This window comes from Actinosynnema sp. NPDC004786 (assembly GCF_053601135.1).
This window is the reverse complement of sequence record NZ_JBSGBG010000039.1, coordinates 1-56,544: the sequence shown is the minus strand read 5'-3', so window position 1 is coordinate 56,544 and position 56,544 is coordinate 1. Positions and strand designations below refer to the sequence as shown.

The following is a 56,544-nucleotide window of genomic DNA, read 5'->3' as shown; positions in this document are numbered from 1 at the left end:
GCCTGCGGGGTGTACGCGCGGTCGGCGAACGCCTCCCGGACCGCGCGCAGGCCCGCGCGCCCGGCGTGGTGGAGCAGGCGCGAGCCGGGCAGCCCGAGCACGGGCAGGTCGCCGAACGCGCGGACGCCGGCCACCACGGCCTCGGCCTGGCGGTCGTGGTGCACGGTCGCGTTGTAGAGGGCCCCGTGCGGCTTGACGTACTCGACCCTGGTCCCGGCCGCGCGGGCGCACGCGTCGAGCGCCCCGATCTGGTACAGCACCTCGTCGGCCAGCTCGACCGGGTCGGCGTCGATGAAGCGGCGGCCGAAGCCCGCCAGGTCGCGGTAGGAGACCTGCGCGCCCACCGCCACGCCCGCGGCCGCCGCCTGCCCGCACACCCGGCGCATGGTCGACGGGTCGCCCGCGTGGAAGCCGCAGGCCACGTTCGCGCTGGTCACGATCCCGAGCAGGGCCTCGTCGTCGCCGAGGCGCCAGATGCCGAAGCCCTCGCCGAGATCGCTGTTGAGGTCGATCGCGCGTGCGGTCACGCGGGCATCACCCCGATCGAGACGAGGAGGAGGGTCAGGCCGGGCAGGAAGTTGTTGATCACGTGCGCCACCACGCTCGCGGTGAGCCTGCGGGTGATGAGCCGGGCGATGCCGATGGGCACCGCGATGACGATCAGGAGCGAGGTCCGCAGCGGCTCCAGGTGGCTGGCCGCGAAGATGAGCGTGGTCAGCACGAACGCCGCCCAGCGGCTCCAGCGCTGCCGCTCGATCGCGCCCCACAGCAGCCCGCGGTAGATGATCTCCTCGCACACCGGGCCGAGGAAGCACACGTAGAGGAACATCGCGACGGCGGCGGCCAGGGGCAGCGCCGCGCCGTCCACCAGCTCGCCGATCGCGGAGGTGGCGTTCTGGTCGCCGACCACCTTCGACCAGACGACCGCGGCCACGTAGGTGAGCACCAGCCCGAGCGCGCCCAGCTTGAGGCCGACCTTCACGTCGGCCCAGTCCCAGGCCAGCCGGAGGTCGCGGAACGGGCCGTTGCCGCGCAGGTAGGTGATGGTCACCGCGACCAGGGCGGCGAGCACGGTCGGGACCATCGAGCCGATGAGGATGTAGGCGGGCGAGGAGCCGGTGCCGGTCGTGCGGGCCACCGCGGTGATGAACACCGCGCTGAGAATGAAAACCGCTTCGACCAGCAGGAACGCGCCGAAGCCCCACCGCTGGCCGGCGTGCACCGCTTCCGGCTCGCGCCCGACCGCGCGGACGCTCGCGATCAGGCCGGGCGGCGGTTCATCCGGTCGTGTCACAACCATCAACCCTAATCAACCGGCGTAGAGGTACACGGCGGGCAGCAGGTTGTTCGTCGCGTGGGCGACCACGCTGGACGCCACCCGGCCGGTCACCATGCGGGCCGAGCCGATGGCGAGCCCCTGGGCGAACAGGCTGAGCACGCGCCAGCTCTCCTCGTGCAGGAACGCGAAGACGAGGGCGGTGAGGGCGAGGATCGCGATCCGCGGCACCCGGTAGTGGGCCAGCGCCTGCCACAGGGCTCCCCTCGTGAGGAGTTCCTCGGTCAGCGGTGCGCCGAGGAACACGAACAGCGCCGCCGCGGCCAGCCAGATCGTGCGGCCGCCGGAGAGCGCCCCGATCCGGTCCAGGGAGCTGGACCGGTCCGGGTTGAGGCGCAGCAGCAGCGCGCCGAGGAGCCACGCCGCGAGCAGCGCCGCCCCGCCGGCCGCCAGGCCGACCTTGACGTCCCGCGCCGTGGGCACCAGGCCGAAGTCCCGGTTGGGGCCGCGGCCGCGCGCCCACGAGACGACGACCGGGCCGAGCCCGAGCAGCACGTTGGGCAGGAAGACCAGCAGCACGAGCGGGCCGAGGACGGGCGGCGCGGTGACGTCGACCTCGGCGAAGCGATCGGCGGTCGCGGCGGTGAAGACGAGCGTGACGAGGTGGTAGCCGCCCAGGCCGGTGAAGAACGCCAGGAAACCCCAGTGCGCCCGCCCCGTGTCCCGGTCCTGCTGTTCCGCCACTCGTCCGAACGTAGTCGGCCGCCGGGGCGCGGTGCTGCCCGAGGTCGGTCAAGATCACCCTGACGGCGGCAGCACCGTGACCGGGTGGCGGAAGAATTCCCGCGACACCGCCCCATCACCGGTTTTCCCACCGTCGCGGCAGGCGTGCGGCCGAACGCGCGCCGCGCCCGGCCGGCGGAGGGCCGGAAACCCCGCACCGCCGAACGGCGGCGTCCCCGCCGACCGGTCAGACGTGGATCCGGCCGCGCAGCATCACCAGCGACGGGTGGCGCAGGGCGTCGAGGTCCTCGCGGGGGTCGCGGTCGTAGACCACGACGTCGGCCGCCGCGCCCTCGGTCAGGGACGGGAAGCCCAGCCACTCGCGGGCGGCCCAGGAGGCCGCGCCGAGGGCCTGCTCGGTGGTCATGCCGACCCCGTGCAGCGCCTTGACCTCGTCCACGATCCGGCCGTGCTCGATGCCGCCGCCCGCGTCCGTGCCCGCGAACACCGGCACGCCCGCCTCGACCGCCTTGGCGATGGTCCCGGTGTTGCGCGCGTACAGGTCCCGCATGTGGCCCTGGTAGGTCGGGTACCGGTCCGCGCCGGCCGCGATGGCCGGGAAGTTCTCGATGTTGATCAGCGTCGGCACGAGCGCCGTCCCGGCGCGCGCCATCCGGTCGATCGTGTCGTCGGTCAGGCCGGTGCCGTGCTCGATGCAGTCGATGCCCGCGTCGAGCAGGCCGGGCAGGGCGTCCTCGCCGAAGACGTGCGCGGTGACCCTGGCCTTGTTCTCGTGCGCGACCTTGATCGCCTCGGTCAGCACGTCGGTCGTCCACAGCGGCGCGAGGTCGCCGGTCGTCCGGTCGATCCAGTCGCCGACCAGCTTCACCCAGCCGTCGCCCGCCGCGACCTGCTCGGCCACGGCGGCGGGCAGGTCGGCCGGGTCCTCGATCTCGACGCCCAGGTACTTGATGTACCGCTTGGGCCGGGCCAGGTGCCTGCCCGCGCGGATGATGCGCGGCAGGTCCAGGCGCTCCTGCAGCGGACGGGTGTCCAGCGGCGAGCCGCAGTCGCGGATGAGCAGCGTGCCCACCCGCCGGCCGGCCAGCGCCTGGTCGACGGCCTCGGGCAGGTCGACCGCGCCCTTGGCGCCGAGGCCGACGTGGCAGTGCGCGTCGACCAGGCCCGGCACCAGGTAGCCGCCGGTGCTCACGGTGGTCGCGCCCGGCACCGGCCGGGTGCGGATGCGGCCGTTGACCACCCAGAGGTCCCGCGGTGCGCCGCCCTCGGGGAGGACCACGCCCCGCAGGTGCAGGCCGGTCACTTGTCGAACTTCAGCTTCGACGGGTCGAAGCCGGGCGGGAGCTGGTCGAGGCCGCCCAGGCCCGGCGGGAGGCCCTGGCCGCCCTGCGGCGGCATGCCGGGCATCCCCGGCGGCAGCATGCCGGGCATGCCGGGGAACCCGCCGCGCACCTTCGGCGGCGTGGGGCCGCGGCCCTTGCCCTTCTTGCCCTTCTTCCCCTTGCCCTTGCGGTTGTTCTTGCCGCCGCCGCCCGGCAGGCCGAACCGGCCCGCCATCTGGCTCATCATCTTGCGGGCTTCGAAGAACCGGTTGACCAGGTCGTTCACGTCGCTGACCCGCACGCCGGAGCCGTTGGCGATGCGCAGCCGGCGGGACGCGTTGATGATCTTGGGGTCGTCACGCTCGGCCGGGGTCATGCCGCGGATGATCGCCTGCACCCGGTCCAGGTGCTTCTCGTCCAGGTTGGCGAGCTGGTCCTTCATCTGGCCCGCGCCGGGGAGCATGCCGAGCAGGTTCGCGATCGGCCCCATCTTGCGCAGGGCCAGCATCTGCTCCAGGAAGTCCTCCAGCGTGAGCTGGCCGGAGCCCATCTTGACCGCGGCGGCCTCGGCCTGCTCGGCGTCGAACGCCTGCTCGGCCTGCTCGATCAGGGTGAGCATGTCGCCCATGCCCAGGATCCGGCTCGCCATCCGGTCCGGGTGGAAGACGTCGAAGTCCTCCAGCTTCTCGCCGTTCGAGGCGAACAGGATGGGCTGGCCGGTGACCTCGCGGACGCTGAGCGCCGCGCCACCGCGGGCGTCGCCGTCGAGCTTGGTGAGCACCACGCCGGTGAAGCCGACGCCGTCGCGGAACGCCGTGGCGGTGTTGACCGCGTCCTGGCCGATCATCGCGTCGACCACGAACAGCACCTCGTCGGGCTGCACGGCGGCGCGGATGTCGACGGCCTGGCGCATCATCTCCTCGTCCACGCCGAGGCGGCCCGCGGTGTCGACCACCACGATGTCGTGCTGGGCCCGCTTGGCCTCCTCGATGCCCTTGCGGGCCACGTCGACCGGGTCGCCGACGCCGTTGCCGGGCTCGGGCGCGAACACGGGCACGCCCGCGCGCTCGCCGACCACCTGGAGCTGGGTCACCGCGTTGGGGCGCTGGAGGTCGCAGGCGACCAGGATCGGGGTGTGGCCCTGGCCCCGCAGCCACTTGGCCAGCTTGCCCGCCAGGGTCGTCTTGCCCGCGCCCTGGAGGCCGGCGAGCATGATCACGGTCGGCGGGTTCTTCGCCAGGTTCAGCCTGCGGGTCTCCCCGCCGAGGATGCCGATCAGCTCCTCGTTGACGATCTTGACGACCTGCTGCGCCGGGTTCAGGGCCTGGCTGACCTCGGCGCCCTTGGCGCGCTCCTTGACCTTCGCGATGAACGTGCGCACCACGGGCAGCGCGACGTCGGCCTCCAGCAGCGCGACCCGGATCTCGCGCGCGGTCGCGTCGATGTCGGCCTCGGACAGCCGCCCCTTGCCCCGCAGGTTCTGCAGGACCGAGGTGAGCCGGTCGGAAAGGGTGTTGAACACGGTGCCGCCAGACCTCGCACGTCGTCGGTGAGTGCCTCGTTGAGTAGCTCGTCCTTAGGGTAGCCGTTCACGCCGGCGTCACGGACAGCCGCAGGTGGTCACGCCGGGTCAGCACGGTCAGGCCCTGCCAGCCGCGCGGCGGCGTGCCGGCCGCGAAGCGGGTGCGCAACCGGGCCGCCCGCCGCACGTGCCGGGAGAACGACCGCGAGCGGATCAGCCTGCCCCGCCGCACCTGGCCGGACAACGCCTCCTCGGGCGTCGCGTCCAGCCACACGAAGTGCCGCGGCCGGTTCGTGAGCGCGCCGACGGCGACCAGGCCCGCCCGCGTGGTCGGGCGCGTGGACGGCTCGTGCACCAGCAGCAGGCCGTCGGCGGTGATCGCGAACCACAGGATCCGGGCGCGGTGCACCAGGTGGACCAGCGGTCGGTAGAGGCGGTACGGGACGGACTCCGGGAACACCGCCCGCAGCCTGGTCCGCACCTGGTCCGAGTCCAGCACGACGGTGGGCGCGCCACCCGTGTCGGCGGAGGCGAGCAGCGTCGACTTCCCCGCTCCCGGCAGTCCGGCCAGCACGACCAGCGAGCGCGGCCTCACGGCGACAGCGGTCATCGCATCCATACTAAAGAGACGTTTCGGGCGTCCAAGCGTTCCGCCGTGATCGGGAGCGGCCCCACCCCTCGACGGGCCGCCCCCGGTCACGTGGTGGCGATGCCCGCCGAGCCCCCCGGTCCGGCGGTCCCCCCGTGCCACGGGGCAAGCCTCTCCCGGCACAGGGGTCCACCGGCAGCGTGAGCCCCCTCGGTCGGTTGTGCGTAGACCTACGCAACTTCAGCGGGCGGCCAGCAGGACGGCCCGCTCGATGCGTCGCCGGAGGTCGGTGGTGAGGCCGGCGGCGCCCTGGCCGCCCGGCACCGTGATGGCGAACGAGTCCACCACCGTGGAGCCCAACGTGGACACCCGCGCCCACACGATGTCCGCGCCGCACCGCTCCAACGCGTCGGCCACGTGGTGCAGCAGGCCGATCCGGTCCGCCGCGCGCAGCTCCAGCACCACCGCGCCGGTGGACTCGTCGTCGAACCACAGCACCTTCGGCGGCGGCGGGTCCTGCGGCGGGCCGCCGTAGTCGCGTTCCTTGGCGGCGAGCTTGTCGGCCAGCGCCAGCGACCCGTCCAGGGCCCTGGTGAGCTGTTCGCGCAGCAGGGTGACGTCCGGCAGCGAGCCGAACCGCGGCGACACCGTGAACACGTCCACCGCGGCCGCGCCGAGCACGGGGTCGTGGTGCGAGCGCAGGGTCGCGGCGTGCACCTCCAGCGAGTTGAGCGCCAGCACGCCGGCGGCCCGCGACAGCAGCCCCGGCCGGTCCGGCGCGACCACCGTCACGGTGGCGGCGTGGTCGATCCGGTCCACCAGCACGTCCGGCCGGCCGGTGGTCAGCGCCGCCCGCGCCAGGTCCTGCCTGCGCTGGTCCAGCGGCTCGGGGGCGGGCAGCGGGTCGCCCGCCATGGCCGTGCGGCAGCGCGCGACCAGGTCCCTGATCAGCGACGCCTTCCAGTCCGACCACACGCCGGGCCCGGTGGCCACGGCGTCGGCCTCGGCCAGCGCGTAGAGCAGTTCCAGCAGCACCGGGTCGCCGCCGAGGGTGTCCACCACCCGGCGCACGGTGGCCTCGTCCTCGACGTCGCGGCGGGTGGCCGTGTGCGGCAGCAGCAGGTGGTGGCGCACCAGCGCGGTGAGCGTGACCACGTCCTGCGGCCACAGGCCGAGCCGTTCGGCGATCTGCGTGGTGAGCGCCGCGCCCACCTCGGAGTGGTCGGCCTGCCTGCCCTTGCCGATGTCGTGCACCAGCGCGCCCAGCAGCAGCAGGTCCGGCCGGGACACCCGGGTGACCAGGCGGGCCGCGTGCGCGGTGGCCTGCACCAGGTGGCGGTCCACGGTCCAGGTGTGGGCGGCGTCGCGGGGCGGCAGGTCCCGCACCGCGCCCCACTCGGGGAACAACCTGCCCCACAACCCGGTGCGGTCCAGCGCCTCGACCACGTCGATCAGGCCCGTGCCGGTGCCCAGCAGCGCGATCAGCTCCTCGCGCGCCTCCTTGGGCCACGGCTGCCGCAGCTCGGGCGCCGAGTCGGCGAGCTTGGCCAACGTGCCGGCGGCGATCGGGTGCTTGCTGCGCGCGGCGGCCGTGGCGACCCGCAGCAGCAAAGCCGGGTCACGGCTGGGCAGCGCGTCCCGCGCCAGCGCCACCTCGGAGCCGTGCAGCACGACGCCCTCGTCCAGCGGGCGCCGCGCGGGGGTGCGCCGCAGCGGGGAGCGGGCGAACACGCCCAGCCCGCGCTTGGGCACGGCGGCACGCGCGGTGCGCATGCCCACGTCCACCGCGTACACGATCGTGCGCGCGGCCGACGAGATCGAGCGGGCCAGCGTGAACCGGTCCGGCAGGCCCAGCGCGGCGGCGACCTCGTCGCCGTCCTGCGCGCGCAGCACGTCCCGCGGCTTGCGCGCCACCCGGCGCAGCTCGGTGCGCACGTCCAGCAGCAGCCTGCGGGCCTCGTCGACCTCGGCGGACGGCCGGTCGGTGAGCTGCGCCGCGCTCAACGCGTCCAGCAGCGTCACGTCCCGCAGCCCGCCGCGGCCGTGCTTGAGGTCCGGTTCCACGCGGTGCGCGATCTCGCCGCTGCGCGCCCAGCGCCGCGACGCCGACTCGGCCATCTCGTCCAGCCGGGTGCGCACCCCCGTGCGCCACGCCTGCCGCGCGCTGTCGGTCAGGCGTTGGCTGATCTCCTGGTCGCCCGCGATGTGGCGGATGTCCAGCAGCCCCAACGCGGTGCGCAGGTCGCCGGCGGCGACGCGCAGCGCCTCGCCCACCGTGCGCACCGAGTGGTCCAGGCCGATGCCGGAGTTCCACAGCGGGTACCAGAGCCTCTCGGCGATCCCGTCCACGCCCTTGTGCCCGTTGTGCACCAGGAGCAGGTCGAGGTCGGAATAGGGCACCAGCTCCCGCCTGCCCAGACCCCCCACGGCGACCAGGGCGACCCCACCGCCCGGCCCGCCGACGCCCGCCTGCGAGGCGTGCGCGGTGAGCCAGAACTCGTGCAGGTCCACCAGCGCCTCGCGCAGCGACTCCCCCGTCAGACGGCGCCGACCTGGCGCGAGCAGCCGATCGCGTGCTCGCACCAGGTCGTCAGCCGTGACGACGGCCGTCTCGGCGTTGTCCATCCGGCCGTCTCCCGTTCCTACGCCGGACCCCTACAGGGCATCCGAGCCGCGCTCCCCGGTGCGGACCCGGATGACCGTGTCGACCGGGGTCACCCAGACCTTCCCGTCGCCGATCTTCCCGGTGCGCGCGGCCTCCACGACGGCGTCGAGGACCTTCTCCACGGCGGCGTCGTCCACCAGGACCTCGATGCGCAGCTTGGGCACGAAGTCCACGGCGTACTCGGCGCCGCGGTAGACCTCGGTGTGGCCCTTCTGCCTGCCGTACCCCTGGACCTCGCTGACGGTCATGCCCAGTACGCCGAGCTGCTCCAGCGACGCCTTCACGTCGTCCAGCGTGAAGGGCTTGATGATCGCGGTGACCAACTTCATGACTTGTTGCTCCCCTCAAGGACAGCAGTGGCGCCGGCGGCGACACTGGGCTTGCTGCCGCCGCGGGTGCCGATGCCGCTGCCGAACTCGTAGGCCGTCTCGGCGTGCTCGGCCTCGTCGATGCCGGTGACCTCGGCCTCCTCGTCGGCGCGGAAGCCGATGGTGAGCTTGACCAGGTAGCCGAGCACGAGGCTGAGCACGAACGAGTAGACGAGCACGGCGAGCGCGCCGACGACCTGCCGCCAGAGCTGGTCCACGCCGCCACCGTAGAAGAGGCCGTCGACGCCCGCCGGGGCGGAGGAGCTGGCGAAGAAGCCGATCAGGATCGTGCCGGAGAGGCCGCCGACCAGGTGGACGCCGACCACGTCGAGCGAGTCGTCGAAGCCGAAGCGGTACTTCAGGCTGACCGCCAGGGCGCACAGGGCGCCGGTGATCGCGCCGATCGCGATGGCGCCGACCGGGGTGACCGAGGAGCAGGCCGGGGTGATGGCGACCAGGCCCGCGACGATGCCGGACGCGGCGCCGAGGGTGGTGGCGTTGCCGTCGCGGACGCGTTCCACGAGCAGCCAGCCGAGCATCGCGGCGGAGGTGGCGACGAGGGTGTTGACGAAGGCGACGCCCGCGGTGCCGTTGGCGGCGACGGCGGAGCCCGCGTTGAAGCCGAACCAGCCGAACCACAGCAGGCCGGCGCCCAGCACGACGAGCGGCAGGCTGTGCGGCTTCATCCGCTCCTTCGGCCAACCGACGCGCTTGCCGAGGATCAGCGCCAGGGCGAGGCCCGCCGCGCCGGCGTTGATGTGCACCGCCGTGCCGCCCGCGAAGTCGATGGCGAGGAGCTTGTTGGCGATCCAGCCGCCCGGGTCGACGACGTTGCCGTCGGCGTCCTTGCCGTCGAAGTCGAACACCCAGTGCGCGACCGGGAAGTACACCAGCAGCGCCCACAGGCCGGCGAACAGCAGCCACGGCCCGAAGCGGGCGCGGTCGGCGATCGCGCCGGAGATCAGCGCCACCGTGATGATGGCGAACATCGCCTGGAAGGCGACGAAGACGGTGGTCGGGATGGTCCCGAACGCCGACTCCTTGTCGAGCAGGCCGTCCAGGCCGAAGAACTCGAACGGCTTGCCGAGCAGACCGGCGCCGACGTCGGTGCCGAACGCCGTGGAATAGCCGACCAACACCCAGAGCACACCGACCACGGCGATTGCGCCCAGGCTCATCATCATCATGTTGAGCACACTCTTGGACCGGACCATGCCCCCGTAGAAGAAGGCAAGTCCCGGCGTCATCAACAGCACCAGTGCGGCACTGGTGAGCACCCAGGCGGTGTCCCCTGTATCCACGTCGACCTCCACTGCACGTCGGTTGCAGGGAGCATCGGTATGTCCTGTTTCACGCGGCCGCGCCTCAGGTTTCGCGCAGGTGAACTGTCCCGACCCTGGTGTTACGGACGCGTTTCGCGGGCTTGAAGCGGGTGGTTCGACCCGCGATCGGACCGGCTCGCGGCCCCGGCCCCGGTGACGGACCGTGGGAGCACGTCTCGCCTGTCCGGTGGTTCGTGTGATCTCGCGGAGGATCACGGCGACGCTCGGTCACCGCTGACGTGCCGGTGTCCGCGGCGCGACGCGGTCGAGCCTGCCAGACCGGCCGGGGCCGCCCGCACCGGGTGGTGGGACGGCCCCGGCCGCCCTTCGGCGGAACCCCGCGGGCGCGCTGCGGTTCGCGTCGAGGTCGGACGACGCCGGGGCAAGGCTCCTCGGGCGGTTACGACGACTCGCGGTAGCGCCGGGTGATCGCGTCCAGGCCGTCGGGCGTCAGGCGGCCGAACAGCCGCAGGCGGGCCATCCCGCCGTCCGGGTAGATGTCGAGCCGCGCGTGGGTCGCCTCGGCCGCGTCCTCCACGCGGAAGCGGTGCCGGGTGTCGGGTTGCAGCCGGGTGCGGGGCAGCACGTCGAACTCCGCGCCGGTGCGCGCGTCCCGCCCCCGGATCGACGCCCAGCCGGGCGCGTTGCCCTTGAAGTGGCTCGTGTCCAGCTCCGCGAGCCGGATCACGCCCGGCGCGGCCAGCTCGACCTCCACCCAGTCGTTGCCGCCGTCACGGCGGCGCGCGGTCTCCCAGCCCTCGCCCATCACGGCCGCCTGACCGGGCGCGATGAGGTTGTTGGGGTGGCCGAAGAACATGTCGCTGCACCCGGTGACCGACGCGCCGTTCTCCAGCGCGGCCAGGTCGAGCGCGTCCGGCACGACCAGGTCCGGGTCGACCACCGGCGCGCCGAACACGCGCAGCCTGGCCACGCCGCCGTCCGGGTAGATGGTCAGCCGCACGTGCGTGTACCGGCGGCGCGAGGACACGTCGAAGTAGTGCTTGCGGTCCCCGCCGAGCGGCGACTTGGGCACGATCGGCTCCCAGTCGGTCAGCTCCTCGGGCGCGGGGTAGCCGGCGGCGGAGGTGGCCTCGACCGACGCGAACGGCGGGTAGTTGCCCTTGAAGAACGCGGTGTCCACGACGACGCCCTCGATCACGCCCGGCAGGCCGAGGCGGACGATCGCCCGGTCCTCGCCCTCGTCGCGCCGCCGCCGCGTCTCCCACCCGTCGTAGACCTGGCCCTTGTGGCCGAACGTGAACGTCCGGTACCGCGGCTCCGACGGCAGGATCAGGTTCTCGCGCTCGGCGAACAGCTCGTCGTTGGCCCACACCACGCTGCCGCCGACCGGGCGGCACGCCAGGTCGGGCAGTCGGGTCCAGCCGGGGACCTCCGCCATGCGTCTCCTCTCGTCCGTCCCCGGCTCAGCCGGGGCCGCCCAGCAACCGCCCGCGCGGTCGGTCGTCGATCGGCCGCCCGCGCAGCCACGTCTGCCGCACCACGCCCGCCAGCGGCCGGCCGTGGTAGGGCGTGACGGGGTTGCGGTGGCGCAGCGCCGCGCGGTCCACCACGAACGCGTCGTCCGGGGCGAACACGCAGAAGTCGGCGTCCGCGCCGGGCGCGATGCGGCCCTTCGCGGTCAGGCCGACGAGGTCGGCCGGCGCGGTGGCCATCCAGCGGACCACGTCGGTCAGGTCGTGACCGCGCTGCCGGGCCTGGGTCCACACGGCGGGCAGGCCGAGCTGCAGGCTCGCGATGCCGCCCCACGCGGTGGCGAAGTCGCCGCGCTTCAGCTCCGGGGTGCACGGCGAGTGGTCGCTGACGACCAGGTCCACGAGCCCGTCGCGCAGCGCGCGCCAGAGCTGCTCGCGGTTGGCCGCGTCGCGGATCGGCGGGCAGCACTTGAACTCGGTCGCGGTGTCGCCGATCTCCTCCGCGACGAAGGTGAGGTAGTGCGGGCAGGTCTCGGCGGTGAGCCGCAGCCCGAGTTCCTTGGCGGTCCGCACCTGCCGCACGGCCTCGCCGCTGGACAGGTGCAGCACGTGCAGCCTGGCCCCGGTCTCGTTGGCCAGGTCGACCACCGTGGTGATGGCGTGGACCTCGGCGCGGTGCGGGCGGGAGTCGAGGAAGCCGCGGTAGCCGGGGCCGGGCTCGGTGACCTCGTGCGGGTCCTCCGCGTGCACGATCGTGAGGGCGTCGCGCGGGCCGAGCCGGGCCAGCGCGGCTCGCAGCTCGGCCTCGGTGACGTGCGGGAACTCGTCCACGCCGGAGTGGATCAGGAAGCACTTGAAGCCGAACACGCCCGCGTCGTGCAGCTCCACCAGGTCGTCCAGGTTGGTCGGCACGATGCCGCCCCAGAACCCGACGTCCACGTGCGCCCGGCCGCGGGCCGCCTCCCGCTTGGCCTCCAGGGCGGCGACGGTGGTCGTCGGCGGGAGGCTGTTGAGCGGCATGTCGATGATCGTGGTGACGCCGCCGGCGGCCGCCGCCGCGGTCGCGGTCTCGAAGCCCTCCCACTCGCCGCGGCCGGGGTCGTTCACGTGGACGTGCGTGTCGACCAGGCCGGGCAGGAGCACCTCGTCGTCGGCGAGCGCCACGACGTGCCGGCCGTCCAGGCGGTCGGCCACCGCGACGATCCGGCCGTCCTCGACGCCCACGTCGGCACGGCGTTCACCCTCGGGGGTGACGACTCGGGCAGCGCGCAGCACCACGTCCATGGTCGTCACTCAACCAGGCGATCGGCGGCGATGCGAGCGGCCGGACGTCGGGGGATCGGCCCGCGCCGCCGGTGGGGGCGGTCACGGCGCCTCCTCGTACTCGCGGACCGCCGCGATCGACGTGCCGTCGGGGGTGTCGGCCTCGCGGTCGATCATGATCTCGACCAGCACGGGCCTGCTGGTGCGTCGGGCCTCCTCACGCGCCCACGCCAGGCCCTCCCGGATCCGGCCCGGCTCGGTGACCCTGGTGCCGGAGCAGCCGTACGCCTCCATGATCTTGACGTGGTCCGAGCCCACGTCGTCGTAGTGGAGGTCCACCTGGTACGCCATGCCGTAGCCGCCGTGGTCCTCGGCCATCCGGATCAGGCCCAGGCCCTCGTTGTTCAGCATGATCAGCACGAACGGCACGTCGTACTGGGCGCCGACGGCCAGCTCCTCCACCAGGAACTGGAACGAGTAGTCGCCGACGATGCCCACCACCTCGGCGGACGGGTCGGTGCGTTCGAGGGCCTTCTTCACGCCGATCGCGGCGGGGATCTCCCAGCCGAGCGGCCCGGCCTGGCCGCACACCTGGTAGCGGCGGGGCTTGTGCGCCTTCTGGTGCTGCCCCGACCAGATCTGGTACAGGCCGATCGCGGTGACGAAGTAGGTGTCCGGGCCGTAGAACTCGTTGACCTCCTTGAACACCCGCGGCGCCTTGACCGGCACGGTGTCGAAGTCCTCGCGGCGCGGCAGGTTCGCCTTCAGCTCCCGCGTGCGCGCGGTCCAGTCGTTGTCCGGGCGCGGGCCGGTGCGGGCGCGGGCCGACGCCAGCAGCGCGGTCAGGAACGCCTTCACGTCCGACACCACGCCGAGGTCGGGGCCGAAGACCTTGCCGATCTGGGTCGGCTCGACGTCGACGTGGATGAACTTCCGGTCGCCCCGGTAGGTCGGCAGGTCGCCGGTGTGCCGGTCGCCGAACCGCGCGCCCAGCGCGAGGACCAGGTCGCTCTCCAGGAACGACGCGTTGCCGTAGCGCTGGGACGTCTGGATGCCCGTCATGCCCGCGTACAGCGGGTGGTCCTCGTCGAACGCGCCCTTGCCCATCAGCGTGGCCTGGACCGGCACGTTGAGGTGCTGGGCCACGGCGAGCAGCTCCTCGTGCGCCTCGCCGAGGATCACGCCGCCGCCCGCGAGCAGCAGCGGCCGTTCGGCGGCCAGGAGCAGGTCCAGCGCCCGCTCGACGCGCGCCGGGTGCGGTTGCGGCCTGGTGACCGGCAGCGGCGCGTCGATGGTGTGGTCCCACTCGATCTCCTGCCGCTGCACGTCGACCGGCAGGTCGATCAGCACCGGTCCGGGCCTGCCCGACCGGGCGACCCGGAACGCCTCGCGGAAGATCCACGGCGCCTGCGCGGCCTCCTTGACCTGCACCGCCCACTTGGTGACGGGCGTGGCGACGGCCACGATGTCGACCGCCTGGAACGCCTCCTGGTGCAGCTTGGTCGTCGCCGCCTGCCCGGTGACGCACAGGATCGGCACGGAGTCGGCCCGCGCGGTGTAGAGGCCGGTGATCATGTTGGTGCCCGCGGGGCCGGACGTGCCGATGGCCACGCCGACGTTGCCGGTCGTGCGCGACCAGCCGTCGGCCATGTGCGTGGCGCCCTCCTCGTGCCGCACGATCAGGTGCTCGATCGTGCCGTCCTGCTCCATCGCCTGGTAGAGCGGCAGGATCGCCGCGCCCGGGCAGCCGAAGACCGTGTCGACGCCCTCGCTCTTGAGCACTTCCACGACCGCCCGCATGACGGGGACCTTGGCCATCACGCCCTCCCGGACAGGTTCTCGACGACGGTCAGCAGGGCAGAGTGGTCGAGCGCGCCGTACCCGCGGGCACGACCGGCGGCGACGAGCTGGGCGACCAGCCCGGTCACCGGCAGCGCGACGTCGGCGCGCCGGGCCGCGGCCAGCGCGATGCCCATGTCCTTGTGGTGCAGGTCGATGCGGAAGCCCGGCCGGAACTCGCGCGCGACCATCGAGTGCCGCTTGAGGTCCAGGACCCGGTTGGCGGCCAGCCCGCCCGCCAGGACGTCCAGCCCGGTCCCGGCGTCCACGCCGGACGCCTCCAGCAGCACGATCGCCTCGGACACCAGGGCGTAGATGCCGCCGACCACGAGCTGGTTCGCGGCCTTCACGACCTGGCCCGCGCCGTGCGGGCCGACGTGGACGACGGTCGTGCCCAGGGTGTCGAGGACCGGTCGGGCGGCGGCGAAGTCCGCCTCCGCGCCGCCGACCATGATCGACAGGGTGCCCTGCTCCGCGCCGGTCTGACCGCCCGACACCGGCGCGTCGAGCACGCGCACGCCCCGCTCCGCGCCCGCCTCGGCGATCGCCGCGGACGTCTCCGGGCGGATGGTGCTCATGTCGATCAGGAGCGTGCCCTCGGCGACCACGTCGAGCACCGTGCCGAGCACGACCTCCTCCACCTGCGGGTGGTCCGGCAGCACGGTGATGACGACTTCCGCGCCTTCGACCGCGTCGCGCACGCTCGCGGCCGCCGTGCCGCCGGCCGCGGCGAGCCTGCCGAGGGCGTCCCGGTCGAGGTCGAAGCCGGTGACCCGGTGGCCGGCGGCGACCAGGTTCGCGGCCATGGGCGTGCCCATGACGCCCAGGCCGATGAATCCGATGGTGCCCATCAGCGCCCCTTCCCGGGGATCCAGTCGAAGCCGCCGGTCGACGCCCGGTACTCCAGGCCGACGTGGCCGCGGTAGCCGTTGGCTTCGAGCTTCGCGAGGTAGCCGAGGACGTCGAGGTCCCCCGTGCCCGGCGCGCCGCGGCCGGGCGCGTCGGCCACCTGCACGTGGCCGATGCGGTCGACGTGGTCGGAGACGACGGCGTCGAGGTCGTCGCCGTTGACGGCCAAGTGGTAGAGGTCGGCCAGCAGCGCCACGTTGTCGCGCCCCACCCGGCCGACGACCTCCAGCACGTCGGCGGCCGTGCGCAGCGGGTAGTCCGGCGCGCCGGAGAGCGGCTCGACCAGGACGACCGCGTCCACCTCGGCCGCCACGTCGGCCGCGAACGCGAGGTTGGCCAGCGCCGCGTCCGTGGTGGGGAAGTTGCCGTGCAGCGCGTTGAGGGCGCGGCAGCCCAGCCGCCGCGCGATGCCGGCCGCGATCTCCACGCCGGCGCGGAACTCCGACTGCCTGCCGGGCCACGCCACCAGGCCGCGGTCGCCGGCGGACAGGTCGCCCGCGAAGAAGTTGAGGGACACCAGGCGCACCCCGGCGTCGGTGACGGCCGCCTCGAACGCCTCGACCTCGCGGGACGGGGGCACGGCCTCGGCGAACGGCCACCAGAACTCGACCGCGTCGAACCCGGCGGCGCGCGCCGCGGCGGGCCGTGCCAGCACCGGGAGGTCGGTGAAGAGGATCGACAGGTTGACGTCGTACCGCATGGGGAACTTCCTTCCACAATGCGGAAGCTATCTTCCGTATAACGAGAGACTAGGCAAGGCTCGACGGCGGCGCAAGACTGTTGACACGCTCGGAGGGCACTCGTACGGTCCCTCTTTGCGGAACCCGGATTCCGCGATCCAGAAAAGGGAACCTCAGTGCCCGACCTCGAAGGGTTCAACTCCGCGCCCGCGGCCGACCTCCGCCCCGTGCTCGCGGACTGCCTCGCGGTGCCGCGCTGGGTCGACGCGGTGCTGGCCGGCCGCCCCTACGCCGACGTGGACGCGCTGCTGGCGGCCTCCGACCGGTTCGCCGACCTGAGCGACGACGAGGTGCGCGCCGCCGTCGCGGGCCACCCGCGCATCGGGGAGAAGGCCGCGGGCGACGGCGTCCCGGCGAAGTGGTCCGCCGACGAGCAGTCGGGCGTCGCCGAGTCCCTCGCCGACCGGCTGGCGGCCGCCAACGCCGCCTACGAGGACCGGTTCGGGCACATCTACCTGGTGTGCGCGACGGGGCTGGACGGCGAGCAGGTGCTGGCCGACCTCTCCGCCCGGATGGCCAACCCGCCGGACGTCGAGCTGCGCGTGGTGAACCGGGAACTGGCGAAGATCGCGGCCCTGAGGCTGAGGAAGGTGCTGGCATGACACCCCCGGCGTCGACGTCGCTGTCCACCCACGTGCTCGACGCCGAGGCAGGCCGGCCGCGCGTCGGCGTGCCCGTCCGGTTGGAGCGCGACGGCTCGGTGCTCGCCGAGGGCGTCACCGACGACGACGGCCGGCTGCGGTTCGCCGAAGGGGTGGCCCCCGGCGTGCACCGGCTGGTGTTCCAGGTCGACACGCCGTTCTACCCGGAGATCACGATCGCGTTCCGGGTCACCGGCGAGCAGGGGCACCTGCACGTGCCGGTCCTGCTGAGCCCGTTCGCCTTCACGACCTACCGAGGGAGCTGACCGATGGCCATCGTCCTGGGGCCGAACCAGTACGGGAAGGCGGAGGTCCGCCTCGTCACGGTGACCCGCGACGGCCCCGTGCACACGATCAGGGACCTCACGGTCGGCACCTCCCTGCGCGGCGACCTCGCCGACACCCACCTGACCGGCGACAACTCGAAGGTGCTGGCCACCGACACCCAGAAGAACACCGTCTACGCCTTCGCCAAGCAGGCCCCGGTCGGCGAGGTCGAGGACTTCGCGCTGCGGTTGGGCCGGCACTTCGTCGCCACCCAGGAGGCGATCACCGGCGCCCGCGTCCTCATCGACGAGCACGCGTGGGAGCGGATCGAGGGCAACGGTCACTCGTTCGTGCGGGGCAGCGACGAGAAGCGCACGACCGCCGTGACGGTCGACGGCGACCGGGCGTGGGTCGTGTCGGGGGTGCGGGACCTGGTCGTGCTCAAGTCGGCGGGATCGGAGTTCCACGGCTTCCCGCGCGACGAGTACACGACGTTGGCCGAGACCGACGACCGGATCCTGGCGACGTCCGTGACGGCCCGGTGGCGCTACCAGGGCGACGGCGTCGGCTGGGCGGAGAGCTTCACCGCGATCCGGGGGCTGCTGCTGACCGCGTTCGCGGACACGCACAGCCTGTCGTTGCAGCAGACGCTCTACGCGATGGGCGAGGCGGTGCTGCGGGAGCGGCCCGAGGTGGCCGAGGTGCGGCTGTCGATGCCCAACAAGCACCACTTCGCGGTCGACCTGTCGCCGTTCGGGCTGGAGAACGACAACGAGGTGTTCTTCGCCGCCGACCGGCCGTACGGGCTCATCGAGGGCTCCGTGCTCCGCGACGACGCCGAGGACCCCGGTTCGGCCTGGTACGCGCTGCCGGCGTTCTGAGCGGGCCGGTCACTTCCGGTCGCTGGTGACCCCCTTGCGCAACGCCATCCGCTGCAACCGCCAGGCGTGGAACAGGTCGGCCTCCTCGTACCAGTCCACGAGCGTCGGCCGCCGCGCGGTGACCATGAACTCCAGCAGCAGCTCGCGGTACGTCGTGAGCGGCACGCCCACGCCCGGCGGGAAGTCGGTGTAGTCCTCGTCCACGTAGGGCGCGTCCGGGTCGCCCTTCGGCCAGCCGGTGAACCGGTCGTCCACGTAGTTGAGGTAGCCCCACCGGCCCCGCACGGCGAGCACCAGGTTGTGGTCGCTCTCCCCCTCGGCGTCGGGCGCGCGGGCGAAGTGCTCCAGCATCCCGTCGTTGCACTCGGGCCGCGCCAGGGCGGCGATGAGCACGTCCACGTCCGCCGCGCACGCCACCACCTGGTAGCGGAACTCCGCCCGCTCCAGGTCCGGCAGCCCGGTCCACAAGCCGGCCCTCATGGTCATGCACACACCCTGACCGGTGTCGCACGGTCCGGCCTTTCGCCGGTTCGAGAATCACCTCATCCAGCGATGCCGTGATCACTCTCTTCTGGCTAGCGCCCGGAGATCGGTCACGCTGAGTCCCGTGGCGCGGCGCAGTTCGTCCTCGTCCAGGGCACCGCAGTCCAGGGCGCGGAGGAACGACGACGACAGCGCCTGCGCCGTCGCGGGCTCGTCCAGCACCGCGCCACCCGCCTTCGCCACGTACGCCCGCAGCCGCGCCGCGTCCGCCGCCACGCCTTCGAGGTGGAACGCGTGCACGGCCGCGTACCTCGTCACGAGCTGCGCCGGGTGCAGGTCCCAGCCCTGGTAGAAGCCGTGCGCCAACGACCGGCGCACCAACCGGTAGTGCGTGCGCCAGCCCTCGTGCACGGCGTCGCCCACGGGCAGCACGTTGGTCGAGCCGTCCGACAGCTCGACGCCGGTGCCCGCCGCCGACACCTGCATGACGTTGCGGGCGAAGTCGCACGCGCCGTGCGCCAGGTGCTGGTGCGCCGCGCCGAGGCCGCAGCCCGCCGTGTAGTCGTAGGTGCCGAAGTGCAGGCCGCTGACCCGGCCGCGGCCCGCCTCGATGAACCTCGGCAGCGCCAGCCTGCCCTCCGGGTCCACGACCGACCGCGTGGTCTCGACCTGGATCTCGAACCGCAGCGGCAGCCCGAACAGGTCGAGCACGTCGCCGAGCACCTCCACCTGGGCGACCGAGGTGACCTTCGGGAAGGTGATCACGAAGCCGTCCGGCGCGTCGCCCAGCGCGGTGAGGAAGACGTCGAGCGTCCGGATGCCGCGCTCGCGCGAGGCCCGGGTGTCGAACGACTTCATCCGCAACCCGAATCGCAGCGGCGCCACGCCGTCGCGCAGCCAGTCCCGCACCACGAGCGCGGTGCGTTCGGCGTCCGCGTCCTCTTCCGCGTCGGACCGGACGCCGTAGCCGTCCTCGAAGTCGATGCGCAGGTCCTCGACCGGCTCGGCGGCCAGCTTCGCCCGCACGCGCCCGTCCACCGCGCCGGCGACGTCCGGCGCGAGGTCGAGCACCCCGGCCAGGCCGTCCGGGGCGTGCGCGTCCAGCGCCGCAAGCGCTTGCGCACCCCAGTCACCGAGCGTCGCCGGGGTCACCCGGTCGGCGGGCACGTAGCAGGTGTGCACCGGCTGGCGGCCCGCCGGCGCGTGCGACGGGCCGTCGGACAGCCGCGCGGTGACCGCCCGCACCGCCTCGGCCGGCAGCGACGTGCGCGGCACGTCAGTCGATCCGCTCGTAGGCGGGCAGGGTCAGGAAGTCCACGAACTCGTCCGACAGCGCCACCTGCTCGAACAGCTCCACGGCCAGGTCGAGGTGCTCGCCGTCGAGCTGCTGCTTCGTCCGGGCCAGCACGTCGCGCACCAGGTCGGCGGTGACCGGCGTGCCGTCGTCGAGCACGACGTCGTTGTGCACCCACTGCCAGAGCTGCGAGCGGGAGATCTCGGCGGTGGCGGCGTCCTCCATGAGGTTGTGGATCGCCGCCGCGCCGTTGCCGCCCAGCCACGACAGCAGGTAGCGCACGCCGACGTCCACGGCGGACTCCAGCCCCGCCCGGGTCGCGGCGCCGCCGGCGGACGCGAAGTCCAGCAGCTGCTCGGCGGTGACGGACACCTCGGGCCGCAGCTCGTCGAGCTGGTTGGGCCTGCCGTCCAGCTTCGCGTCGAAGATGTCCGCGCACTCCGCCACCAGGTCCGGGTGCGCCACCCACGAGCCGTCGAAGCCGTCGCCCGCCTCGCGGCGCTTGTCGTCGCGCACCTTGGCCAGCGCGTCGCGCGTGACCTCCGGGTCGCGCCGGTTCGGGATGAACGCCGCCATGCCGCCCATGGCGAACGCGCCCCGCTTGTGGCACGTCCGCACCAGCAGCTCGGTGTAGGCGCGCATGAACGGCACGGTCATGGTGATGCTGTTGCGGTCGGGCAGCACGAAGTCCGGCCCGGCGTCGCGGAAGTACTTGATGACGCTGAACAGGTAGTCCCAGCGGCCCGCGTTCAGGCCCGACGCGTGGTCGCGCAGCTCGTAGAGGATCTCCTCCATCTCGAACGCGGCGGGGATCGTCTCGATCAGCACGGTCGCCCGGATGGTGCCGTGCGGCACGCCGAGCCGTTGCTGCGCGGCGGTGAAGACGTCGTTCCAGAGCCGGGCTTCGAGGTGGCTCTCCATCTTCGGCAGGTAGTAGTACGGCCGGCCCAGCTCGGCGTTGTGGAAGAAGTGCAGGCCGAAGTCGACCAGCGCGCCGACCGCAGGCCGGCCGTCGATCTCCAGGTGCCGCTCGGGCAGGTGCCAGCCGCGCGGCCGGACCACGATCGCCGGCCGCGGCACGTCGTCCCGCAGCACGTAGCGCTTGCCCTCCGGGGAGGTGTGCTCGATCGTGCCGCGGGCGGCGTCGTACAGGTTGACCTGGCCGGAGACGACGTTGTGCCAGTGCGGCGTGTTGGCGTCCTCCAGGTCGGCCAGCCACACCTTCGCGCCGGAGTTCAGCGCGTTGATCGTCATCTTCCGCTCGGTCGGCCCGGTGATCTCCACCCGCCGGTCGCGCAGCGGCTCGGGGGCCTCGGCGACCCGCCAGTCGCCGTCGCGGACCGCCTGCGTCTCGGGCAGGAAACCCAGCGGGCGACGCCGCGCGCGGCGGGCGAGCAGCTCGTCCCGGGTGGCGGCGAAGTCGCGGTGCAACCCGGCGACGAACTCCAGCGCGTCCGGCGTGAGGATCTCGCCCCCGCGCTCCACCTCGCCCCCGAGGACGCGAACACCGGACATGGGAGCCCACCTCGATTCCGAGTCGGTTTCTACTTCGCGGACTATAGTTTTCGCCACGCGGAACGGCAACGAAGGAGTGGTGTCGGTGGCGGCGGAGTCCACGGGCGGCGTGCAGTCGCTCCAGCGTGCCTTCGACCTGCTCGAACGCCTCGCCGACGCCGGTGGCGAGGCCGGTCTGTCCGAGCTGGCCGCCGCCTCGGGCCTGCCGCTGCCGACGATCCACCGGCTGATCCGCACCCTGGTCGCGCTGGGGTACGTGCGGCAGAACAGCAACCGCCGGTACGCGCTCGGGTCGCGGCTGATCCGGCTCGGCGAGACCGCGTCGCGGCAGTTCGGCACGTGGGCGCGGCCGTTCCTGGCGGAGCTGGTCGACCGGGTGGGGGAGACCGCGAACCTGGCCGTGCTCGACGGCGACGAGGTGGTGTACGTGGCGCAGGTGCCGTCACGGCACTCGATGCGGATGTTCACCGAGGTCGGCCGCCGGCTGCTGCCGCACGGCACGGGCGTGGGCAAGGCGATCCTGTCCCAGCTGCCGCGCGACCAGGTGCGGGCGTTGCTGGCGCGCACGGGCCTGCCCGCGTACACGCCGAACACGATCACCGACGCGGACGTGCTGCTGGCGTCGTTGGACCGGATCGCCGCCCGGGGCTACGCGTTGGACGAGAGCGAGCAGGAACTGGGCGTGCGGTGCGTCGCGGTGCCGTTGCGCGCCGGCCCGGCGTTGGCCGCCGTGTCGGTCTCCGGTCCCGACAGCCGGCTGACCAAGGAGTCCGTGGCGCGCATCGTGCCCGCCGTGCTGGCCGTGGCCGAACGCCTCTCCGCCCACACCGCCCACACCTGACCCGCGTGTCGAACCCTCAGGACCCGTGAGTCGAACACTCGGGACCCCCGAGTTCACCGCTCGGGCGGCCCGGCTCCCGCCGAACGGGGTGGGACCTGAACGGTGAACTCGGGGGTCCTGGAGGTTCGACTCACGGGTCCTGGAGGTTCGACTCACGGGGCCTGGAGGTTCGACACGCGCGGGGGTCAGGAGAGGAGGGCGTCCACGAAGGCGGTCGGTTCGAACGGGGCCAGGTGGTCGGCCCCCTCGCCCAGGCCCACGAGCTTCACCGGGACGCCCAGCTCGCGCTGGACCTGGAACACGATGCCGCCCTTGGCGGTGCCGTCCAGCTTGGTCAGCACGATGCCGGTCACGTCGACCACCTCGGCGAACACCCGCGCCTGGGTCAGGCCGTTCTGCCCGGTGGTGGCGTCGAGCACGAGCAGCACCTCGTCCACCTCGGCCTGCTTCTCCACCACCCGCTTGACCTTGCCCAGCTCGTCCATCAGGCCGGTCTTGGTGTGCAGCCGGCCCGCGGTGTCGACCAGCACGGTGTCCACACCGTCCTGGACGCCCCGCTTCACCGCCTCGAACGCCACCGACGCCGGGTCCGCGCCCTCCGCGCCGCGCACGGTGGCCGCGCCGACGCGCGACCCCCACGTCTCCAGCTGGTCGGCCGCCGCCGCGCGGAACGTGTCCGCCGCGCCCAGCAGCACGGTCCGGCCGTCGGCCACCAGCACGCGCGCCAGCTTGCCGGTCGTGGTCGTCTTGCCGACGCCGTTCACGCCGACCACCAGCACCACGGCCGGCTTCACGCCACCCGCGCCGTCGGCGTGCGGCAACGCGTTCACCGCCCGGCTCATCTCCGGGTGCAGCGCGTCGACCAGCACCTCGCGCAGCAACGCGCGGACGTCGTCGGACGTGCGCACGCCGCGCGCCACGATCTGCTCCCGCAACGCCGTCACGACCTGGTCGGTGATCGCCGCGCCGAGGTCCGCCATCAGCAGCGTGTCCTCGATGTCGGTCCACGAGTCCTCGTCCAGGTCGCCCGCGCCGAGCAGCCCCAGCAGGCTCTGCCCGAACGTCGAGCGCGACCGCGACAGCCGCCCGCGCAACCGCTCCAGCCGGCCGGCGGTCGGCTCGATCTCCTCGACCTCGGACGCTTCCTCGGGCAGCTCGACCTCGACGAACCCGCGCTTGACCGAGTCGCGGGGCACCGCCGCGTCGTCGCCGACCCCCGGCTGCCCGTCGACCTCGGTGCGGTCGGCGACGGGGTGCTGGACGGGCTCGACCACCTCGGCGGCCGGGGACGCGCCCGACGGCTCGACGGGCTCGGCCGGTCTGGTCGGTTCGGTCACCGGCGGCGCGGGCTGGTTGAACGTGATGGCGCCACCGGCTTGGTAGCCGCCCTTGGCGGGCTGGTCCCGCTCGGGCTCGGTGAGGCTGATCCGCCGGCGTCGCGCCAGCACGACGCCCGTCACGAGGGCGACCGCGAGCAGTGCCGCGACGACGACGATGATCCAGATCAGGGACGTGGTGGACACGGCGCCATCCTCGCACGCCACCGTATGTTGACGATCGACGAAGCAGGTTAGGTTCCGGCAACTTTCCCACAAAGACCCTTGCGCGAGCGTTCAGTGTGGAATAGACCACAGGGCGTGAGGGTGATCGGGCTCATTTCGGGCACCTCGATGGACGCCATCGACGTGGCCGTGGCCGACCTGTCCCTGGACGGCCCGACCGTCCGGCTGACCCCCGTGGCGCACGCCGAGCACCCGTTCCCGGAGGAGCTGCGCAGGCCGCCCACCAGCGCCGCGGACGTGTGCGTGCTCGACACCCGCCTGGGCCAGGCGTTCGCCGAGGTGGCCGCCCGGTACCAGGGCGAGCTGGTGTCGTCGCTGGGCCAGACCGTCCACCACTGGGTCGAGGACGGCCGCTGCCTGGGCACGCTCCAACTGGGACAGCCGGCGTGGATAGCCGAAGCCACCGGCCTGCCGGTCGTGTCCGACCTGCGCGTCCGCGACATCGCCGCGGGCGGGCACGGCGCGCCGCTGGCGAGCACCCTGGACGCCCTCTGGCTCGCCGGGTTCGGCGGACCCGCCACCGCGCTGAACATCGGCGGCATCGCGAACGTGACCAAGGTTTCGCCCGAAGGTGTGATCGCCTACGACACCGGACCGGGCAACGCGCTCATGGACGCCGCGATGACCGCGCTCTCCGGCGGTCTGCGCCACCAGGACACCGACGGCGAGTTCGCCCGCCGCGGCCGGGTCCGCGACGACCTGCTCGACCGCCTGCTGGCCGACCCGTACTACGCCCGGCCCGCGCCCAAGTCCACCGGCAAGGAGCACTTCAACCGCGCCTACCTCGACCGCGTCACCGACGGGCTCACCATGCCCGCCGAGGACCTGCTGGCCACGCTCACCGAGCTGACCGCCCGGACCGTCGCCGCCGAGTGCGAGGGCGCCGTCATCGGCTCGGGCGGCGGCATGCGCAACCCCGCGCTGGTCGAGGCCCTGGGCCGGCGCGTCGACCTGCGCACGAGCGACGAACTCGGACTGCCCGCCGCGGGCAAGGAGGCGTACCTCGCCGCCCTGCTGGGCTTCCTCACCTGGCACGGCCTGCCCGCGAACGTGCCGTCCGCCACCGGCGCCGCCGGCCCGCGCCCGCTGGGGTCGATCACCCCCGGCCGCCACCCGCTGCGCCTGCCCGAGCCCGCGGTCACCGCCGTGACCGGACTGACCGTCGTCCAACCCGGGCGGTGGTCGGGCCTAGGAAGCCAGGGAGATGGAGGAGACCGTGCGCGCACTTGATGTCGGCATCATCGTGCTGTTCCTGGTGGGCATGCCGCTGCTCGGCGTGTGGATCGGCGGGCGCCAGCGCTCCGCGACCGACTACTTCGTCAGCGAGCGCCGCATCTCGTGGTGGGTCGTGTGCGTGTCGGTGGTGTCCGCCGAGACGTCCACGCTGACCGTGCTCAGCGTGCCGACGGTCGCCTACCTGGGCACGATGACGTTCCTGTCGCTGGCCATTGGCTACCTCCTCGGCCGGATCGTGGTGTCGTTCGTGCTGCTGCCCAAGTACGTGGCGGGCGAGCTGATCACCGCGTACGGGTTCCTCGGCAAGCGGTTCGGCCGCAACATCCAGAGCACCGCGTCGGTGACGTTCCTGGTCACCCGGCTGCTGGCGGACGGGCTGCGGCTGTTCGCCACCGCCATCCCGGTCAAGGTGGTGCTCGCGGCGTACGGCGTGAACGCGTCCTACTGGGCGATCGTGGCGGTGCTCGGCGTGGCGATGGTCGTCTACAGCTTCCTCGGCGGCGTGCGGGCCGTGGTGTGGGTCGACGCGATCCAGATGCTCTGGTACGTCGTCGGCGCGTTCGCGGTGATCCTCGTGCTGAACGGCAAGCTGCCCGACGGCTGGTTCGGCAGCGCCGCCGACGCGGGCAAGTTCCAGGTCTTCGACTTCGGCGCCAGCGCGTTCACCTCGCCGTACGCCATCGCGACGGCGTTCATCGGCGGCGCGGTGCTCTCCATGGCCTCGCACGGCGCGGACCAGCTCATCGTGCAGCGGCTGATGGCGACCAAGGACGTGCGCGCGGCGCAGAAGGCGCTGATCGCCAGCGGTGTGGTGGTGTTCCTCCAGTTCGCGCTGTTCCTCTTCATCGGCGTGATGCTGTGGGCCTTCTACCGGGCGGCCAACCCGGTCAAGGACCTCGGGCTCAACAACAACGACGAGCTGTTCGCCAACTTCATCGTCAACGACATGCCGTCCGGGCTGTCCGGGTTCGTGATCGCGGGCATCCTGGCCGCCGCGCTGTCGTCGTCGCTGGGCGCGCTGGCCTCCTCCACCGTGACCGACGTGGTGCAGCGCGTGGTGCGCCGGCCGATGAGCGAGGCCGAGGTGTTCCGGCAGGGCCGGATCTGGACGGTGGTGTGGGCCGGCCTGCTGATCGTGTGCGCCGGGCTGTTCGCCTCGCTGACCCGTCGCGGCAACCCGATCGTCGAGCAGGGCCTGTCGATCGCCGGGTTCACCTACGGCGCGCTGCTGGGCGCGTTCCTGCTCGGCCTGGTGTTCCGCAAGGCGCGGGAACTCGACGCGATCGTGGCGTTCGCGGTGACGGTGGTCGTCATGGCGTTCGTGATCCTGGGCGTGAAGTTCGTCGGCCCGGACGCCCGGCTGGCGATCGACTTCTCGGCGGCGGCGCCCGCCCAGAAGATCGTCTCGCTGGCGTACCCCTGGTACACGGTGATGGGTGTGCTGCTGACGTTGGTCGTGGGCGGGCTGATGTCGTTGCGGCACCAGGGCCACCAGCCGCCGGACGCCCGGGACGACGTGGTGTCCGCCAAGGCGGCGTAGGACGGGGTTCAGGCGGCGGGTCTGGCGCGGTAGGCCACGAGTTCGAGGTGGAGGCGGAAGCCGAGCCGGTCGAAGAGCCGTTGGGACGACCGGTTGCCGGCCAGTATCGCGGCGGCGACCTGGGGTCGGGCCCCGGATTTCTCGGCCAGCTTCCAGACCAGCTCGGTGACCAGCGCCGCGCCGACCCCCTGCCCCCGCACGTCCGGCTCCACGGCCACGAAGTCCAGGTAGAACTCGCCCGGCTCGGCCTTGCCCGAGGCGTACCCGAGGACGCGGTCGCCGTCCATGGCGACCACCACGGTGTGCTCCCGGCTGCCGTCCACCAGCCGCCGGCCGGGCAGGTGGGTCCGGGGGAAGCACCGGTCGTGCAGCACGGCCACGGCCTCGTGCACGGCCGGGTCGGTCGGCAGCACCCGCATCTCGCGGGCCGGGCCGGTGCGCGGGCAGCTCGCCTCGCGCAGCAGCAGGCCGCGCAGGCCGTCGCCGTCGAGGACGTGGATGCCGCACGGTCGGGCGGCGGCGAACCGGTGCCGCTCGGCGAAGGCGGCCAGCCGCCGGTGCCCGGTGTGGCCGAGCAGCTCGCGGTCGGAGGTGCCGTCGAGCAGCGGCTCGGCGGCGGCGTAGAGGGCGTCGGCGGTCTGGTCCCAGATCCGGCTGCCCGCCGGGTGGTTGACCGGCACGTCGACGAACGGTCCGTGCAGGTAGGCGCGACGGGCGTCGGTGTCGACCTCGACGCTGAGCGCGCCGCGGACCCCGCCCGAGTCGTCGGTGGCGACCACGGTGCACGAGGCCCAGTCGGGCTCGAACTCGGCCAGCTCCGCGGAGATGTCACCGAGCGTCTCGCCGAGGTAGCCGATGTGGTGCGCGTCGTCGGCCTGCAACCGCAGCACCAACGCGAGCACGGCGTCCAGGTCGTCCTGGGCGGCGGGACGGATGTCGTACATGTCTGGAATGGTCACCCGCCGCGACGGGGAACGCGAGGGAGTTTTCCACTCCCCGTCCACGCCTCGGACTCCCTGGTCCGGCGCGTCTGCTCCGGGCGAACGCGGCGGCCGAAGCGCACCGGATGGCGCTCGCACCGCGCCGCCCCGGACTCCTAGCGTCGGGGTATGACCGACGACGTCCTCGACATCCCCTTCGCCGACGCCTTCGCCTTCGACCCCTCGCCCACGTGGGCCCGGCTGCGGGAGGAGGAGCCGGTGGCCCGGGTCCGCACCCTGGCCGGCGCGGAGGTGTGGTTGGTCACCCGCTACGACGACGTGAAGCTGGTGCTGGCCGACCCGCGGTTCTCCCGCGCCGGCGTGGTGGCGGCGGGCGCGCCCAGGGTCGGCGTCTCGCGGCCGTTGCCCGGCACCCTGCCGACCACCGACCCGCCCGAGCACACGCGGCTGCGCGGGCTCGTGTCCGGCGCGTTCTCGCACCGGCGGATCTCGGCCACCCGGCCGTGGGTGCGGGAGCTGTGCGAACGGCTGGCCGACGACGTGGTGGACGGCGCGGACCTGCGGCAGGTGTACGCGCTGCCGCTGCCGATCCAGGTGATCTGCACGCTGCTCGGCGTGCCCTACGCGGACCGCGAGCGGTTCCGCGGGTGGGTGGAGCTCGCGTACAGCCTGGAGATGTCGGAGCAGCCGCAGGTCGAGGCGGCGATGGACGCCCTGCTGGGGTACATGGGCGAGCTGGTCGCGGCGAAGCGGCGGGCACCGCGGTCCGACGACCTGCTGGACGAGCTGTGCGCGACGTCGCTGACGCACGACGAGCTGGTCGCGTTCGCGCTGAACCTGCTGGTCGCGGGGCACGAGACGTCGGCCAACCAGATCACCAGCTTCGTCGCCACGCTGCTGCGGGAGCGGTCGCGGTGGGACCTGCTGGCGCGGGACCCGTCGCTCGTGCCGAACGCGGTGGAGGAGCTGATGCGGTTCACCCGGCTCAGCGAGGTCGGGCAGTTGCGGGTGGCGCTGGAGGACGTGGAGGTCGGCGGCGTGGTCGTCCGCGCCGGCGAGGGCGTGATGGCGGCCATCGGCTCGGCCAACCGCGACCCCCGCGCGTTCGACTCGCCGGACGTGTTGGACCTCACGCGCTCGCCGAACCCGCACCTCGCGCTGGGCATCGGCCCGCACTTCTGCCTCGGCGCGCAGCTGGCGCGGATCGAGCTCCAGGAGGCGCTGTCGGTGCTGTTGCGGCGTTTCCCGGGCCTGCGGGCGGCCCGGCCGGTGGAGGAACTGGCGTGGCGGAGGGTCCTCGTCAGCGGTCTCGCCGAGTTGCCGGTAAGCCTCGGATGACCGACATCTATTGCCGGAGGTTTCGCGTTGGGGAACCCTGGGAGGGTGAGCGAGGAAACGATCCAACTCGAACTCAACGACAGCGGGGTGGCGGTAGACCTGCCGATGCCTGTCAACCAGCGGGACCAGGTGCAGGAGGTCCCCTATCGGCCGGTCGAGTTCCGTGACGACGACCTGCCCAACGCGTTGGAGCGCGCAGCCACCTGGCTGCGCCAGACGCAGGAGTGGCTCGGTGAAGCGGTCGACGTGATCGCGGTCCACCTGGACTACGACGACACCAAGGGTTCGCCGTATTACGCCCTGAAGCTGCTGTGCAATGAGGAGGACCTGGCGGGCGTCCCGCGAGTGGTGCGCGAGCACGATCGCACTACTGGCGAGTAACGTACGCTGGGTTCCATGCCAGATCGCGTGTACCCGCCGGTGATCGCCGCGGCCAAGTTGATGTTCCGCCTGCTCGACCTGCGGATCACCGTGGAGGGCGCGGAGCACGTGCCGACCACCGGCGGGGCCGTGCTGGCCTCGAACCACGTCTCCTACCTCGATTTCATCTTCGCCGGCTACGGCGCGCACCCGGCGCGCCGGTTGGTCCGGTTCATGGCCAAGCACGAGGTGTTCCGGCACCCCGTGTCGGGCCCGCTCATGCGCGGGATGCACCACATCCCGGTGGACCGGGCCGCCGGCCAGGCGTCCTACCAGCAGGCGTTGGCCGCGCTGCGCGCCGGCGAGATCGTCGGGATCTTCCCGGAGGCCACGATCAGCCGGTCGTTCACGGTCAAGGACGTGAAGAGCGGCGCGGTGCGGATGGCGGCCGAAGCCGGCGTGCCGCTGCTGCCGACGGCCGTGTGGGGCACCCAGCGGCTGTGGACCAAGGGGCGGCCGAAGTCGCTGACGCAGCGGCACGTGCCGGTCACGATCATCGTCGGCGAGCCCGTGGAGCCCACCACGGACGCCGCGCTGCGCGAGCGGATGCAGGAGCTGCTGGACGACGCCCAGGCCCGTTACCCGGAGTCGGGCGAGGGCCGGTGGTGGCAGCCTGCCCACCTCGGCGGCACCGCGCCCACGCCCGAAGAGGCCAAGGCGCTCGACGAGCGCTGACGTCCTAGGCGGACGGTCCGGCTTCCGGCTCCGAGCCGGGTTCCGGGGTCGATCCGGGCGCGCCGGCCTTCGCGTCGCCTCCGGTCGCGGCAGCTCCGGCGGCCTCCGGCGCGACGCTGTCGGGTTCGGCGGCGGCGACGTCGGGTTGGGCGTCCGGGACCGCGGCGGCTCCCGGAGCCGCGGCGACGGCGGCCCGGCCCCGTTTCGGCTTCTCCTCGCCGCGCAGGCGCTGCGAGATCACCTGGCTGATGCCGTCGCCGCGCATCGACACGCCGTACAGCGCGTCCGCGATCTCCATCGTCGGCTTCTGGTGCGTGATGATCAGCAGCTGCGACCGCTCCCGCAACTGCTCGAACAGGCCGATCAGCCGGTGCAGGTTGGTGTCGTCCAACGCGGCCTCGACCTCGTCCATCACGTAGAACGGCGAGGGCCGGGCGCGGAAGATCGCGACCAGCATCGCCACCGCCGCCAGCGACTTCTCGCCGCCCGACAGCAGCGACAGGCGCTTGACCTTCTTGCCCGGCGGCCGGGCCTCCAGCTCGATGCCCGTGGTCAGCATGTCGTCCGGCTCGGTCAGCACCAGCCGACCCTCGCCGCCGGGGAACAGCACCTTGAACACGACCTCGAACTCGCGGGCGACGTCCTCGTAGGCCGACGTGAAGACCTCCAGGATCTTGTCGTCGACCTCCTTCACCACGGTCAGCAGGTCGCGCCGGGTCGCCTTGATGTCCTCCAGCTGGTTGGACAGGAACTTGTACCGCTCCTCCAGCGCCGCGAACTCCTCCAGCGCCAGCGGGTTGACCTTGCCCAGCAGCGACAGGTCCCGCTCGGCCCGCTTGGCGCGCCGCGCCTGCGTGTCCCGGTCGTACGGCATCGGCTGCGGCGCGGTCACCGCCTCGCCGCGCTCCTTGGCCGCCTCGTACTCGGCGAGTTCTTGGGGCGACGGCGGGATGAACACGTCCGGCCCGTACTCGGCGACCAGGTCCTCCAGGCCGATGCCGAACTCCTCGGCGACCTTGGTCTCCAGCTGCTCGATGCGCATCCGCTGCTCGGCCCGCAGCACCTCGTCGCGGTGCACGGCGTCGGTCAGCTTCTCCAGCTCCACCGACATCTCGCGCACCAGGCTGCGCACCTGCGCCAGGTACATCTCGCGCTGCGCCTTGCGCTCCTGCGCGGCGTCGCGCTCGCGCGCCGCCCGGGCCAGCGAGTCGGCGATCCGCGACAGCGCCAGCTCGCCGCCGCGCACGACGGCCTTGGCCACGACCGCGCCCCGCGCCCGGGCCGCGTGGGCGCGCTGGGCGCGTTCGCGGGCCTCGCGCTCGGCGCGTGCCGCCCGGCGCAGCCCTTCCGCCTTGCCCTGCAACGCGCGGGCGCGCTCCTCGGCGGTCCGCAGCGCCAGCCGGGCGTCCACCTCGCCCTGGCGGGCGGCGGCCAGCTCGGCGGCCATCTCGTCGCGGTGCGCGGTGTCCGGCTCGTCGTCCAGCGGCTGCTCCTGCGCCACGAGCAGGCGCTCCTCCAGCTCGCCGAGCTTGAGCAGGTTCTCCTCGCGGGCCGCCTCGACCTTCTCCCGCTGCGCCCGCACGCGGTCCACCTCGGCCTCGGCCGACCGCACCGCCGCCGCCAGCCGGTTCAGCCGCTCCGACGACCGGGCGCGCCGCACCTTGGCCTCGTTGAGCTGCTCCTTCACCGCCGCGACCTCGGCCCGGCGCGCCTGCTGCTCGGCCCGCGCGCCCTCCAGCGCCGCCGTCGCCTGCTCCGCCGCGCGCTCGGCCAGCGCCAGCTTCTCCGACGCCTCGTCCACCGCGGCCTGGACCTCGATGACGCTCTGGCTGCGCCCGGACCCGCCGACCGCCCAGTCCGCGCCCAGCACGTCGCCGTCCCGGGTCACCGCCCGCACCGACGGGTGCGCGTCCACCAACGCCCGCGCGGTGGCCAGCGAGTCCACCACGGCGACCCGGTCCAACGCCCGGTGCAGCGCGGGCCGCAGCGGCTCCGGCGCCTGCACCAGCTCGACGGCCCACCGCGCGTCCGGCGGCAGCGACGGCCAACCGGACCGGTCCGCGGTCGCCGGCGCGCCGCCCACCAGCACCCCGGCCCGACCGGTGTCCTGTTCCTTGAGCAGCTCCAACGCCGCCACCGCGGCGGAGCCGGACGCCACCGCGACCGCGTCCGCGATCGGGCCCAGCGCGGCGGCCAGCGCGACCTCCGCGCCCGGCTCCACGGTCAGCAGCGCCGCGACCGACCCCAGCAGGCCGGGCAGCCGGGACGCCAACAGCGCGCCCGCGCCGTCCTTGCGGGTCAGGCCCAGCGACAGCGCGTCCACCCGGGCCTTCCACGACGCGATGTCGCGCTCGGCCGCCCGCTCCGCCTTGACCAGCTCCTCGACCCGGCGGCGCGCGGCGTCGTCCGCCTCGACGGCCAGCCGGTGCCGCTCCTGGAGCCCGACGTCGTCCTCGTCCTCGGTCCCGGTCGCCTCGCGGGCCTCGGCCAGCTCCTGCTGCGCGACCTCGGACCGCTCGACCGCCTCGGCCAGCGCGGTCGACATCCGCTCGATCTCCTCGGCGGTCGCGCTCGTCTTCGACCGCAGGGCCTCCACCTGCCCGGACAGCCGGGCCAGGCCCTCGCGCCGGTCGGCGATCGCCCGCACCGCGGCCAGGTGCGCCTTCTCCGCCGCGGACACCATCCGCTCCAGCTCGGCCCGCGTCTCCACGGCCTCCGCCAGCCCGACCCGGGCCTCCGTCACGCCGTCCTGCAGCTCCTGCTCCAGGATCGCGGTCTGCTCGGCCTCGGCCTCCAGCTCGTCCGGGTCGCGCCCGCCGCGCGGCGCCTCCACCGCCGCCGACAGGTGCCGCTCCCGCTCGACGGCCAGCCGCACCGTGCCGCGCAGCCGCTCCTCCAACGCCGACAGCCGGTACCAGGTGTCCTGGGCCTGCTGGAGCTTCGGCGCGTCCGCCGCGACCTGGTCCTCCAGCTCGTTCTGCTGCGACTGGGCCTGCTGGAGCGACCTCTCCACCTCGGCGCGGCGGGCGCGGGCCGCGGCCTCGTCCTGCTCCTCCCGCGCCAGCGCCTCGCGCTGCGTCACCAGGTCGTCGGCCAGCAGGCGCATCCGGGCGTCCCGCAGCTCCGACTGCACGACCTGGGCGCGGCGGGCGATCTCGGCCTGCTTGCCCAGCGGCTTGAGCTGGCGGCGCAGCTCGGCGGTGAGGTCGGTCAGGCGGGTCAGGTTCGCCTGCATCGCCTCCAGCTTCCGCAGCGCCTTCTCCTTGCGCTTGCGGTGCTTGAGGACGCCCGCGGCCTCCTCGACGAACGCCCGCCGCTCCTCGGGCTTGGACTCCAGGATCGCGGCGAGCTGGCCCTGGCCGACGATCACGTGCATCTCGCGGCCGATGCCGGAGTCGCTGAGCAGCTCCTGGATGTCCATCAGGCGGCACGAGTTGCCGTTGATCTCGTACTCGGTCGCGCCCTCGCGGAACATCCGGCGGGTGATCGACACCTCGACGTAGTCGATCGGCAGCGCGCCGTCGGAGTTGTCGATGGTCAGCGTCACCTCGGCGCGGCCGAGCGGCGCGCGGCCGGACGTGCCGGCGAAGATGACGTCCTCCATCTTGCCGCCGCGCAGATCCTTCGCGCCCTGGGTGCCCATCACCCAGCGCAGCGCGTCGAGCACGTTCGACTTGCCGGACCCGTTCGGACCGACGACGCACGTGATGCCCGGCTCGAAGCGCAGCGTGGTAGCCGAGGCGAAGGACTTGAAGCCCTTCAGCGTCAGGCTCTTGAGGTGCACGCCGGGCAGAGTACCCGTGCGGGCCGCGAGCCAGTCGTCGGCACGCTGACCAGCGCGATCACGGCCGCACCGAGACCAGCACCGTCATGTCGACCACCACGTCGAGCCGTTCGATCTCCCCCACCGGGAACGAGGTGGAGCCGGGGATGCGCTCGTCCGGCGCGTGGTCGGTGCCCCACCAGCCGCCGATCTCGGTCCGCCCGGACCTGTCGTGGACGATCAGCTTGCACCTCATGCCCTTCGGCATGTTCTCGATGGTCATCCACAGCTCGGTGCCCCACGACTTGCCGACCAGGTCCGCGGTGGCCACCACGCCGGAGGTGGCGTCGGCGGCGTGCCAGGTGACGGCGGCCGGGCCGTCGTCCCGGGTCAGCCGCGGCACCAGCACCACGCCCAGCGCGACGAGCACGGCCAGCACGGCCGCGCCGACCGGCACCGGCCACCGCCGCCGGCGCTCGGCCCGCGGCGCGGGCGGCGGGTCGGGGGGCGGCGGCAGCGGCCGCAGGTCCGGGTCGGGGGCGGGGTCGTCGAACGGCAGCTCCAGGTCCTCCAGCCGCACCTGGCCGAGCAGGCCGGGCAGCGGGGCCAGCCGCACCATCTCCCGGCGGCACACGGCGCACCCGGGCAGGTGCCGCTCGAACGACGAGCGCTCCGCCGGGTCGAGCGCGCCGAGCAGGTACGCGCCGAGCGCCACGGTCCGATCACAGCTCACGACTCGGTCACCCCCCGCTCCTCCAACGCGTCGCGCAACGCCCGCAGGGCGTAGAAGCAACGCGACTTCACCGTGCCCTGCGGGATGCCGAGCACCGCCGCCGCCTCGGCCACCGACCGCCGCCGGTAGTACAGCTCGACCACCACGTTGCGGTGGTCGGCGCTCAGGGCGCGCAGCGCCTCCGCGACCTGCCAGCTCTGCAGGACGTGCTCCACCTCGTCCGCGACCGGCGGCAGGTCCCCCGGTTCGATCGGCACCTCGGAGTTGCGGCCGCCGCGCTTGCGGAAGCCGGAGATGACCAGGTTCCTGGCCACCGTGTAGAGCCACGGCCCGGCGTCGGCCGGGGTCAGCTCGTCGACGTGCCGCCAGGCCCGCAGCAGCGTCTCCTGGACCACGTCCTCGGCGTGCTGGTGGTCACCGCCGACCAGCCGCAGGACGTAGCCGTGCAGCGGGCCGCGCCAACGGCCGTACAGCTGCCTGACGACATCTTCGCCACGGTCCACATCGAAGTACTACGCCATCGGCACGCCCGCCGTTCAACGCTCCACGAAACCCGTGAGGCCCCCGCGGGCCTCCGACCAGCGCTCCACGACCGATTCCACCCGACCGGGGGTACCACCGGAACGCAGCGCCACCAGCAGCTCCCGGCAGGCGGATTCCGGCCCTTCCGCGTTCACCTCGACCCGACCGTCCCGGAGGTTGGACGCCGAACCGACGAGTCCCAGCTCAAGCGCCCTCGCCCGGGTCCACCACCGGAAGCCGACGCCCTGCACGCGACCCCGCACCCAGGCGGTCAGGCGCACCGTCCGCTCTACTCCAGCCACCACAACCATCCTGTCATTTCACCCGATAGTGGTACGGTGCGCGACCGTGACAGCACGGCGCGGCAACCGATCCGTGATCGGCGGACTCGTCGGCCTGCTCCTCGGCGCGGCCGGTGCGACCGGCGTCGCCTTCGCGAACCCGGACCAGCTCGCCCCGTTCGTCGGGCCCAGCGCAGCACAGGGCCGCGGTTCGGACAACCTCGGCGTCGGCGGGGTCGGCGGGGTGGGCGAGCCCGCGCAGCGCCCCGAGCCGGACGTCCTGCCGACCACCGCCGTGCCGACCTCGTCCGCGGCGACGACCACCGAGACCACGACCACCACCACCGAGACCACCACGACGACGGAGACGACGACCACGGCGTCCGAGCCGCCCGTCGAGACCACGACGACCACCGAGCCCGCCGACGTGTCGCAGGCCCAGCAGGTCGTCGCCCTGGTCAACGAGGCCCGCGACCTCGCCGGCTGCAAGCCGCTGCGGGTGGACGAACGGGTCGTCGCGGCCGCGCAGGCCCACAGCACCGACATGGCCGAGCGCGACTACTTCTCGCACACCACCCCCGACGGCGTCGACTTCGCCCGGCGGATGCGCGAGGCCGGCTACCCGAGCCCCGGCGGGGAGAACATCGCCAAGGGCCAGCGCTCCGCCGAGCAGGTCATGCGGGCCTGGATGAACTCCGACGGGCACCGCCGCAACATCCTGAACTGCGGGTTCACCACGATCGGCGTGGGCCTGGACACCCGCGGCTGGTACTGGACCCAGAACTTCGGCTGGTAGAGACGCCGTCCGACACCCCTTGGGAGAACCGTTGTACGAGACCCCGGAGCCCGAGCGCCGCCGCCTGCGCGTGTCGCCCCACGTGCTGCTGGCCGCGTCCGGTGTCGCCGTGTCGACGATCTTCGCCACCATCGCGTCCCTGGCGGGCGCGAGCCCGGACGCGGCGGCCGGCGACCGGTTGCCGCGCGAGGACGTCGTGTCGCGCAGCACGCTGACCACGCTCCCGCGCACGTCGTCGTCCTCCGCCCCGGTCAGCCTGACCACGACCGCGGAGTCGACCACCACGACGACGGACACCACCACGACCACCACCACGTCGCGGCGCACGCGCGTGACCACGGTGACGCGGCCGGACGGCACCACCACCACGACGACGGTCGAGGACACGGGTCCCCCGCCGGTCGTCACCACGACCACGCAGCCGCCGCAGAACACCGTCACCACGACGACGACCACGCCGCCCAAGCCGACGACGACCACCACCACCCCGGCCACCACCACGCCTGAGACCACCGAGCAGTCGGGCACCTAACGAGGTCGTCCGCCGGTGGTCACGGTCATCCACCCCATCGAGGGACGACCGATCGAACGATGAGGCCACCGGCAAGATCCGCCGATAACTCGAGCACTGACCATCCGTCCGGATTCCCCACAGGGAGATGGCGTGTTCGAGGAAGATCGACAAGCGTCGCCGAAGCCGAAGAAGAAGCTCTCCTCGGTGGTGCTGCTGGCCGCGGGCGGCGCGATCGTCGCCACCGTGATCGCCACCCTCGCGTCGGTGCTCACTGGCAAGGGGACGATCGCGACGCCGCCCGAGGAGCCCCTGGCGGAGGTGCAGACGTCGACCGGGGCCCCGGTGCGGGCCGTGCCGGGCGCGAGCACGGCCACGGTCGTGGTGACGGTGTCGAAGCCCGTGACCACGCAGCCGGGCAAGCCGGCGGTCGCCAAGCCGGAGGAGCCGCTGCGGCAGGCCCCGGAGCCGAGCACGGCGGGGGTGTCGTCCGGGCCGAGGCCGACCGCGCAGCCGCCGACGACCGAGCAGCCGACGACCGCCGACCCGACCACGTCCACGCAACCGCCGTCGTCGTCCTCCCCCGCGTCCGCCACGACCACCACCACCGCGACGACGACGGAGGACACGCACTAGCTACCAGACGTCGCCGTCACGCCAGTCGCAGGTGAGGTCGCCCGTCACGTCGAGCGGCACGACCGGCAGGACGAAGATCCCGTCGTCCTCCTCCTCGGTGCGCTCGACCCCGGCGGGCGTCAGCGCGAACGTCCTCCCCCGCCACCGCTGCCACCCCCGCGCCTCGTAGAACGCCATCGCTTCCTCGGACGCGCTCAGCGCCCCGAGGGGGTACGCGCCGCGCACGACATCCTCCAGCGCCCCCATCACGGCCGCGCCGACGCCCCGGCGACGTCGGTCGGCCCGCACCGCCACGCCCTCCACGTAACCGGCCCGCAGCGCGCGCCCGTCGTGCACCAGCCGCCGCTGCACGACCGCGCCGTGGCCGATCAGCTCGTCACCGTCCCAGGCGAACGCGTGCACGCCGCCCAGGGAGTGCTCCCAGTCCTCGTCGCTGAAATCCCCGTCGAACGCCTCGTCCAGCAGCGCGCGGGCGGCCGCGAGCGTGGCCGCGGGCACCTGCCAGGTGTGCAGCACGGAAAAAGATGACACAGGTCACACCCTATGCCGTCACATTCCCGGCCCCCGTCCCGCTCCATGGTCGACCGAAAGGACGGGGACATGGCAGAGCACATCGTGGTCATCGGGGCGGGGTACTCGGGTCTGGCCGCGGCCAGGCTGGCGGCGAAGTGGACCGACGCCCGGGTCACCCTGGTCAACGCGCGGGACCGGTTCGTGGAGCGGGTCCGGCTGCACCAGTTCGCGGCCGGGCAGCGGCTGCGCGACGCCCCGCTCGCCGACCTGCTGAAGGGCAGCGGCGTCGAGCTGGTGGTGGACCGGGTCACCGACCTGGACCTGGACGCCCGGAAGGTGCAGCTCACCGGCGGCGTGCTGGGCTACGACCGGCTGATCTACGCGCTGGGCAGCCACGCGAACCCGGCCGCCGTGCCGGGCGCGGCCGAGCACGCCCACCCGCTGTCGACCCAGGAGGACGCGGAGGAGCTGGTCGAGGCGCTGAAGACGGCCCGCACCGTGGCCGTGACGGGCGGCGGGCTGACCGGCATCGAGGCCGCCGCCGAGCTGGCCGAGTCGCGGCCGGACCTCGACGTGCTGCTGGTCACCGGCGGGGAGTTCGGCGAGGCGTTGTCGGACAAGGGCCGGCGGCACGTGCGCCGGGTGTTCGACCGGCTGGGCGTCCGGGTGCGCGACCACGTGACCGTGGCCGAGGTCCGGGCCGACGGCCTGGTGTCGGACCGGGGTGAGCTGATCGCCGCCGACACCGTCGTCTGGACGGCCGGTTTCGGCGTGCCCGACCTGGCGGCACGGGCCGGGTTGGCGGTGGACGGGCGCGGCCGCGTCCTGGTGGACCAGACGTTGACCTCGGTCTCGCACCCGGAGGTGCAGGCGATCGGCGACGCCGCCGCGATCAAGCGGGCGGACGGGCTGGAGCTGCGCATGGCGTGCGCGACCGGCCTGCCCACCACGCAGCAGGCCGTGCGGGCGCTGGCCCGGCGGCTCACCGGCCGGGAGCCCGCCGACCAGCTCCGGTTCCGCTACGTGCAGCAGTGCGTCAGCCTCGGCCGGCGGGACGGGCTGATCCAGTTCGTCGACGCCGACGACCGCCCGAAGGAGTTCGTCCTCACCGGCCGGACGGCCGCGCGCTACAAGGAACTCATCGTGCGGGTCGCGTTCCTGTTCCAGCGCCACCCCACGATGCCCGCGGGCTAGGGCTCGAACCGGTACCCCATCCCCGGCTCCGTCACCAGGTGCCGGGGACGGGACGGTTCGGGCTCCAGCTTGCGCCGCAGCTGGGCCAGGTAGACGCGCAGGTAGTGGGTCTCCTTCGCGTACGCCGGGCCCCACACCTCCTGCAGGAGCTGCTTCTGCCCCACCAGCCGGCCCCGGTTGCGGGCCAGGACCTCCAGCAGGCCCCACTCGGTGGGCGTCAGGTGCACCTCGACGCCGTCGCGGCGCACCTTCTTCGCCGCCAGGTCCACGGTGAACGACGCGGTCTCCACGACCGCGTCCTCGCCCTCCACCACCGCCGACCGCCGCACCGCCGCCCGCAGCCGGGCCAGCAGCTCGTCCATCCCGAACGGCTTGGTCACGTAGTCGTCCGCGCCCGCGTCCAGCGCCTGCACCTTGTCGGCCGAGTCGACCCGCGCGGACAGCACGATGATCGGCACGGTCGTCCAGCCGCGCAGGCCCGCGATCACCTCGGCGCCGTCCACGTCGGGCAGGCCCAGGTCGAGCACCACCACGTCCGGCTTGCCCTCGGCCGCCGCCCTGAGCGCGGCGGCGCCGTCGTGCGCGGTCAGGACCGAGTAGCCGCGCGCCGACAGGTTGATCCGCAACGCCCGCACGATCTGCGGCTCGTCATCGACCACCAACACCTTCGTCACGCCCGGACACTACGCCGGGATCGCGCGCCCGCTACCGTCGGCGAGCGCCCTGACGGCGTCTTGACGGACGTCCCACCTCCCTTAATGCCGTTTTGACGGTTCCGTCTCCGCATCGGTGCGGAGAGCGTTGAGTACATCCGGGTGCGAATGAAACCGTTCTCTGGACAGCCATACTGCGATAGTGCGAATGTCCTGTCCGAATTCGGACACTTGCTCACTCACGGTGAGCCGCGAGGAGGTCTGATGACCACCAGTGTGACTAATCAGGACGCGTTACAACTCGTGGTCGCCGTGCACCGGCTGATCCGGAGCCTGCGCCAGTCCGCGTCCGTCCGGCGGCTGCAACCCACGCAGTTGCTCGTGCTGGCGGAACTCGCGTCGCAGGGGCCGATGCGGATCGGCGAGATCGCGGTGCGTGCGCTGTGCTCGCAGCCCACGGCGACCACGGTGGTGACGGGCCTGGAGTCGGGCGGCCTGGTGCGCCGCGAATCCGACCCCGCCGACGGGCGGGCCACGATCGTCGAGCTGACCGGCCTGGGTCGCGACACGATCCTGTCCCTCGCGCACGGCGAGGCGGAACTGCTGTCCGAGCGGCTCTCCCGGCTGGAGCCGGAGGAACGCGACGCGCTGAGAACGGTGACGCCCCTGCTGCGCAGGCTCGCCGACCCGCCGCGGTGAACCGGCCGCGTCAACCCCTGGGACGCGGTTGGCAGCGCGGGCACGAGTAGGACGAGCGGTTCATGAACGGCTCGCGCCTGATCGGCGTCCCGCACCGCCGGCACGGCTCGTTCTCCCGCCCGTAGACGGCCAGGGACCGGTCGAAGTAGCCCGACTGGCCGTTCACGTTGACGTAGAGCGCGTCGAACGAGGTGCCGCCCTCGCCCAGCGCCTCGTACATCACCTGCGTCGCGTGCGCCAGCAGCTCGGCGGTCTTGGCCCTGGTCAACCGGTCCGCCGGGCGCAACCCGTGCAGCCGCGCCCGCCACAGCGCCTCGTCGGCGTAGATGTTGCCCACCCCGGAGACCAGCGTCTGGTCCAGCAGGGCGCGCTTCACCTCGGTCCGCCGCCTCCGCAGCGCCGCGACGGCGGCGTCCGGGTCGAACGCCGGGTCCATCGGGTCGCGCGCGATGTGCGCGACCGGCAGCGGCAGCCGGGCGCCGTCGACCTCGACCAGCTCGGCCAGGGCCAGCCCGCCGAACGTGCGCTGGTCCACGAACCGCAGCTCGGGACCGCCGTCGTCGAACCGGACGCGCACCCTCAGGTGCTTCTCGTCGGGCGCGCCGACCGGCTGCACCAGCATCTGGCCGCTCATGCCGAGGTGCGCGAGCACGGCGTCACCACCCGACAGGTCCACCCACAGGTACTTGCCGCGCCGACGCGCGGCTTCCAGGCGTTGACCGGTCAGGCGCACGGCGAAATCCGCCGCACCGGGCAGGTGGCGGCGGATCGCCCGTGGGTGGAGGACCTCGACCGCGGCGACGGTCCTCCCCGCGACGTGCTCGTGCAGACCTCGGCGGACGACTTCGACCTCGGGCAGCTCGGGCACGGGCGGGTGATCAGTCCTCGGCGTCGCGCGCGGCGGCCTCGGCCTGCTCCAGCTCTTCCAGCATCTCGTAGGCGGCTGCCTGAGGCTTGGTCGGCTTGAGCATCCAGCCGCCCGCCTGGGCGGTGTCGCGCACGAGGACCAGGCCCTGGATGCCGCCGTTGCGGCCGGCGTTCAGCGGGCGGGACGGACGCGCGTGGCGCGCGCGCCGGTTCGTCCGGACGTTCGTGGCATACATTTCGGCGTCAGTCTTCCTGAGTAGGTGAAGCCTGAGGTGAAGCCTGGGGTGGTGCCTCGGTCGCCGAGCCGGGCGCGTGGCCGTTGTCGGAGGCGCCGGTCTCCTGATCGGCGCGGACCCGCTCGTGCAGCACGCGGTAGGCGGCCTCGGCCGCCTTCTGCTCGGCTTCCTTCTTCGTCCGCCCGTCGCCGGTCCCGTGGGCCTGGCCACCGACGAGCACCGTGGCGGTGAACTCCTTGCGGTGGTCCGGGCCCTGGTCGTCCACCCGGTACTCGGGGACGCCCAGGCCGGCTGAGGCGGTCAGCTCCTGGAGACTCGTCTTCCAGTCCAGTCCAGCACCTCGCAGTGGCGCCTCGGCCAACAACGGGTCGAACAGGTGGTGAACGAGTTGACGCGCGGTGTCGATGCCGAACTGCAGGTAGACCGCGCCGATGACGGCTTCGAGGCCGTCCGCGAGGATGCTCGCCTTGTCCCTGCCCCCGGTCAGCTCCTCGCCGCGACCGAGCAGCAGGTGGCCGCCCAGCCCGTCGTCGCCGAGCCCCCGGGCCACACCCGCCAGCGCGTGCATGTTGACCACGCTCGCGCGCAGCTTGGCGAGCTGCCCCTCGGGCAGCTCGGGGTGCGTGCGGTACAGGTGGTCGGTCACGACGAGGCCGAGCACCGCGTCGCCGAGGAACTCCAACCGCTCGTTCGGCGGCAGCCCGCCGTTCTCGTACGCGTACGAGCGGTGGGTGAGCGCGAGCGTCAGCAGCTCGGCGTCCAAGGGGACGCCGAGCGCTTCGAGCAACGGGGCGCGGTCGGCGGACCGACCGCGCGACGACCTACCCCCCACGATTCGCCGCTACCTTCGCCAGAGGGTGATCAGGCCGGCTGGACGACCTGGCGGCCGTCGTACTGGCCGCAGGCCGGGCAGGCGACGTGCTGCGGCTTCGGCTGGCGGCACGCCCGGTTCTGGCAGGCCACCAGGTGCACGGCAGCGGTCTTCCACTGAGCGCGGCGCGAGCGCGTGTTCGAGCGCGACATCTTCCGCTTCGGGACGGCCACGACTAGTTCTCCTCTGGATTGTCACGATTCCCGCCGAACCGCTCCTGCAGAGCGGCCCACCGGGGGTCAATCGTCTCATGCCCGTGGTCGGGGCCGAGCTCAGCCAGCTTGCCGCCGCAGTCGACGCACAGCCCGAGGCAGTCCGGCGAGCACAGCGGCACCTGCGGCAGCGACAGCACGATGGCGTCGCGCACCACGGGTTCGAGGTCGAGCAGGTCGTCGTGCAGACGACTGACCTCGTCCTCTTCGGTCGTCTCGTCGGTGGTGCTGTCCGGGTACGCGTACAGCTCCGTCAGCTCCACCTCGACCTCCGCCGACAGCGGCTCCAGGCAGCGCGAGCACTCCCCTTCGACCACCGTCGCGGCGGTGCCCGTCACGAGCACGCCCTCGACCACCGACTCCAGCAGGAGGTCGAGTTCGACGACGCCCCCCGCCGGCACCGCGATCACGCCCGCGAGGCCGAGGCCCTCCGCGGGCACCGTCCTGCGCAACCCGCGGCTGGAGCCCGCACGACGCCCGAGGTCCCTGGTGTCGATGACCCAGGGCCCGGTCGCTGTGGGACGCGCGGAGGCGTGACGGTGCTCAGACATGATGTTCGGTGTGCCGTCGGGGACTTACCACGACCAGCCGGTCAAGGGTACGGGACAACGGGCGTGGACGTGAAATCGGCTGGTCGGGGCGTCGTCCGGTCGGGTCCACGGCGCTCACTCGTGGTAGTCGAAGGGCGCGGCGGCGCTCGCGACGGCCGGGCCGCGCAGGTGCGAGCGGCCCTTCCCGACGCTGCGCAGCGTGTGCGCCAGCAGGTCCTCGAAGTCGGCCAGCTTGCCGTCCACGTACGCGTCGCACTCGCTGCGCAGCCGGATCGCCTCCGTCTGCGCGGCCTCCAGCACGCGCGCGGCCTCGGCGTGCGCGGCCTGCACGACCTCGGTGCCGTCGACCAGGCGCGCCTGCTCCGCCCGGCCCTCCTCGATCGCGCGCTCGTAGTTCGCCCGGCCGGCCTGCACCATGCGGTCGGCCTCGGCGTGCGCCCGGCCCACCAGGTCCTCGTACTCCTGCCTGCCCGCGGAGACGGTGCGCTGCGCCTGGTCCTCGGCCTCGGCGACCATCCGCTCGGCCCGCGCGCGGGCCTCGGACAGCATCCGCTCGGCCTCGTGCTGCGCCTCGGCGACCATCCGCTCGGCGTCGGAGCGGGCCTTGCTCAGGGTCTGGTCCGCGTCGTGCTGCGCCTTGCCGACCAGCTCGTCGCGGTGGTCGAGCACGTCCTGGGCGTCGTCCAGCTCCGCGGGGATGGCGTCGCGCACGTCGTCGAGGAGTTCGAGCACGTCGCCGCGCGGCACGACGCACCCGGAGGTCATCGGCACGCCACGCGCTTCCTCGACGATCGTGACCAGCTCGTCGAGGGCCTCGAACACCCGGTACACGTCACACTCCTCGCGCCCACAGCAGTACCCGTCCTAGTGTGCCCTGCCGATCTCGCCGCCGCCGGGAGATCGGCAGGGCGTGTCCGACTACCGGGTGATGTTCACCGGGGCGCGGCTCGGGTAGGGGCCGGTCGGGCGGAACGACCACCGGATCCCGGAGCGACCACGATCCGTGAGGTGATTCCGCTCACGCCCGTGAGCGGTAACCACACCGGGCGACACACCGGCGGGGCAGGGATCGACCGGTCGTGACCGGTCAGCGGCCTTCGGCGAGCCGGGCGCTGAGCCGGTCGCGGATGCTGGGCGGCAGCAGGCTGGTCACGTCGCCGCCGTAGGTGGCCACGTCCTTGACCAGCGAGCTGGCCAGGTAGCTGTAGATCGGGTTCGTCGGCATGAACAGCGTCTCGACCCCGGTGAGCTGGTGGTTCATCTGCGCCATCTGCAGCTCGTAGTCGTAGTCGCTGACCGCGCGCAGGCCCTTGACGATGGCCTTGATGTCGTTCTCGCGGCAGTAGTCGACCAGCAGGCCGTGCCAGGCGTCGACGCGGACGTTCGGCCACTGCGCGGTGACCTCGCGCAGCATCTCCGTCCGCTCCTCGACCGAGAACAGGGTCTTCTTGTTCTTGTTGATGAGCACGGCGACGACGACCTCGTCGAAGAGCTTCGCCGCTCTGCCGATGATGTCCAGGTGTCCGTTGGTGGCCGGGTCGTAGGAGCCGGGGCACACGGCACGCGTCATGGTTTCGGACGGTAGCACCCGATCGGACGCATCCACTCAGGTGCGTGGTCCGCATCACCCGGTGGTGCCAACGTGTTCCGCCCAATACAGCGCGGTGTCGCCATACTTCTTGCTGCGCAACGATTCCACGGCGCTTGGCCACACCGGTTCCGGGCTGCGCGCGCCCCGCTCCACGATGATCAGCGACCCCGGCTTCGTCCAACCGCTCGTGACCAGCGCCGCGAGGAGCCGGTTGAGCTGTTCGTCGGTCACCGCGTAGGGCGGATCGGCGAAGACCACGTCGCACGGCGCGTCCGCCGCCGTGCCCGCCACGGCCTCCGCGGTGCGGTTGAGGACCGTCGCGCCGGGCAGCGCGACCACCTTGGCGTTGTTCTTCAAGACTTCGGCAGCCCGCTTGTCCGACTCCACGAACGTGGCCCGGCCCGCGCCCCGCGACAACGCCTCGAACCCCAACGCCCCCGACCCCGCGTAGAGGTCGAGCACGACCGCGCCGTCGAGGTCCACGAGCGCTTCGAGCGAGCTGAACAACGCCTCGCGGACGCGGTCGGAGGTGGGGCGGGTAACGCGGGGCGGCACCTGCAGCCGACGGCCGCCGGCGACCCCCGCGACGATCCTGGTCACCGCGTCATCGTCCCACCGCGAGCGCCCGCCACCACCCGTCGACCGGCGGCGGCGCGGCCACGTCGACCCGCTCGCCCGGCCGCGGCACCGCCAGCGGCACCTCGTGCGCCTCCGCCTCCCGCCACACCCGCTCGACCGGCTCGGACCAGTCGTGGAAGGCCAGGTTGAAGGTCGCCCAGTGCACCGGGATCAGCAGGCCGCCCCGCACGTCCCGGTGCGCGGCCACCCCGTCCTCCGGCGTCATGTGGATGTCGGGCCACCCGGGCCCGTACGCGCCGATCTGGATCAGGGAGGCGTCGAACGGCCCGTGCTCCTCGCCGATCGCCTTGTACCCGTCGAAGTACCCCGTGTCGCCGCTGTAGTAGACGCGGTGCCGGGGCCCCTTCAGGACCCAGGAGGCCCACAACGTGTTGTCCCGCTGGAACCCGCGCCCGGAGAAGTGCTGCGCCGCCGTGGCCACCAGTGTGACCCCCGCCACCTCGTGCGACTCGTCCCAGTCCAACTCCACGATCCGCCGCTCGGGCACGTGCCACCGCCGCAGGTGCGCCCCGATGCCGAGCGGCACCACGAACACCGCGTCGGTGTCCCGCTCCAGCGCCCGCACCGTCGCCAGGTCGAGGTGGTCGTAGTGGTCGTGCGAGACCACCACCGCATCCACCCGCCCGACCTCGTGCAACGCGTGCGGGACCGGGTGCAACCGCCGCGGACCGACCACTTGCGACGGTGAACAGCGATCGCTCCACACGGGGTCGATCAACACCCGCGCCCCGTCGATCTCGACCAACGCCGACGCGTGCCCGTACCAGGTCACGTGCAACCCGTCCGACTCCCCGCCGACCGGCCGCACCAACGGCACCTCCCCCACCGGCCGCCGCTGCTGCCCACCGAAGAACATCTCCCGCAACGTCCCCGCCGCCCCATCAGGCATGGTCCGCGTGGGCGAGGAGTTGTGGAACCGCCCCTCCCGCCACCTCGGCGACCTCCGCACCCGCTCCCCACCGGGCCTGCCACCCAACGCCACGGGCACATCACGCGCCGCCCAGGCAACAACCCCAACCGTGAGAGCGAACAACGCCGCGGAGACCTTCTTCATGCCACCCCAACGCCACCCCTACCAACCAGGTTCCCCCGAACAACCAACAACCACTGTGGCCCCCACCACCACAGAACCAACCACCTACAAGCCCCCCACTCCCCACCCACAACGAACCCACTCCCCACCACAACGGACCCGCAGCCACCCCACCGAGGCTCGATTTGACATGGGTTCGGGTGCCATAGGCTGGACGAAGCCGGGCAGGCGTGGCGGACGCTTTTCCCGCCATGCCTGCCCGGCTTTGGCCTGCCTCCGGTGCCCGTAAGGGCCCCATGTCAAATCGAGCCGGCCGCAACCACCGGCCTCCCACGAACCGGCCGCGACCACCGGCCTACCCACCAGCCGGCAGCCACCTCACCCGATCACGATCAACAGGTCCCCACCCTCGACCTGCTGCACCCCACGCACCGCGAGCCGCGTCACCCGCCCGGACCGCGGAGCCGTGATCGACGCCTCCATCTTCATCGCCTCGATCGTCGCGATCGTCTGACCGGCCTCGACCACGTCGTCCTCCGCCACGTTCGGCGTGACGACCCCGGCGAACGGCGCGGCCACGTGCCCCGGGTTGCCCCGGTCCGCCTTCTCCGCCGCCGGCACCTCGGCCGCGATCGACCGGTCGCGCACCTGGATGGGCCGCAACTGCCCGTTCAACGTGGCCATCACCGTGCGGATGCCGCGCTCGTCCGCCTCGCCGATCGCCTCCAGCCCGATCAGCAGCCGCACGCCCGGCTCCAGGTCGACCTGGTACTCCTCGCCCGGCTTGAGCCCGTAGAAGAAGTCCTTGCTCCCGAGCACGCTGGTGTCGCCGTACGCCTCCCGGTGCGCGAGGAACTCCTTCGTCGGCGCGGGGAACAGCAGCCGGTTCAGCGTGTTCCGGCGGTCGGTCTCCAGGCCCTTGACGTCCTCGTCGGTCAGCTCCGCGATCCCCTTGGGCGCGGGCCGGCCCTGGAGCGCCTTGCTCCGGAACGGCTCCGGCCAGCCGCCGGGCGGGTCGCCCAGCTCGCCGTGCAGGAACCCGATCACCGACGCCGGGATGTCGTAGCGCCCGGGGTCCGCCTCGAAGTCGGCGGGCGACACCCCCGCGCCGACCAGGTGCAACGCCAGGTCGCCCACCACCTTGGACGACGGCGTGACCTTGACCAGCCGGCCGAGCATCCGGTCGGCCGCCGCGTACATGGCCTCGATCTCCTCGAACTTCTGCCCGAGGCCGAGCGCGACCGCCTGCGTCCGCAGGTTGGACAGCTGACCGCCGGGGATCTCGTGCGAGTAGACCCGCCCCGTCGGGCCGGGGATGCCCGACTCGAACGGCGCGTAGACCTTGCGCACCGACTCCCAGTACGGCTCCAGGTCGCACACCGCCCGCAGGTCGAGCCCCGTGGCCCGGTCGGTGTAGTCGGTGGCCGCCACGATCGCCGACAGCGGCGGCTGCGAGGTGGTGCCCGCCATCGACGCCACCGCGCCGTCCACCGCGTCCACACCGGACTGGATGGCCGCCAGGTACGTCGCGAGCTGCCCGCCGGCCGTGTCGTGGGTGTGCAGGTGGACCGGCAGGTCGAACTCCTTGCGCAACGCCGTCACCAGGCGCGCCGCCGCCGGCGGCCGCAGCAGGCCGGCCATGTCCTTGATCGCGAGCACGTGCGCGCCCGCGCCGACGATCTGCTCGGCCAGCTTGAGGTAGTAGTCGAGGGTGTAGATCCGCTCGTCCGGGTTCGACAGGTCGGCGGTGTAGCACAGGCACACCTCGGCGACCGCCGTGCCGGTCTCCCGCACCGCCTCGATGGCCGGGCGCATCTGCTCGACGTCGTTCAGCGCGTCGAAGATCCGGAAGATGTCGATGCCGGTCTTCGTCGCCTCCTCGACGAACGCGCTGGTCACGGCCTCGGGGTAGGGCGTGTACCCGACCGTGTTCCGACCGCGCAGCAGCATCTGGAGGGTGATGTTCGGCACCGCCTCGCGCAGCGCCGCGAGCCGTTCCCACGGGTCCTCGGCCAGGAACCGCAGCGCCACGTCGTAGGTCGCGCCGCCCCACGCCTCCAGCGACAGCATCTGGGGCGTCATCCGCGCCACGTGCGGCGCGACGGCGAGCAGGTCCTTGGTCCGCACGCGCGTCGCCAGCAGCGACTGGTGCGCGTCGCGGAACGTGGTGTCGGTGACCGCCAGCGCCTTGCTGTCCCGCAGCCAGCGGGCGAAGCCCTCCGGGCCCAGCTCGTCCAGCCGCTGCTTCGACCCGGCGGGCGGCTCCGCGGCCAGGTCCACCGCCGGCAGCTTCACCTTCGGGTCCACAACGGACGGGCGCGGGCCGTTCGGCTTGTTGACCGTGACATCGGCCAGGTAGGTGAGCATGCGCGTGCCGCGGTCGGCGGAGTGCCGCGCGGTCAGCAGGTGCGGGCGCTTCTCGATGAACGACGTGGTGACGCGGCCCTCGTAGAAGTCCGGGTCGTCGAGCACCGCCTGGATGAACGGGATGTTCGTGGACACGCCGCGGATGCGGAACTCGGCCACCGCGCGCCGCGCGCGGGCCACCGCGGCGGCGAACGTCCGGCCCCGGCACGTCAGCTTGACCAGCATCGAGTCGAAGTGCGCCCCGATGACCGTGCCCGCGCCGGTCGTGCCGCCGTCCAGCCGGATGCCGGAGCCGCCCGGCGAGCGGTAGGCGCTGATCATGCCGGTGTCCGGGCGGAACCCGTTGGCCGGGTCCTCGGTGGTGATCCGGCACTGCAGGGCCGCGCCGCGCAGCTGCACGGTGTCCTGGCTCAGGCCCAGGTCCTCCAGCGTCTCGCCGCTCGCGATGCGCATCTGCGACTGCACCAGGTCCACGTCGGTGACCTCTTCGGTGACCGTGTGCTCGACCTGGATGCGGGGGTTCATCTCGATGAAGACGTAGTTGCCGCGCGGGTCGAGCAGGAACTCGACGGTGCCCGCGTTGCGGTAGCCGATGTGCCGGGCGAACCGGACGGCGTCGGCGCAGATCCGCTCGCGCAGCTCCGGGGCGAGGTTCGGCGCGGGCGCGATCTCGATGACCTTCTGGTGGCGGCGCTGCACCGAGCAGTCGCGCTCGAACAGGTGCATCACGTTGCCCTCGCCGTCGGCGAGGATCTGCACCTCGATGTGCCGCGGCTCGACCACGGCCTGCTCCAGGAACACGGTCGGGTCGCCGAACGCGGACTCCGCCTCGCGCGACGCCGCTTCCAGGGACTCCCGCAGCGCGGCCGGGTCCTCGACCCGGCGCATGCCCCGACCGCCGCCGCCCGCGACCGCCTTGACGAACACCGGGAACTCGATGCCCTCGGCCGCCCGGACCAGGGCGTCGATGTCGCTCGACGGCTCGCTGGACTTGAGCACCGGGAGACCGGCCTCGCGGGCGGCGGCGATCGCGCGGGCCTTGTTGCCCGTCAGCTCCAGCACGTCCGCGGGCGGGCCGACGAACGTGATGCCCGCGTCGGCGCACGCCTTGGCCAGCTCCGGGTTCTCCGACAGGAAGCCGTAGCCGGGGTAGACCGCGTCCGCGCCCGCCTTGCGGGCCGCTTTGATGATCTCCTCGACGGACAGGTAGGCCCGGACCGGGTGGCCGGGCTCGCCGATCTCGTACGACTCGTCGGCCTTCAGCCGGTGCAGGGAGTTGCGGTCCTCGTGGGGGAAGACGGCAACCGTGCCCGCGCCCAGTTCGTAGGCAGCGCGAAAGGCCCGGATCGCGATCTCGCCGCGGTTGGCGACAAGAACCTTGCGGAACATGCGGCGTTCCCTCCCGGTTACTCGGCGAGCCCCGCCCGAGCGCGGGCGGGACTCGATGAATCAAGGCACGCTACCGTGCGGTTCCCGCCCTTCGGGAGTTCCATCTCACGTGACGGACGTCATCGTGATCGTTCCCTCATCCGGTCAAGACGGGTGTGACCTGGGTGCACGCCCCGGGATTCTCCCTTGCGCGGTGCTCCCGCGCAGCCCCCACGCGAGCGGCGGAGTGGCGTTCGACGGATCCGCCGCACCCGCCGGCCCGCACGGTGGATCACCGACCGGTCACGGTGCGTTCGCCGCATCGGGTGACTGCGGCCGGCGACTTCTCGGTAGGGTTGGTCCCATGGCCGGGGCTGAAGGGACTGGGCAGCCTGCTGCCCGCACCCATTTCGACGTCGTTCTGCGCGGGTACAACCAGCGCCAGGTGAACGAGCGGGTGACGAGACTCGAGTTCGACCTCAAGAACTCGAACCGCGCCCGGGAGGCGGCGTCGGCCCAGGTGGCGGAGCTGAACAAGCTCCTCGGCTCGACCCGGGCGGAGCTCGACAAGGTCAAGTCGCAGCTGAGCAAGCTCGCCGCCAGCCCGGCCAGCGCGTCCAACGTCACCGAGCGCGTGCGCGTGATGATGACGTTGGCCGAGGAGGAGATCGCCGACATCCGCAAGGACGCGCTCGACAAGGCCGCCGCCACCCGCGCCGAGGCCGAGCGCGCGGCGGCGGAGGGCAAGGCGGCGCACCAGCGCGCGATGGGCGAGCTGGAGGAGCGCCGGCGCCAGCTCGAGGCGGCCCACCAGCAGCGGACCAAGGAGCTGGAGCGGCAGCACGACGAGCGCCGGGCCGAGCTGGAGCGGCAGCACGAGGAACGCCGCACCGAGCTGGAGCGCTCCATCGAGGAGCTGCGGGCGAAGCTCGGCGCCGAGCACGAGGCGCTGATGGCCGAGGCCCGCGCCGAGCGCGAGAAGCTCACCGCCGACTTCGAGGCGAAGACCGCGGAGCTGGAGGCCAAGCGGGTCGAGCTGGAGCAGAAGTACAAGGGCTACCACGACGACCTCGACAAGGAGTACGACGAGCTGCGCACCAAGCTCCGCAAGGAGCACGAGGTGCACGTGGTCGAGGCCAAGGCGGAGGCCGCGAAGCTGCTCGAAGCCGCCCGCGCCGAGGCCGCCGAGCTGCGCGCGGAGACCGAGAAGCAGGTCGCCGAGCTGGAGTCGGAGGCGCTGGCCAAGGCCGAGCAGACCATCGGCGAGGCGAACGCGGCGGCCGAGCGGACGATCACCGAGGCGGACCGCCGGACCACGGCGGCGGACGAGAAGCTGGCCGAGCTGCACCGCGTGCACCGCGCCCTGAGCGAGCAGTTCGCCGCCGCTCAGCAGGCCGTGTCCGCGGCGGTGGCCACGCTCAAGCCGCTGGACGACGAGGACGCCGCGGCCTCTCCGGACGCGTCGGACGCGCCGTCGTCGGACGCGGCCCCTGCGGGCGCGGCCCCTGCGGACGGGGACGCACCCACCAAGCCGGCAACCGCCAAGCCCACCCCGCCCGCGACCGCCAAGCCGGAGGCAACCGCCAAGCCGGAGGCGGCCAAGCCCTCGACCGGCAAGCCGTCGGCCAAGCCGAAGGACGTGGACCCGTCCGAGCAGCCCACCGCCCAGCTCCCGGTCCCCAAGGGCGGCCGGGCCAGGTAACCCAGGGCCACGCGGCTCACCGGGGCAAGACCCGGGCCACGCGGCTCACCGGGGCAAGACCCGGGCCACGCGGCTCACCGGGGCGAAACCCGGGCGCGCGGGCTCACTGGGGCAGCTGGTCGGCGGGCACCACCTCGGCCTGGTCCGGCACGGCCACCTCGACCGGTTCGCCCCATCCCGAGAACCGGGTCGTGGACTGCTTGACGACCTTGCCGTCCAGCTCGAACCGGTACTCGGCCCGCACCGGCGCGCTCGTGCCGTCCACCCACACCGACGCCGCGATCGTCACCCCGTACTGGGCGAGCTGGGTGTGCTGGAGCTGGATGTCCTGGTCCTCGATGACCTTCGCCATCTTCAACGGGTCCACCACCAGGTCGAACCGGGTCGTCGGCACGCCGTCCACCTGCTCGGACGCCTTGCCGACGATCAACGCCGCGCGGGGCTGCACGTAGTCCAGCTCCGCGCCGACCGTGGCGCTCGGCCCGAACCCGCGCAGCAGCGCGGCCACCTCGCCACCGCTCGCCGCCGGGTAGTAGCCCCACTTCTTGCCCGCGGGCATCGGCGCGCCCTCGACCTGCACGTACGTGCCGTCGCGGACCACCACCAGCGCGATCTTCTTCGGCTGCCCGCCGGTCGAGACGTCCATCGTCATGGCCGCGGTCACCCCGTCGGCGTCCTGCCGCAGCGCGCCGGCCGCGACGTTGCGCACCTCGGTGGCCTGCCCGTCCGAGGCGAACCCCTCGGTCCGGAACGTCGCCGTCGCCAACTCGGCCCGCCGCTGCCCGATGCGCTCGGCGAGCACCGCCAGGTCGCCCTTGGGCAGCGAGGACGTGGTCGGGGCCGGGTCGCCGGCCGGCGCGGCCGTGCAGGCGACCAGCGCCAGCGGAACCAGGGCGAGCAGGAATCGGCGCACGAGTCAGGGTAACCGGACCGCCGCGGCCGCCCCGTCACGCCTTCTCCAGGTACTCCGCCCGCTCGTCGTCCAGCAGGCCCGCCACCAGCCCGGCCAGCCCCGGGTTGGCGGTCAGGTCCGGGTCGGACTCCACGACCTCCTGCGCGACCACGCGCGCCTCGGCGATCACGTCCTCGTCGCGCAGCAGCGACAGCATCTTCAACCCCGACCGCTTGCCCGACTGGGCCGCGCCGAGGATGTCGCCCTCGCGCCGCAGCTCCAGGTCGAGCTGGGCCAGCTCGAAGCCGTCCAGAGTGGACTCCACGGCCCGCAGCCGCTCCATGGTGGACGTGCCGTCCGGCACCTCCGTCACGAGCAGGCACAGCCCCGGCGCGCTGCCCCGGCCGACGCGGCCGCGGAGCTGGTGCAGCTGGCTCACGCCGAACCGGTCCGCGTCCATGATCACCATGACGGTGGCGTTGGGCACGTTCACGCCGACCTCGACCACGGTCGTGGCCACGAGCACCTGCACCTCGTTCGCCGCGAACGCGCGCATCACGGCGTCCTTGTCCTCGGGCGCCATCCGGCCGTGCAGGATGTCGATCCGCAAGCCCCGCAGCGGGCCCTCGGCCAGCTTGTTCGCCACGTCCACCACCGCCACCGGCGGCCTGCGGTCGTCCTTGCCCGAGCCCTCCTTCGGCGGCGCCTCCCCGTCGTCCTCCGCGTCGCCGTCGCCGATGCGCGGGCACACCACGTACACCTGGTGGCCCTTGCCGACCTCCTCGTGGATGCGCTGCCACGCGCGGTCCAGCCAGCCCGGCTTGGACGCCACCGGCACCACGGACGTGCTGATCGGCGAACGCCCCCGGGGCAGCTCGCGCAGCGCGGACACCTCCAGGTCGCCGTACACCGTCATCGCCACCGTGCGCGGGATGGGTGTAGCGGTCATCACCAGCACGTGCGGCGTGGACCCGCCGGCGCGCCCGCTGAGCGCGGCCCGCTGCTCCACGCCGAACCGGTGCTGCTCGTCCACCACGACCAGGCCCAGGTCGGCGAACTCCACCTTGTCCTGGATCAGCGCGTGCGTGCCGACCACGATCCCGGCCTCGCCGGACACGATCTCCAACAACGCCCGCTTCCGCGCCGCCGCGCCCATCGACCCGGTCAGCAGCGTCACCCGCGTCGCGTGCTCCGCGCCGCCCAGCTCGCCGGCCTGCCCGAGGTCGCCCAGCAACTCCCGCAACGACCGCGCGTGCTGCGCGGCCAGCACCTCGGTCGGCGCGAGCATCGCGGCCTGCCGACCGGCGTCCACGACCTGCAACATCGCCCGCAGGGCGACCATCGTCTTGCCCGACCCGACTTCCCCCTGGAGCAGCCGGTTCATCGGGTGCTCGCCGGACAGGTCGCGGGCGATCTGCTCGCCGACCTCGCGCTGCCCCGCGGTCAGCTCGAACGGCAGGCGCGCGTCGAACGCGTCGCGCACCAGGCCCGGCTTCGGCGGGCACGCGGGCGCGGGGCGGGCGGTGGTCGAGCGGCGGCGCTGCGCCAGGGCCAGCTGCACGGCCAGCGCCTCGTCCCACTTCAGCCGCTGCTGCGCCACGGTGATCGCGGCCCAGCCGTCCGGCCGGTGGATGTCCCGCAGCGCCTTCTCCAGCCCGATCAGCCCGCGCTCGGCCCGCAGCGACTCCGGCAGCGGGTCGTCGGTCACCCCGTCCCACACCGCCAGCACCTGCTCGACGCAGTTGGAGACGTTCCACGACTGGATGCCCTGCGCCGCGGGGTAGACCGGGATCAACGCGCCCGCGAAGTCCGCCACCGCGCCGTCCGCGCCGTCGAGCACCTGGTAGTCGGGGTGCGCGAGCTGCAACTTGCCGTTGAACATGCCGACCTTGCCCGCGAACATCGCCTCGCGCCCCGGCAGCAGCTCCCGCTCGACCTTGCGCGAGCCGCGCCCGAAGAACACCAGGTGCAGGTCGCTGGTGCCGTCGGTGATCACGGCCTCCAGCAGCTCCCCGCTGCGCGACTTCATCCGCCGCTGCCGCGCGCTCTTGACCCGCGCCTGCACGGTGACGTGCTCGCCCAGCTCCAGCCCGGCGATCACGGTGAGCTTGCCGCGCTCGTCGTAGCGGCGCGGGTAGTGGCGCAGCAGCTCGCCGACGGTGGTCAGGCCGAGACCGGCCTCCAGCGCGTCGGCGCTCTTCTTGCCGAGCACCGACACCAGCTTCTCGTCGAAGGTCGTCATCCCGGCCTATTCAACTACTCGACACCGACAACCAGCAGCGCGTCGCGCTGCCCGCCCGGGTAGGCGGCCAGCTCGACCTCCGGGTGCGCGACGCGGAGGTGATCCTCCAGCACCCGGTCGAGCCCGTCCGGGGCGGCCCGGCCCAGCAGCACGGTGACCAGCTCGCCGCCGCTGGCAAGCATCCGGTCGACCAGGCGGCACGCGAGGTCGCCGACGTCGGCGGGCTCCGGCGCGATCAGCACGACCTCGCCGTCCACCATGCCGAGCAGGTCGCCGGGGCGGCACCGGCCGACCCAGGTGATGGCCTCCCGGTCGGACACCGCGACCTCGCCCCGCCGGGTGGCCGCGGCGGCCTCGGCCATGGCCACCACGTCGTCGCCGGCGCGGCGGGACGGCGAGTGCACGGCCAGCGCGGCCAGCGCCTGCACCGGGGAGAACGTCGGCACGACCACGACGTCCTGCCCGGCGGCGACGGCCTGCGCGACGGCGTCGTCCAGCGGTTCGCGCCAGGTCGGGTCGCCGGGCAGCACGGTCACGTGCCGGGCTCGGGTGCTCACCACCACGGCCAGCAGGTCGGCCGCCGTCACCTCGTCGCCGGGCTCGAACACCACCGCGCCCTCGGACCGGAACAGCTCGGCCGCGCCCTCGCCCTCGACCAGCACGACGATGGCCCGGTCGCGCACGAACCGGGGCGCCTGGGCGGCGATCTGGTCGGCGAACCGGGCCACCGTGATGCGGTGGGGCCGGCCGGCCCGGATGCCCGCCTCGACGGCCGCGCCGATGTCGTTGCAGTGCACGTGCACGGTCCACAGGTCGGCGCCGTCGCCGACCACGGACACGCAGTCGCCGATGGCCGTCAGCTCGTCCTTGAGCGCGGTCACGTCCGGCGAGCCGTCCAGCAGGTACATGACCTCGTACTCGTACTCGGCCGACCCGGCCTCGCGCGCGGTGGTCAGCGGCTCGCGCGGCACCGTGGCCGCGACCGGCGGCTCCTCGACGGGCCGTCCGGTGATCACCGCCGCCAACGCGTCCAGCAGCACGACGAGCCCGCGCCCGCCCGCGTCCACCACGCCGGCCCGCGCCAGCACGGCCAGGTGCCGCGGCGTGTCCGCCAACGCCTCCGCGCCGGCCTTCGCCGCGACCGTCACCACCTCGTCCAGGTCGTCGGACGCGCAGTCGCGGGCCGCCTCGGCCGCCGCGTGCAGCACGGACAGCACCGTGCCGGGCACGGGCGCGGACACGGCGGCGGTGGCCAGCTCGTCGGCCCGCCACAGCGCCCGCCGCAGCGACGAGCCGGTCGCCGTGGACGCGCCCTGCGCGGCCTCGGCGAGCCCGCGCAGCACCTGCGAGAGGATCACGCCGGAGTTGCCGCGGGCGCCGGCCAGCGCGCCGCGCGCGAGCGCCGCCAACGCCGCACCGACCGTGTCCACGGGTGTCCTGAGCAGGGCGTCCAGGGCGGAGCGCATGGTCTGGAGCAGGTTCGTCCCGGTGTCGCCGTCGGGCACCGGGAACACGTTGATGCGGTCCAGGTCCTCCCGGTTGGCGTCCAGGGACCGAACGCACGCGTCCGCCCACTGGCGCACCGCGACCGCATCGAGAGCCTGCATGCCGGCGAGGGTATTCGACCCGGTTTGGTGGCCGAACGGCCGACCGGCTACCCTGACTGGGTTGCCATGCCCGGCTGAGGCTTGTGCACGCTTGCGCGCCCGCCGGGGCGTGAGTACCGCTGAAGAAACCTTAAGGAGTGGCTGACGTGGCTGCCGTGTGCGACGTCTGTGGCAAGGGGCCGGGCTTCGGCAAGTCGGTCTCGCACTCCCACCGGCGCACCAACCGCCGGTGGAACCCGAACATCCAGACCGTGCGCGCGAAGGTGTCCTCTTCGACGCGGCAGCGGCTGAACGTGTGCACCTCGTGCCTGAAGGCGGGCAAGGTGGTGCGCGGCTGACCACCCGCGCTCCAGCGGCACGACGGGGGATTGTTCGGCGGACATCGGGAGTTGGTAGCGCTGCGCCAGGTAGGACGCCACGTCGTGGAACAGCGGCGCGG

The 56,544-nt window shown here is 73.1% G+C and carries 54 protein-coding genes (1 of these 54 only partly in view); 16 read left to right on the top strand and 38 right to left on the bottom strand.

The genetic code is table 11. The annotated features are described in order from the left end of the window. The 14 genes from ACWEFJ_RS29140 to ACWEFJ_RS29075 form a co-directional block, all read right to left on the bottom strand. Positions 1-527, bottom strand: partial view of a LamB/YcsF family protein gene (locus ACWEFJ_RS29140; protein WP_378088075.1) — the 5' portion only. The gene continues 241 nt to the left of window position 1, outside the view; 527 of the gene's 768 nt are visible here — the first part of the coding sequence; its start codon is at positions 525-527; the stop codon falls past the left edge of the window. Further along, the gene (locus tag ACWEFJ_RS29135) at positions 524-1,300 is read right to left on the bottom strand and encodes a CPBP family intramembrane glutamic endopeptidase (RefSeq protein ID WP_378088077.1); all 777 of its coding nucleotides are present in this window, start codon (positions 1,298-1,300) and stop codon (positions 524-526) included. Before ACWEFJ_RS29135 ends, ACWEFJ_RS29140 begins: the two co-directional genes overlap by 4 nt. 9 nt (positions 1,301-1,309) lie before the next feature. After that, positions 1,310-2,020: a CPBP family intramembrane glutamic endopeptidase gene (locus tag ACWEFJ_RS29130; protein ID WP_449715668.1), complete on the bottom strand. Its 711-nt coding sequence runs from the start codon at positions 2,018-2,020 to the stop codon at positions 1,310-1,312. 226 nt (positions 2,021-2,246) lie between these two features. Continuing rightward, complete coding sequence (locus ACWEFJ_RS29125) at positions 2,247-3,323, bottom strand: amidohydrolase family protein (protein WP_378088081.1); 1,077 nt, start codon at positions 3,321-3,323, stop codon at positions 2,247-2,249. Next, positions 3,320-4,864 (bottom strand): signal recognition particle protein, encoded by a 1,545-nt coding sequence (gene ffh / locus ACWEFJ_RS29120; RefSeq protein WP_378088083.1) that lies wholly within the window; start codon positions 4,862-4,864, stop codon positions 3,320-3,322. Before ffh ends, ACWEFJ_RS29125 begins: the two co-directional genes overlap by 4 nt. Before the next feature lie 67 nt (positions 4,865-4,931). After that, positions 4,932-5,474, bottom strand: coding sequence for an AAA family ATPase (locus tag ACWEFJ_RS29115; RefSeq protein WP_378088085.1), 543 nt, complete (start codon positions 5,472-5,474; stop codon positions 4,932-4,934). 219 nt (positions 5,475-5,693) lie between these two features. Further along, positions 5,694-8,078, bottom strand: a complete 2,385-nt coding sequence (locus ACWEFJ_RS29110; protein WP_378088087.1) for a [protein-PII] uridylyltransferase — start codon at positions 8,076-8,078, stop codon at positions 5,694-5,696. A 30-nt stretch (positions 8,079-8,108) separates the two neighbouring features. Then, positions 8,109-8,447, bottom strand: coding sequence for a P-II family nitrogen regulator (locus ACWEFJ_RS29105; RefSeq protein WP_378088089.1), 339 nt, complete (start codon positions 8,445-8,447; stop codon positions 8,109-8,111). Continuing rightward, the gene (locus ACWEFJ_RS29100; protein WP_378088091.1) at positions 8,444-9,787 is read right to left on the bottom strand and encodes an ammonium transporter; all 1,344 of its coding nucleotides are present in this window, start codon (positions 9,785-9,787) and stop codon (positions 8,444-8,446) included. Before ACWEFJ_RS29100 ends, ACWEFJ_RS29105 begins: the two co-directional genes overlap by 4 nt. Positions 9,788-10,208: 421 nt before the next feature. Beyond that, positions 10,209-11,207: an allantoicase gene (gene alc, locus ACWEFJ_RS29095; protein ID WP_378088093.1), complete on the bottom strand. Its 999-nt coding sequence runs from the start codon at positions 11,205-11,207 to the stop codon at positions 10,209-10,211. 25 nt (positions 11,208-11,232) lie between these two features. Further along, positions 11,233-12,525 carry an allantoinase AllB gene (gene allB / locus ACWEFJ_RS29090; RefSeq protein WP_449715686.1) on the bottom strand — a complete coding sequence of 431 codons (1,293 nt, stop codon included), beginning with the start codon at positions 12,523-12,525 and terminating at the stop codon, positions 11,233-11,235. Between the two features lie 81 nt (positions 12,526-12,606). After that, positions 12,607-14,322 (bottom strand): glyoxylate carboligase, encoded by a 1,716-nt coding sequence (gcl, locus tag ACWEFJ_RS29085; RefSeq protein WP_449715667.1) that lies wholly within the window; start codon positions 14,320-14,322, stop codon positions 12,607-12,609. After that, entirely contained in the window at positions 14,322-15,194 is an 873-nt protein-coding gene (locus ACWEFJ_RS29080) for an NAD(P)-dependent oxidoreductase (protein WP_449715666.1), read from the bottom strand. Before ACWEFJ_RS29080 ends, gcl begins: the two co-directional genes overlap by 1 nt. Beyond that, on the bottom strand, positions 15,194-15,952 hold the full coding sequence (locus ACWEFJ_RS29075) for a hydroxypyruvate isomerase family protein (RefSeq protein WP_449715665.1): 759 nt from the start codon (positions 15,950-15,952) through the stop codon (positions 15,194-15,196). The genes ACWEFJ_RS29080 and ACWEFJ_RS29075 overlap by 1 nt, the downstream gene beginning before the upstream one ends. Positions 15,953-16,108: 156 nt before the next feature. Between ACWEFJ_RS29075 and uraD the strand changes: the two genes are divergently transcribed. The 3 genes from uraD to pucL are packed head-to-tail and all read left to right on the top strand — an operon-like array spanning position 16,109 to position 17,781. Beyond that, entirely contained in the window at positions 16,109-16,594 is a 486-nt protein-coding gene (uraD, locus tag ACWEFJ_RS29070) for a 2-oxo-4-hydroxy-4-carboxy-5-ureidoimidazoline decarboxylase (RefSeq protein WP_449715664.1), read from the top strand. Then, positions 16,591-16,899 (top strand): hydroxyisourate hydrolase, encoded by a 309-nt coding sequence (locus tag ACWEFJ_RS29065; RefSeq protein WP_449715663.1) that lies wholly within the window; start codon positions 16,591-16,593, stop codon positions 16,897-16,899. The genes uraD and ACWEFJ_RS29065 overlap by 4 nt, the downstream gene beginning before the upstream one ends. 3 nt (positions 16,900-16,902) lie before the next feature. Next, positions 16,903-17,781, top strand: coding sequence for a factor-independent urate hydroxylase (gene pucL / locus ACWEFJ_RS29060; RefSeq protein ID WP_449715662.1), 879 nt, complete (start codon positions 16,903-16,905; stop codon positions 17,779-17,781). A gap of 9 nt (positions 17,782-17,790) precedes the next feature. Here pucL and ACWEFJ_RS29055 read toward each other — a convergent pair whose 3' ends face one another. The 3 genes from ACWEFJ_RS29055 to aceB form a co-directional block, all read right to left on the bottom strand. Further along, entirely contained in the window at positions 17,791-18,267 is a 477-nt protein-coding gene (locus tag ACWEFJ_RS29055) for an Imm1 family immunity protein (RefSeq protein ID WP_378088107.1), read from the bottom strand. A gap of 75 nt (positions 18,268-18,342) precedes the next feature. Beyond that, complete coding sequence (locus ACWEFJ_RS29050; RefSeq protein WP_449715661.1) at positions 18,343-19,539, bottom strand: DUF6986 family protein; 1,197 nt, start codon at positions 19,537-19,539, stop codon at positions 18,343-18,345. Position 19,540: 1 nt separating this feature from the next. Further along, positions 19,541-21,073, bottom strand: coding sequence for a malate synthase A (gene aceB, locus ACWEFJ_RS29045; RefSeq protein ID WP_449715660.1), 1,533 nt, complete (start codon positions 21,071-21,073; stop codon positions 19,541-19,543). Between the two features lie 85 nt (positions 21,074-21,158). Here aceB and ACWEFJ_RS29040 point away from each other — a divergent pair, with 85 nt between their 5' ends. Continuing rightward, positions 21,159-21,914, top strand: a complete 756-nt coding sequence (locus ACWEFJ_RS29040; protein ID WP_378088113.1) for an IclR family transcriptional regulator — start codon at positions 21,159-21,161, stop codon at positions 21,912-21,914. A 185-nt stretch (positions 21,915-22,099) separates the two neighbouring features. Here ACWEFJ_RS29040 and ftsY read toward each other — a convergent pair whose 3' ends face one another. After that, the gene (gene ftsY / locus ACWEFJ_RS29035; RefSeq protein WP_378088115.1) at positions 22,100-23,437 is read right to left on the bottom strand and encodes a signal recognition particle-docking protein FtsY; all 1,338 of its coding nucleotides are present in this window, start codon (positions 23,435-23,437) and stop codon (positions 22,100-22,102) included. Between the two features lie 114 nt (positions 23,438-23,551). Between ftsY and ACWEFJ_RS29030 the strand changes: the two genes are divergently transcribed. Next, positions 23,552-24,706, top strand: coding sequence for an anhydro-N-acetylmuramic acid kinase (locus ACWEFJ_RS29030; RefSeq protein ID WP_449715659.1), 1,155 nt, complete (start codon positions 23,552-23,554; stop codon positions 24,704-24,706). Next, positions 24,693-26,252 carry a sodium:solute symporter gene (locus ACWEFJ_RS29025; protein WP_378088119.1) on the top strand — a complete coding sequence of 520 codons (1,560 nt, stop codon included), beginning with the start codon at positions 24,693-24,695 and terminating at the stop codon, positions 26,250-26,252. The genes ACWEFJ_RS29030 and ACWEFJ_RS29025 overlap by 14 nt, the downstream gene beginning before the upstream one ends. A gap of 8 nt (positions 26,253-26,260) precedes the next feature. Here the strand turns inward: ACWEFJ_RS29025 and ACWEFJ_RS29020 are convergent, their stop codons facing one another. Further along, positions 26,261-27,196, bottom strand: coding sequence for a GNAT family N-acetyltransferase (locus ACWEFJ_RS29020; protein WP_449715658.1), 936 nt, complete (start codon positions 27,194-27,196; stop codon positions 26,261-26,263). 165 nt (positions 27,197-27,361) lie between these two features. On the opposite strand from ACWEFJ_RS29020, the gene ACWEFJ_RS29015 reads away from it, so the two are divergent. Genes ACWEFJ_RS29015 through ACWEFJ_RS29005 form a run of 3 tightly spaced genes read left to right on the top strand, consistent with a single transcriptional unit; the run spans position 27,362 to position 29,626 of the window. After that, on the top strand, positions 27,362-28,531 hold the full coding sequence (locus tag ACWEFJ_RS29015; protein WP_449715657.1) for a cytochrome P450: 1,170 nt from the start codon (positions 27,362-27,364) through the stop codon (positions 28,529-28,531). 45 nt (positions 28,532-28,576) lie between these two features. Next, on the top strand, positions 28,577-28,912 hold the full coding sequence (locus ACWEFJ_RS29010; protein ID WP_378088125.1) for a hypothetical protein: 336 nt from the start codon (positions 28,577-28,579) through the stop codon (positions 28,910-28,912). Between the two features lie 15 nt (positions 28,913-28,927). Further along, positions 28,928-29,626 carry a lysophospholipid acyltransferase family protein gene (locus ACWEFJ_RS29005; protein ID WP_378088127.1) on the top strand — a complete coding sequence of 233 codons (699 nt, stop codon included), beginning with the start codon at positions 28,928-28,930 and terminating at the stop codon, positions 29,624-29,626. A gap of 4 nt (positions 29,627-29,630) precedes the next feature. On the opposite strand, the gene smc is transcribed toward ACWEFJ_RS29005, so the two are convergent. The 4 genes from smc to ACWEFJ_RS28985 are packed head-to-tail and all read right to left on the bottom strand — an operon-like array spanning position 29,631 to position 34,955. After that, entirely contained in the window at positions 29,631-33,410 is a 3,780-nt protein-coding gene (smc, locus tag ACWEFJ_RS29000; RefSeq protein ID WP_449715656.1) for a chromosome segregation protein SMC, read from the bottom strand. A 58-nt stretch (positions 33,411-33,468) separates the two neighbouring features. Continuing rightward, positions 33,469-34,122: an anti-sigma factor family protein gene (locus tag ACWEFJ_RS28995; RefSeq protein WP_449715655.1), complete on the bottom strand. Its 654-nt coding sequence runs from the start codon at positions 34,120-34,122 to the stop codon at positions 33,469-33,471. After that, positions 34,119-34,625, bottom strand: a complete 507-nt coding sequence (locus tag ACWEFJ_RS28990; RefSeq protein WP_378088133.1) for a sigma-70 family RNA polymerase sigma factor — start codon at positions 34,623-34,625, stop codon at positions 34,119-34,121. Before ACWEFJ_RS28990 ends, ACWEFJ_RS28995 begins: the two co-directional genes overlap by 4 nt. A 33-nt stretch (positions 34,626-34,658) precedes the next feature. After that, a complete protein-coding gene (locus tag ACWEFJ_RS28985) occupies positions 34,659-34,955 on the bottom strand; it encodes an acylphosphatase (protein ID WP_449715654.1) in 297 nt (98 codons plus the stop codon). Positions 34,956-34,992: 37 nt separating this feature from the next. On the opposite strand from ACWEFJ_RS28985, the gene ACWEFJ_RS28980 reads away from it, so the two are divergent. The 3 genes from ACWEFJ_RS28980 (at position 34,993) to ACWEFJ_RS28970 (ending at position 36,868) form a co-directional block, all read left to right on the top strand. Next, positions 34,993-35,721 (top strand): CAP domain-containing protein, encoded by a 729-nt coding sequence (locus tag ACWEFJ_RS28980; protein WP_449715653.1) that lies wholly within the window; start codon positions 34,993-34,995, stop codon positions 35,719-35,721. 31 nt (positions 35,722-35,752) lie between these two features. Then, positions 35,753-36,253 carry a hypothetical protein gene (locus ACWEFJ_RS28975; protein WP_449715652.1) on the top strand — a complete coding sequence of 167 codons (501 nt, stop codon included), beginning with the start codon at positions 35,753-35,755 and terminating at the stop codon, positions 36,251-36,253. A 132-nt stretch (positions 36,254-36,385) separates the two neighbouring features. Further along, the gene (locus ACWEFJ_RS28970; protein WP_378088141.1) at positions 36,386-36,868 is read left to right on the top strand and encodes a dihydrolipoyllysine-residue succinyltransferase component of 2-oxoglutarate dehydrogenase complex; all 483 of its coding nucleotides are present in this window, start codon (positions 36,386-36,388) and stop codon (positions 36,866-36,868) included. Here the strand turns inward: ACWEFJ_RS28970 and ACWEFJ_RS28965 are convergent, their stop codons facing one another. After that, positions 36,869-37,399, bottom strand: a complete 531-nt coding sequence (locus ACWEFJ_RS28965) for a GNAT family N-acetyltransferase (RefSeq protein WP_449715651.1) — start codon at positions 37,397-37,399, stop codon at positions 36,869-36,871. 69 nt (positions 37,400-37,468) lie between these two features. Between ACWEFJ_RS28965 and ACWEFJ_RS28960 the strand changes: the two genes are divergently transcribed. After that, a complete protein-coding gene (locus tag ACWEFJ_RS28960) occupies positions 37,469-38,575 on the top strand; it encodes an NAD(P)/FAD-dependent oxidoreductase (RefSeq protein WP_449715650.1) in 1,107 nt (368 codons plus the stop codon). Here the strand turns inward: ACWEFJ_RS28960 and ACWEFJ_RS28955 are convergent. Next, positions 38,572-39,249: a response regulator gene (locus ACWEFJ_RS28955; RefSeq protein WP_449715649.1), complete on the bottom strand. Its 678-nt coding sequence runs from the start codon at positions 39,247-39,249 to the stop codon at positions 38,572-38,574. The genes ACWEFJ_RS28960 and ACWEFJ_RS28955 overlap by 4 nt on opposite strands. Before the next feature lie 243 nt (positions 39,250-39,492). On the opposite strand from ACWEFJ_RS28955, the gene ACWEFJ_RS28950 reads away from it, so the two are divergent. After that, positions 39,493-39,927 carry a MarR family winged helix-turn-helix transcriptional regulator gene (locus ACWEFJ_RS28950; protein ID WP_378088149.1) on the top strand — a complete coding sequence of 145 codons (435 nt, stop codon included), beginning with the start codon at positions 39,493-39,495 and terminating at the stop codon, positions 39,925-39,927. Between the two features lie 10 nt (positions 39,928-39,937). On the opposite strand, the gene mutM is transcribed toward ACWEFJ_RS28950, so the two are convergent. From mutM to ACWEFJ_RS28900, 10 genes are all read right to left on the bottom strand, one after another. After that, on the bottom strand, positions 39,938-40,795 hold the full coding sequence (mutM, locus tag ACWEFJ_RS28945) for a bifunctional DNA-formamidopyrimidine glycosylase/DNA-(apurinic or apyrimidinic site) lyase (protein WP_378088151.1): 858 nt from the start codon (positions 40,793-40,795) through the stop codon (positions 39,938-39,940). 10 nt (positions 40,796-40,805) lie between these two features. Next, positions 40,806-41,030 (bottom strand): hypothetical protein, encoded by a 225-nt coding sequence (locus ACWEFJ_RS28940; RefSeq protein ID WP_378088153.1) that lies wholly within the window; start codon positions 41,028-41,030, stop codon positions 40,806-40,808. 7 nt (positions 41,031-41,037) lie between these two features. Next, positions 41,038-41,862, bottom strand: a complete 825-nt coding sequence (gene rnc / locus ACWEFJ_RS28935; RefSeq protein WP_449715648.1) for a ribonuclease III — start codon at positions 41,860-41,862, stop codon at positions 41,038-41,040. A gap of 29 nt (positions 41,863-41,891) precedes the next feature. Then, positions 41,892-42,074: a 50S ribosomal protein L32 gene (gene rpmF / locus ACWEFJ_RS28930; protein ID WP_033431492.1), complete on the bottom strand. Its 183-nt coding sequence runs from the start codon at positions 42,072-42,074 to the stop codon at positions 41,892-41,894. Between the two features lie 2 nt (positions 42,075-42,076). After that, entirely contained in the window at positions 42,077-42,664 is a 588-nt protein-coding gene (locus ACWEFJ_RS28925; protein WP_378088158.1) for a YceD family protein, read from the bottom strand. 114 nt (positions 42,665-42,778) lie between these two features. After that, positions 42,779-43,495 carry a DivIVA domain-containing protein gene (locus tag ACWEFJ_RS28920; protein ID WP_378088160.1) on the bottom strand — a complete coding sequence of 239 codons (717 nt, stop codon included), beginning with the start codon at positions 43,493-43,495 and terminating at the stop codon, positions 42,779-42,781. Between the two features lie 256 nt (positions 43,496-43,751). After that, positions 43,752-44,234 carry a pantetheine-phosphate adenylyltransferase gene (gene coaD, locus ACWEFJ_RS28915; RefSeq protein ID WP_378088161.1) on the bottom strand — a complete coding sequence of 161 codons (483 nt, stop codon included), beginning with the start codon at positions 44,232-44,234 and terminating at the stop codon, positions 43,752-43,754. A 54-nt stretch (positions 44,235-44,288) separates the two neighbouring features. Then, entirely contained in the window at positions 44,289-44,855 is a 567-nt protein-coding gene (rsmD, locus tag ACWEFJ_RS28910; RefSeq protein ID WP_378088163.1) for a 16S rRNA (guanine(966)-N(2))-methyltransferase RsmD, read from the bottom strand. A gap of 4 nt (positions 44,856-44,859) precedes the next feature. Next, on the bottom strand, positions 44,860-45,948 hold the full coding sequence (locus ACWEFJ_RS28905) for an MBL fold metallo-hydrolase (protein WP_449715647.1): 1,089 nt from the start codon (positions 45,946-45,948) through the stop codon (positions 44,860-44,862). A 357-nt stretch (positions 45,949-46,305) separates the two neighbouring features. Next, on the bottom strand, positions 46,306-49,683 hold the full coding sequence (locus ACWEFJ_RS28900) for a pyruvate carboxylase (protein WP_449715646.1): 3,378 nt from the start codon (positions 49,681-49,683) through the stop codon (positions 46,306-46,308). 436 nt (positions 49,684-50,119) lie between these two features. Here ACWEFJ_RS28900 and ACWEFJ_RS28895 point away from each other — a divergent pair, with 436 nt between their 5' ends. Continuing rightward, positions 50,120-51,364, top strand: coding sequence for a coiled-coil domain-containing protein (locus ACWEFJ_RS28895; protein WP_378097236.1), 1,245 nt, complete (start codon positions 50,120-50,122; stop codon positions 51,362-51,364). Positions 51,365-51,467: 103 nt separating this feature from the next. Here the strand turns inward: ACWEFJ_RS28895 and ACWEFJ_RS28890 are convergent, their stop codons facing one another. Genes ACWEFJ_RS28890 through ACWEFJ_RS28880 form a run of 3 tightly spaced genes read right to left on the bottom strand, consistent with a single transcriptional unit; the run spans position 51,468 to position 56,105 of the window. After that, positions 51,468-52,277, bottom strand: a complete 810-nt coding sequence (locus ACWEFJ_RS28890) for a hypothetical protein (protein WP_449715645.1) — start codon at positions 52,275-52,277, stop codon at positions 51,468-51,470. Between the two features lie 34 nt (positions 52,278-52,311). After that, complete coding sequence (gene recG / locus ACWEFJ_RS28885; protein WP_378097242.1) at positions 52,312-54,498, bottom strand: ATP-dependent DNA helicase RecG; 2,187 nt, start codon at positions 54,496-54,498, stop codon at positions 52,312-52,314. Positions 54,499-54,512: 14 nt separating this feature from the next. Beyond that, positions 54,513-56,105, bottom strand: a complete 1,593-nt coding sequence (locus ACWEFJ_RS28880) for a DAK2 domain-containing protein (protein ID WP_378097245.1) — start codon at positions 56,103-56,105, stop codon at positions 54,513-54,515. Between the two features lie 146 nt (positions 56,106-56,251). On the opposite strand from ACWEFJ_RS28880, the gene rpmB reads away from it, so the two are divergent. After that, positions 56,252-56,443 (top strand): 50S ribosomal protein L28, encoded by a 192-nt coding sequence (gene rpmB / locus ACWEFJ_RS28875; RefSeq protein ID WP_073891577.1) that lies wholly within the window; start codon positions 56,252-56,254, stop codon positions 56,441-56,443. Positions 56,444-56,544: the final 101 nt, after the last annotated feature.

What these genes read in the sequence shown, in the direction of transcription:
- ACWEFJ_RS29015 (WP_449715657.1), top strand. Translation starts at nt 27,362, where the DNA reads ATGACCGACGACGTCCTCGACATCCCCTTCGCCGACGCCTTCGCCTTC.
- ACWEFJ_RS29075 (WP_449715665.1), bottom strand. Translation starts at nt 15,952, where the DNA reads ATGCGGTACGACGTCAACCTGTCGATCCTCTTCACCGACCTCCCGGTG.
- ACWEFJ_RS29115 (WP_378088085.1), bottom strand. Translation starts at nt 5,474, where the DNA reads ATGACCGCTGTCGCCGTGAGGCCGCGCTCGCTGGTCGTGCTGGCCGGA.
- alc (WP_378088093.1), bottom strand. Translation starts at nt 11,207, where the DNA reads ATGGCGGAGGTCCCCGGCTGGACCCGACTGCCCGACCTGGCGTGCCGC.
- ACWEFJ_RS29020 (WP_449715658.1), bottom strand. Translation starts at nt 27,196, where the DNA reads ATGTACGACATCCGTCCCGCCGCCCAGGACGACCTGGACGCCGTGCTC.
- pucL (WP_449715662.1), top strand. Translation starts at nt 16,903, where the DNA reads ATGGCCATCGTCCTGGGGCCGAACCAGTACGGGAAGGCGGAGGTCCGC.
- ACWEFJ_RS28950 (WP_378088149.1), top strand. Translation starts at nt 39,493, where the DNA reads ATGACCACCAGTGTGACTAATCAGGACGCGTTACAACTCGTGGTCGCC.
- ACWEFJ_RS29080 (WP_449715666.1), bottom strand. Translation starts at nt 15,194, where the DNA reads ATGGGCACCATCGGATTCATCGGCCTGGGCGTCATGGGCACGCCCATG.
- ACWEFJ_RS29055 (WP_378088107.1), bottom strand. Translation starts at nt 18,267, where the DNA reads ATGACCATGAGGGCCGGCTTGTGGACCGGGCTGCCGGACCTGGAGCGG.
- ACWEFJ_RS28940 (WP_378088153.1), bottom strand. Translation starts at nt 41,030, where the DNA reads ATGTATGCCACGAACGTCCGGACGAACCGGCGCGCGCGCCACGCGCGT.
- ACWEFJ_RS28985 (WP_449715654.1), bottom strand. Translation starts at nt 34,955, where the DNA reads ATGGTTGTGGTGGCTGGAGTAGAGCGGACGGTGCGCCTGACCGCCTGG.
- ACWEFJ_RS29105 (WP_378088089.1), bottom strand. Translation starts at nt 8,447, where the DNA reads ATGAAGTTGGTCACCGCGATCATCAAGCCCTTCACGCTGGACGACGTG.
- ACWEFJ_RS29065 (WP_449715663.1), top strand. Translation starts at nt 16,591, where the DNA reads ATGACACCCCCGGCGTCGACGTCGCTGTCCACCCACGTGCTCGACGCC.
- aceB (WP_449715660.1), bottom strand. Translation starts at nt 21,073, where the DNA reads ATGTCCGGTGTTCGCGTCCTCGGGGGCGAGGTGGAGCGCGGGGGCGAG.
- allB (WP_449715686.1), bottom strand. Translation starts at nt 12,525, where the DNA reads ATGGACGTGGTGCTGCGCGCTGCCCGAGTCGTCACCCCCGAGGGTGAA.
- ACWEFJ_RS29135 (WP_378088077.1), bottom strand. Translation starts at nt 1,300, where the DNA reads ATGGTTGTGACACGACCGGATGAACCGCCGCCCGGCCTGATCGCGAGC.
- ACWEFJ_RS28960 (WP_449715650.1), top strand. Translation starts at nt 37,469, where the DNA reads ATGGCAGAGCACATCGTGGTCATCGGGGCGGGGTACTCGGGTCTGGCC.
- gcl (WP_449715667.1), bottom strand. Translation starts at nt 14,322, where the DNA reads ATGGCCAAGGTCCCCGTCATGCGGGCGGTCGTGGAAGTGCTCAAGAGC.
- recG (WP_378097242.1), bottom strand. Translation starts at nt 54,498, where the DNA reads ATGACGACCTTCGACGAGAAGCTGGTGTCGGTGCTCGGCAAGAAGAGC.
- ACWEFJ_RS29005 (WP_378088127.1), top strand. Translation starts at nt 28,928, where the DNA reads ATGCCAGATCGCGTGTACCCGCCGGTGATCGCCGCGGCCAAGTTGATG.
- ACWEFJ_RS28900 (WP_449715646.1), bottom strand. Translation starts at nt 49,683, where the DNA reads ATGTTCCGCAAGGTTCTTGTCGCCAACCGCGGCGAGATCGCGATCCGG.
- ACWEFJ_RS29110 (WP_378088087.1), bottom strand. Translation starts at nt 8,078, where the DNA reads ATGGACAACGCCGAGACGGCCGTCGTCACGGCTGACGACCTGGTGCGA.
- ACWEFJ_RS28905 (WP_449715647.1), bottom strand. Translation starts at nt 45,948, where the DNA reads ATGAAGAAGGTCTCCGCGGCGTTGTTCGCTCTCACGGTTGGGGTTGTT.
- coaD (WP_378088161.1), bottom strand. Translation starts at nt 44,234, where the DNA reads ATGACGCGTGCCGTGTGCCCCGGCTCCTACGACCCGGCCACCAACGGA.
- ACWEFJ_RS28925 (WP_378088158.1), bottom strand. Translation starts at nt 42,664, where the DNA reads ATGTCTGAGCACCGTCACGCCTCCGCGCGTCCCACAGCGACCGGGCCC.
- ACWEFJ_RS28880 (WP_378097245.1), bottom strand. Translation starts at nt 56,105, where the DNA reads ATGCAGGCTCTCGATGCGGTCGCGGTGCGCCAGTGGGCGGACGCGTGC.